The organism is Mesobacillus thioparans (assembly GCF_965138835.1).
In the GTDB taxonomy this organism is placed as follows: domain Bacteria; phylum Bacillota; class Bacilli; order Bacillales; family Cytobacillaceae; genus Mesobacillus; species Mesobacillus thioparans.
In genome coordinates, this window is record NZ_CBCSFH010000002.1 from 288,357 (window position 1) to 346,027 (window position 57,671).

Annotated in this window: 57 protein-coding genes and 1 riboswitch (2 of these 58 cut by a window edge); of the genes, 12 read left to right on the forward strand and 45 right to left on the reverse strand. The window is 41.2% G+C overall.

Annotated features, from left to right (window positions below; all coding sequences use genetic code 11):
• Both ACNAZ4_RS05920 and ACNAZ4_RS05925 read right to left on the reverse strand, forming a co-directional pair.
• Positions 1-600: the 5' portion of a DUF2812 domain-containing protein gene (locus ACNAZ4_RS05920; protein ID WP_415813307.1), read on the reverse strand. 588 nt of this gene lie to the left of the window's left edge; only the first 600 of its 1,188 coding nucleotides appear in the window; its start codon is at positions 598-600; its stop codon lies beyond the left edge, outside the window.
• A complete protein-coding gene (locus ACNAZ4_RS05925; protein WP_415813308.1) occupies positions 593-913 on the reverse strand; it encodes a PadR family transcriptional regulator in 321 nt (106 codons plus the stop codon). Before ACNAZ4_RS05925 ends, ACNAZ4_RS05920 begins: the two co-directional genes overlap by 8 nt.
• Before the next feature lie 367 nt (positions 914-1,280).
• Here ACNAZ4_RS05925 and ACNAZ4_RS05930 point away from each other — a divergent pair, with 367 nt between their 5' ends.
• Positions 1,281-2,129 carry an STAS domain-containing protein gene (locus tag ACNAZ4_RS05930; RefSeq protein ID WP_415813309.1) on the forward strand — a complete coding sequence of 283 codons (849 nt, stop codon included), beginning with the start codon at positions 1,281-1,283 and terminating at the stop codon, positions 2,127-2,129.
• A gap of 297 nt (positions 2,130-2,426) precedes the next feature.
• Here ACNAZ4_RS05930 and ACNAZ4_RS05935 read toward each other — a convergent pair whose 3' ends face one another.
• The 7 genes from ACNAZ4_RS05935 to ACNAZ4_RS05965 all read right to left on the reverse strand — a co-directional run bounded on the left by ACNAZ4_RS05935 (position 2,427) and on the right by ACNAZ4_RS05965 (position 6,627).
• Positions 2,427-2,849, reverse strand: coding sequence for a MarR family winged helix-turn-helix transcriptional regulator (locus ACNAZ4_RS05935; RefSeq protein ID WP_415813310.1), 423 nt, complete (start codon positions 2,847-2,849; stop codon positions 2,427-2,429).
• A 39-nt stretch (positions 2,850-2,888) separates the two neighbouring features.
• Positions 2,889-3,365: a glutathione peroxidase gene (locus ACNAZ4_RS05940; protein WP_415813311.1), complete on the reverse strand. Its 477-nt coding sequence runs from the start codon at positions 3,363-3,365 to the stop codon at positions 2,889-2,891.
• Positions 3,366-3,503: 138 nt separating this feature from the next.
• Complete coding sequence (locus tag ACNAZ4_RS05945) at positions 3,504-4,322, reverse strand: protein phosphatase 2C domain-containing protein (RefSeq protein ID WP_415813312.1); 819 nt, start codon at positions 4,320-4,322, stop codon at positions 3,504-3,506.
• Positions 4,319-4,765 carry an HIT family protein gene (locus ACNAZ4_RS05950; RefSeq protein ID WP_415813313.1) on the reverse strand — a complete coding sequence of 149 codons (447 nt, stop codon included), beginning with the start codon at positions 4,763-4,765 and terminating at the stop codon, positions 4,319-4,321. Before ACNAZ4_RS05950 ends, ACNAZ4_RS05945 begins: the two co-directional genes overlap by 4 nt.
• Positions 4,766-5,118: 353 nt before the next feature.
• Positions 5,119-5,583, reverse strand: coding sequence for a hypothetical protein (locus ACNAZ4_RS05955; RefSeq protein WP_415813314.1), 465 nt, complete (start codon positions 5,581-5,583; stop codon positions 5,119-5,121).
• Complete coding sequence (locus ACNAZ4_RS05960; RefSeq protein ID WP_415813315.1) at positions 5,580-5,792, reverse strand: helix-turn-helix transcriptional regulator; 213 nt, start codon at positions 5,790-5,792, stop codon at positions 5,580-5,582. The genes ACNAZ4_RS05955 and ACNAZ4_RS05960 overlap by 4 nt, the downstream gene beginning before the upstream one ends.
• Positions 5,793-6,093: 301 nt before the next feature.
• The gene (locus tag ACNAZ4_RS05965; RefSeq protein WP_415813316.1) at positions 6,094-6,627 is read right to left on the reverse strand and encodes a GNAT family N-acetyltransferase; all 534 of its coding nucleotides are present in this window, start codon (positions 6,625-6,627) and stop codon (positions 6,094-6,096) included.
• 125 nt (positions 6,628-6,752) lie between these two features.
• Between ACNAZ4_RS05965 and ACNAZ4_RS05970 the strand changes: the two genes are divergently transcribed.
• A complete protein-coding gene (locus ACNAZ4_RS05970) occupies positions 6,753-7,271 on the forward strand; it encodes an NUDIX hydrolase (protein ID WP_415813317.1) in 519 nt (172 codons plus the stop codon).
• Positions 7,272-7,475: 204 nt separating this feature from the next.
• Here the strand turns inward: ACNAZ4_RS05970 and ACNAZ4_RS05975 are convergent, their stop codons facing one another.
• From ACNAZ4_RS05975 to ACNAZ4_RS06005, 7 genes are all read right to left on the reverse strand, one after another.
• The gene (locus ACNAZ4_RS05975) at positions 7,476-8,786 is read right to left on the reverse strand and encodes a helix-turn-helix domain-containing protein (RefSeq protein ID WP_415813318.1); all 1,311 of its coding nucleotides are present in this window, start codon (positions 8,784-8,786) and stop codon (positions 7,476-7,478) included.
• Between the two features lie 24 nt (positions 8,787-8,810).
• Positions 8,811-10,055 carry a M20 family metallo-hydrolase gene (locus ACNAZ4_RS05980; protein WP_415813319.1) on the reverse strand — a complete coding sequence of 415 codons (1,245 nt, stop codon included), beginning with the start codon at positions 10,053-10,055 and terminating at the stop codon, positions 8,811-8,813.
• 65 nt (positions 10,056-10,120) lie between these two features.
• Positions 10,121-11,395, reverse strand: coding sequence for a M20 family metallo-hydrolase (locus ACNAZ4_RS05985; RefSeq protein ID WP_415813320.1), 1,275 nt, complete (start codon positions 11,393-11,395; stop codon positions 10,121-10,123).
• A 28-nt stretch (positions 11,396-11,423) separates the two neighbouring features.
• Positions 11,424-12,944: an AbgT family transporter gene (locus ACNAZ4_RS05990; RefSeq protein WP_415813322.1), complete on the reverse strand. Its 1,521-nt coding sequence runs from the start codon at positions 12,942-12,944 to the stop codon at positions 11,424-11,426.
• 21 nt (positions 12,945-12,965) lie between these two features.
• Positions 12,966-14,393 carry a M20 family metallopeptidase gene (locus ACNAZ4_RS05995; protein ID WP_415813323.1) on the reverse strand — a complete coding sequence of 476 codons (1,428 nt, stop codon included), beginning with the start codon at positions 14,391-14,393 and terminating at the stop codon, positions 12,966-12,968.
• A gap of 22 nt (positions 14,394-14,415) precedes the next feature.
• Positions 14,416-15,717: an amidohydrolase gene (locus ACNAZ4_RS06000; protein ID WP_415813325.1), complete on the reverse strand. Its 1,302-nt coding sequence runs from the start codon at positions 15,715-15,717 to the stop codon at positions 14,416-14,418.
• A gap of 309 nt (positions 15,718-16,026) precedes the next feature.
• Positions 16,027-16,866 (reverse strand): hypothetical protein, encoded by an 840-nt coding sequence (locus ACNAZ4_RS06005; protein ID WP_415813326.1) that lies wholly within the window; start codon positions 16,864-16,866, stop codon positions 16,027-16,029.
• A 698-nt stretch (positions 16,867-17,564) separates the two neighbouring features.
• On the opposite strand from ACNAZ4_RS06005, the gene ACNAZ4_RS06010 reads away from it, so the two are divergent.
• On the forward strand, positions 17,565-18,875 hold the full coding sequence (locus ACNAZ4_RS06010) for an acetamidase/formamidase family protein (protein WP_415813327.1): 1,311 nt from the start codon (positions 17,565-17,567) through the stop codon (positions 18,873-18,875).
• Positions 18,876-18,935: 60 nt separating this feature from the next.
• Here the strand turns inward: ACNAZ4_RS06010 and ACNAZ4_RS06015 are convergent, their stop codons facing one another.
• Both ACNAZ4_RS06015 and ACNAZ4_RS06020 read right to left on the reverse strand, forming a co-directional pair.
• A complete protein-coding gene (locus tag ACNAZ4_RS06015; protein WP_415813328.1) occupies positions 18,936-19,541 on the reverse strand; it encodes an FMN-binding negative transcriptional regulator in 606 nt (201 codons plus the stop codon).
• Between the two features lie 161 nt (positions 19,542-19,702).
• Positions 19,703-20,083 (reverse strand): VOC family protein, encoded by a 381-nt coding sequence (locus tag ACNAZ4_RS06020; RefSeq protein WP_415813329.1) that lies wholly within the window; start codon positions 20,081-20,083, stop codon positions 19,703-19,705.
• Positions 20,084-20,321: 238 nt separating this feature from the next.
• On the opposite strand from ACNAZ4_RS06020, the gene ACNAZ4_RS06025 reads away from it, so the two are divergent.
• The 3 genes from ACNAZ4_RS06025 to ACNAZ4_RS06035 are packed head-to-tail and all read left to right on the forward strand — an operon-like array spanning position 20,322 to position 22,580.
• A complete protein-coding gene (locus tag ACNAZ4_RS06025; protein WP_415813330.1) occupies positions 20,322-21,125 on the forward strand; it encodes an amino acid ABC transporter substrate-binding protein in 804 nt (267 codons plus the stop codon).
• Between the two features lie 14 nt (positions 21,126-21,139).
• Entirely contained in the window at positions 21,140-21,820 is a 681-nt protein-coding gene (locus ACNAZ4_RS06030; protein ID WP_415813331.1) for an amino acid ABC transporter permease, read from the forward strand.
• A 13-nt stretch (positions 21,821-21,833) separates the two neighbouring features.
• Positions 21,834-22,580: an amino acid ABC transporter ATP-binding protein gene (locus ACNAZ4_RS06035; RefSeq protein ID WP_415813332.1), complete on the forward strand. Its 747-nt coding sequence runs from the start codon at positions 21,834-21,836 to the stop codon at positions 22,578-22,580.
• 107 nt (positions 22,581-22,687) lie between these two features.
• Here ACNAZ4_RS06035 and ACNAZ4_RS06040 read toward each other — a convergent pair whose 3' ends face one another.
• The 14 genes from ACNAZ4_RS06040 to ACNAZ4_RS06105 all read right to left on the reverse strand — a co-directional run bounded on the left by ACNAZ4_RS06040 (position 22,688) and on the right by ACNAZ4_RS06105 (position 34,421).
• Positions 22,688-23,296, reverse strand: coding sequence for a histidine phosphatase family protein (locus tag ACNAZ4_RS06040; RefSeq protein ID WP_415813333.1), 609 nt, complete (start codon positions 23,294-23,296; stop codon positions 22,688-22,690).
• 3 nt (positions 23,297-23,299) lie between these two features.
• Positions 23,300-24,019, reverse strand: a complete 720-nt coding sequence (locus ACNAZ4_RS06045) for an ATP-binding protein (protein ID WP_415813334.1) — start codon at positions 24,017-24,019, stop codon at positions 23,300-23,302.
• 35 nt (positions 24,020-24,054) lie between these two features.
• On the reverse strand, positions 24,055-24,546 hold the full coding sequence (locus tag ACNAZ4_RS06050; protein WP_415813336.1) for an ECF transporter S component: 492 nt from the start codon (positions 24,544-24,546) through the stop codon (positions 24,055-24,057).
• Entirely contained in the window at positions 24,536-25,132 is a 597-nt protein-coding gene (locus ACNAZ4_RS06055; RefSeq protein ID WP_415813338.1) for a cob(I)yrinic acid a,c-diamide adenosyltransferase, read from the reverse strand. The genes ACNAZ4_RS06050 and ACNAZ4_RS06055 overlap by 11 nt, the downstream gene beginning before the upstream one ends.
• A 12-nt stretch (positions 25,133-25,144) precedes the next feature.
• On the reverse strand, positions 25,145-25,573 hold the full coding sequence (locus ACNAZ4_RS06060; protein WP_415813339.1) for a bifunctional adenosylcobinamide kinase/adenosylcobinamide-phosphate guanylyltransferase: 429 nt from the start codon (positions 25,571-25,573) through the stop codon (positions 25,145-25,147).
• Positions 25,507-26,136: a histidine phosphatase family protein gene (locus ACNAZ4_RS06065; RefSeq protein ID WP_415813340.1), complete on the reverse strand. Its 630-nt coding sequence runs from the start codon at positions 26,134-26,136 to the stop codon at positions 25,507-25,509. Before ACNAZ4_RS06065 ends, ACNAZ4_RS06060 begins: the two co-directional genes overlap by 67 nt.
• Positions 26,094-26,879 carry an adenosylcobinamide-GDP ribazoletransferase gene (gene cobS, locus ACNAZ4_RS06070; RefSeq protein ID WP_415813341.1) on the reverse strand — a complete coding sequence of 262 codons (786 nt, stop codon included), beginning with the start codon at positions 26,877-26,879 and terminating at the stop codon, positions 26,094-26,096. The genes ACNAZ4_RS06065 and cobS overlap by 43 nt, the downstream gene beginning before the upstream one ends.
• Positions 26,866-28,368, reverse strand: a complete 1,503-nt coding sequence (locus tag ACNAZ4_RS06075; RefSeq protein WP_415813342.1) for a cobyric acid synthase — start codon at positions 28,366-28,368, stop codon at positions 26,866-26,868. The genes cobS and ACNAZ4_RS06075 overlap by 14 nt, the downstream gene beginning before the upstream one ends.
• A complete protein-coding gene (locus ACNAZ4_RS06080; protein ID WP_415813343.1) occupies positions 28,365-28,946 on the reverse strand; it encodes a bifunctional adenosylcobinamide kinase/adenosylcobinamide-phosphate guanylyltransferase in 582 nt (193 codons plus the stop codon). The genes ACNAZ4_RS06075 and ACNAZ4_RS06080 overlap by 4 nt, the downstream gene beginning before the upstream one ends.
• On the reverse strand, positions 28,925-30,001 hold the full coding sequence (cobD, locus tag ACNAZ4_RS06085) for a threonine-phosphate decarboxylase CobD (protein ID WP_415813344.1): 1,077 nt from the start codon (positions 29,999-30,001) through the stop codon (positions 28,925-28,927). Before cobD ends, ACNAZ4_RS06080 begins: the two co-directional genes overlap by 22 nt.
• Positions 29,958-30,941 carry an adenosylcobinamide-phosphate synthase CbiB gene (gene cbiB / locus ACNAZ4_RS06090; protein ID WP_415813521.1) on the reverse strand — a complete coding sequence of 328 codons (984 nt, stop codon included), beginning with the start codon at positions 30,939-30,941 and terminating at the stop codon, positions 29,958-29,960. Before cbiB ends, cobD begins: the two co-directional genes overlap by 44 nt.
• Complete coding sequence (locus ACNAZ4_RS06095; RefSeq protein WP_415813345.1) at positions 30,938-31,741, reverse strand: adenosylcobinamide amidohydrolase; 804 nt, start codon at positions 31,739-31,741, stop codon at positions 30,938-30,940. Before ACNAZ4_RS06095 ends, cbiB begins: the two co-directional genes overlap by 4 nt.
• Positions 31,707-32,675: an ABC transporter substrate-binding protein gene (locus tag ACNAZ4_RS06100; protein WP_415813346.1), complete on the reverse strand. Its 969-nt coding sequence runs from the start codon at positions 32,673-32,675 to the stop codon at positions 31,707-31,709. Before ACNAZ4_RS06100 ends, ACNAZ4_RS06095 begins: the two co-directional genes overlap by 35 nt.
• Positions 32,676-32,846: 171 nt before the next feature.
• Positions 32,847-33,045, reverse strand: a riboswitch (cobalamin riboswitch).
• A 242-nt stretch (positions 33,046-33,287) separates the two neighbouring features.
• The gene (locus ACNAZ4_RS06105) at positions 33,288-34,421 is read right to left on the reverse strand and encodes a DUF2515 family protein (protein ID WP_415813523.1); all 1,134 of its coding nucleotides are present in this window, start codon (positions 34,419-34,421) and stop codon (positions 33,288-33,290) included.
• A 105-nt stretch (positions 34,422-34,526) separates the two neighbouring features.
• Between ACNAZ4_RS06105 and shc the strand changes: the two genes are divergently transcribed.
• From shc to ACNAZ4_RS06125, 4 genes are all read left to right on the forward strand, one after another.
• Entirely contained in the window at positions 34,527-36,413 is a 1,887-nt protein-coding gene (gene shc, locus ACNAZ4_RS06110; protein ID WP_415813347.1) for a squalene--hopene cyclase, read from the forward strand.
• A 94-nt stretch (positions 36,414-36,507) separates the two neighbouring features.
• A complete protein-coding gene (locus ACNAZ4_RS06115; protein ID WP_415813348.1) occupies positions 36,508-37,047 on the forward strand; it encodes an HXXEE domain-containing protein in 540 nt (179 codons plus the stop codon).
• 537 nt (positions 37,048-37,584) lie between these two features.
• On the forward strand, positions 37,585-37,773 hold the full coding sequence (locus tag ACNAZ4_RS06120) for a hypothetical protein (protein ID WP_415813349.1): 189 nt from the start codon (positions 37,585-37,587) through the stop codon (positions 37,771-37,773).
• 105 nt (positions 37,774-37,878) lie between these two features.
• A complete protein-coding gene (locus ACNAZ4_RS06125; RefSeq protein WP_415813350.1) occupies positions 37,879-38,433 on the forward strand; it encodes an STAS domain-containing protein in 555 nt (184 codons plus the stop codon).
• A gap of 178 nt (positions 38,434-38,611) precedes the next feature.
• Here ACNAZ4_RS06125 and ACNAZ4_RS06130 read toward each other — a convergent pair whose 3' ends face one another.
• From ACNAZ4_RS06130 to ACNAZ4_RS06145, 4 genes are all read right to left on the reverse strand, one after another.
• Positions 38,612-39,391, reverse strand: coding sequence for an SDR family oxidoreductase (locus ACNAZ4_RS06130; protein ID WP_415813352.1), 780 nt, complete (start codon positions 39,389-39,391; stop codon positions 38,612-38,614).
• Positions 39,392-39,415: 24 nt separating this feature from the next.
• Positions 39,416-40,636 (reverse strand): McrC family protein, encoded by a 1,221-nt coding sequence (locus ACNAZ4_RS06135; RefSeq protein WP_415813353.1) that lies wholly within the window; start codon positions 40,634-40,636, stop codon positions 39,416-39,418.
• Entirely contained in the window at positions 40,636-42,840 is a 2,205-nt protein-coding gene (locus ACNAZ4_RS06140) for an McrB family protein (protein ID WP_415813354.1), read from the reverse strand. Before ACNAZ4_RS06140 ends, ACNAZ4_RS06135 begins: the two co-directional genes overlap by 1 nt.
• A 240-nt stretch (positions 42,841-43,080) precedes the next feature.
• The gene (locus ACNAZ4_RS06145) at positions 43,081-43,338 is read right to left on the reverse strand and encodes a hypothetical protein (RefSeq protein WP_415813355.1); all 258 of its coding nucleotides are present in this window, start codon (positions 43,336-43,338) and stop codon (positions 43,081-43,083) included.
• Positions 43,339-43,595: 257 nt separating this feature from the next.
• Between ACNAZ4_RS06145 and ACNAZ4_RS06150 the strand changes: the two genes are divergently transcribed.
• Positions 43,596-43,991 carry a (deoxy)nucleoside triphosphate pyrophosphohydrolase gene (locus ACNAZ4_RS06150; RefSeq protein WP_415813356.1) on the forward strand — a complete coding sequence of 132 codons (396 nt, stop codon included), beginning with the start codon at positions 43,596-43,598 and terminating at the stop codon, positions 43,989-43,991.
• Between the two features lie 33 nt (positions 43,992-44,024).
• On the opposite strand, the gene ACNAZ4_RS06155 is transcribed toward ACNAZ4_RS06150, so the two are convergent.
• From ACNAZ4_RS06155 to ACNAZ4_RS06165, 3 genes are all read right to left on the reverse strand, one after another.
• The gene (locus ACNAZ4_RS06155) at positions 44,025-46,916 is read right to left on the reverse strand and encodes a DUF3427 domain-containing protein (RefSeq protein ID WP_415813357.1); all 2,892 of its coding nucleotides are present in this window, start codon (positions 46,914-46,916) and stop codon (positions 44,025-44,027) included.
• Between the two features lie 418 nt (positions 46,917-47,334).
• Positions 47,335-49,764, reverse strand: a complete 2,430-nt coding sequence (locus ACNAZ4_RS06160) for a DEAD/DEAH box helicase family protein (RefSeq protein ID WP_415813359.1) — start codon at positions 49,762-49,764, stop codon at positions 47,335-47,337.
• On the reverse strand, positions 49,757-50,083 hold the full coding sequence (locus ACNAZ4_RS06165) for a phosphoribosyl-ATP pyrophosphohydrolase (RefSeq protein ID WP_415813361.1): 327 nt from the start codon (positions 50,081-50,083) through the stop codon (positions 49,757-49,759). Before ACNAZ4_RS06165 ends, ACNAZ4_RS06160 begins: the two co-directional genes overlap by 8 nt.
• Positions 50,084-50,690: 607 nt before the next feature.
• Here ACNAZ4_RS06165 and cspC point away from each other — a divergent pair.
• The gene (gene cspC / locus ACNAZ4_RS06170) at positions 50,691-50,891 is read left to right on the forward strand and encodes a cold shock protein CspC (RefSeq protein WP_044394619.1); all 201 of its coding nucleotides are present in this window, start codon (positions 50,691-50,693) and stop codon (positions 50,889-50,891) included.
• A 274-nt stretch (positions 50,892-51,165) separates the two neighbouring features.
• Here cspC and ACNAZ4_RS06175 read toward each other — a convergent pair whose 3' ends face one another.
• The 6 genes from ACNAZ4_RS06175 to ACNAZ4_RS06200 all read right to left on the reverse strand — a co-directional run.
• The gene (locus ACNAZ4_RS06175; protein ID WP_415813362.1) at positions 51,166-52,257 is read right to left on the reverse strand and encodes an ABC transporter permease; all 1,092 of its coding nucleotides are present in this window, start codon (positions 52,255-52,257) and stop codon (positions 51,166-51,168) included.
• A complete protein-coding gene (locus ACNAZ4_RS06180) occupies positions 52,254-53,180 on the reverse strand; it encodes an ABC transporter ATP-binding protein (RefSeq protein ID WP_415813363.1) in 927 nt (308 codons plus the stop codon). The genes ACNAZ4_RS06175 and ACNAZ4_RS06180 overlap by 4 nt, the downstream gene beginning before the upstream one ends.
• A gap of 36 nt (positions 53,181-53,216) precedes the next feature.
• Positions 53,217-53,474: a hypothetical protein gene (locus ACNAZ4_RS06185; protein ID WP_415813364.1), complete on the reverse strand. Its 258-nt coding sequence runs from the start codon at positions 53,472-53,474 to the stop codon at positions 53,217-53,219.
• Between the two features lie 255 nt (positions 53,475-53,729).
• Complete coding sequence (locus ACNAZ4_RS06190) at positions 53,730-55,313, reverse strand: hypothetical protein (RefSeq protein WP_415813365.1); 1,584 nt, start codon at positions 55,311-55,313, stop codon at positions 53,730-53,732.
• A 159-nt stretch (positions 55,314-55,472) separates the two neighbouring features.
• Complete coding sequence (locus tag ACNAZ4_RS06195; RefSeq protein WP_415813366.1) at positions 55,473-56,351, reverse strand: peptidyl-prolyl cis-trans isomerase; 879 nt, start codon at positions 56,349-56,351, stop codon at positions 55,473-55,475.
• Positions 56,352-56,616: 265 nt separating this feature from the next.
• On the reverse strand, positions 56,617-57,671 hold the 3' end of the coding sequence (locus ACNAZ4_RS06200) for a M6 family metalloprotease domain-containing protein (protein ID WP_415813367.1). The gene runs 1,225 nt beyond the window's last position; only the last 1,055 of its 2,280 coding nucleotides appear in the window; its start codon lies beyond the right edge, outside the window; it ends in the stop codon at positions 56,617-56,619.

The following is a 57,671-nucleotide window of genomic DNA, read 5'->3' on the forward strand; positions in this document are numbered from 1 at the left end:
ATGTTTTTTCCAGGGAGCTTGATGGTTAATCGGTTTCCCTTCGACCAATCTTTTCCGCAAATCACGAATTGATAAGGCTGCACGCAGTGAGTGATAGGCGGTATAAGCAATGAAAATCGTTAGGATCGTCTGCTGGATAGCTGTTCCATCCACGATGACATATGTAGGAATACCATCAAGAAACCAAATCGAAGCCATCATGCCAATCATTAAAACAAGGCCAACAATCACGCCAATTGCATTCCACGCCAATTTTTTATCAAGTTCCCTTAATGTATAAGCCTGTTCGGCAGGATCTGTATGAAGTTCCGGTGCATTAAGTTCATCAGGTGATGAAAAGACTTGAAAATTCCTGTAGCTGGTGACGTAATCCCAGCCGCTTTCACTATAGATCTCTATTTGTTCAGCAGGAATCCTTTTCTTCAAGGATACATCGATTCTATATCTCACCTTTTGCGGTTCACCTTTTTCGAATCTGGCAAAATGGATCCCCATCTTTTTCAGAAAAAGCCCCTTGGCCGCCATATCGGAAAACCAGCTTTCATGCTCTCCGATTCTCCAATAATCACTTGGCCGGAGTTTATAGACCGGTCTACCCATTCCCTTCACCCTCCTCTAGAATCCAACTGTCTTGAATCAATGCTTTCAACCGATCATACTCAATCCGCAGTGCTTGTTTTCCCTCCTGGGTGATTTCGTAAGTCTTCCTTCTGCCATCATTTTCAGCCAGAGCAATCAGGCCGTCCTTCTGCATCCGCGAAAGGACTCCGTAAAGTGTGCCTGGTCCCATGTTCACTCGGCCATGTGAAACCTCCGTAATAGCGTGCATGAGCTGGTAACCGTGATTTGGACGCATTAAAGCCAGCAGCACATAATACATCGCTTCCGTCATTGGCCCTCCGGTATATGCCATTGCGTGCACCCCTTCATTAATTATTATGCATAACGATATATCGTATAACATAATAATACAGCATAATTTTCCAGCAGTATATAAAAATTTGCGAAGAAAACCTCCTAACTCAAGAAACCATTTTATTATCTTTTACAGGTGATGAAGAATATAACTTAAAGTTGCTTGTGTTTCCCTCGCTTTTACTTAACCTATATGTTAGGGTTAGGGAACATTCTGAAATCTTCATTAATCCTCATGAGCATCAACGCTTTACTCAACCTCTTCATCTACTGTTTTGATTTTTAAATCAAAATCAGTACATCCTATCCATTATTTTAGAAAGGAAAACCCGGGATTCAAGAATTCAAACCTTAGGAGATGCGAAATGTCGAAAGAAGAGTTCGAATTCATAGGCAAGAAAATCTTTAAAAATCGTGTTGAACTCGCTAGATTATTGAATAAAAATATCCGTGAATATACAAAAGAGCATTCTGAAAAATTCACATTGCTGGAGTCGGAATCTTTGAACTACCGATCACAATTAATAGGTTATTTTGGAGAAGCACTCTACAAAAATGAAAAAGAAGTTTTTAAATCTGTAGGCAAATGGGCAAAGGATGTAGCCAACCTTACCATTCGATATGGCATTTCTTTAACACAGATTTTAAGAGTCATATCCCTTTTCCGCCCGGTCATTTGGGAAATATTCACCGAGGAATTAGAGCAAAATAGATTTTCATGTAATACAATCGTGGAAATAGCCAGCCGATTCGACAAGCTAATTGATTCTGTTTTCAGAATAACTGGAGAAGTTCACGATCAGCATTACAATGAACTTAAGAAGTCAGCTTCTATAGAACTTGAGGAACTCTCTGTCCCCGTTGTTCCTATTTCTTCTGGTATTGCAGTCCTGCCAGTGATTGGATCAGTTGATTACGACCGTGCTAAGCGGATTATGGAAGTTTCGTTAAACGAAGCAATTAGACTGAAGCTGAACTATTTCATAATAGATTTTTCAGGAGTATCGATCATGGACAGTATAGTTGCAAACTCTCTTTTTCAAATCGCTAAAACATTACAATTAATAGGTGTAGAAATTATTATCACTGGAGTACGTCCCTCGATCGCCCATGTCATTAACCGTTCTGGCTTAGATTTTAATCCAAAAATAATCAACAGTTCTCTTGAAAACGCTTTATCCGATCTTGGCTTTAAACAGGTAAGCACTGTCTAAAACAAGGTAGATACGGGCACGATTCCATCATGGCAAGACCCTATTTTTCCAATTATGATAAGCTACAATCGTCCCTTCGTTTTTTTATAGATTAAAAAGATATATGTAGATACATAGAACTAGAAATACAGTCATTGTATAGCTTACTGTGAAATAAATTAAAAAGAGCATATTTTGAGTCGTCAAAATATGCTCCATTCCTATCCATGTGAATACATTTCTAGCTCAGTGAAGGTTATAGAATGAATCTAGGATTAGTTTCCTCGCCATCCTTGGACAACCATGAACCGGTGTTTTTCATGCCCGATTATATGTGCTCAATTTCCCCCGCAGAACGTTTAACATCTTCATTAACTGCTCATATTCTGTATACTCAATATTACACAGCTTCAACTCTGCAGCGATTTTTTGCACAATTTCTTCCTTTTGTTCTTTAGCTTTTGGAAAAAGATATAAAATAACCTTCCTTTCATCTACAGTCGAACGCTCCCTCTTCAGCCAGCCATTGGCTTCCATCCTTTTGATCATTGGAGTCAAAGTTCCTGTGCCCAAGTTCAACCGTTCACCAAGCTCCTTAACACTTACTCCATCCTTCTCCCATAGCGCTAATAAAACCAGATATTGAGGATAGGTGAGCCCGAAGGAATCCAGGGCTTTCGTATAAAGTTTGGTAAACTGGCTCCCTGCATCATATACTGCAAAACACAGTTGATTTTCCAATGTTAGTAAATCCTTCAATTGACTCACCCTTTATAATAATTAAAGTAATTCAGAGAGATCATTCTTGATTTTATCGGGTTCAGTCGTTGGTGCATAACGTTTCACCACGTGTCCATTTCGGTCAACCAGGAATTTAGTGAAATTCCATTTGATATCCTTCGTCAGTACGCCGCCTTTTTGTTCTTTTAAATAGGCAAAAAGAGGATCCGTATTCGCACCATTTACATCGATTTTCGAAAACATTGGAAAAGTGACACCGTAATTCAACTGGCAAAACTGAGTGGTCTCATCAATATTGTCGTACTCCTGATTATTGAACTGCCCACAAGGAAAACCCAGAATTTCCAATCCTTTTTCCTGGTATTGGTCATAAAGCTCCTGAAGGCCTTTAAATTGAGGAGTCAACCCGCATTTACTAGCAGTATTGACAATGAGCATCGGCTTCCCTTCAAAGTCTCTTAAAGATTGAGTATCTCCACTTGTCTTTTTTACTGTAAAATCGTATACCGTTATCATTCAGCGTTCCTCCTCGATATAATATAAATCGTGTACGATTAAATCGTATCAAATGTATAGGAAGAAATCAAAAATTAGCTCCTGACAAAAAAACACAGGATGAAGATCCCTGCGCTACTTTGAAGAATTCCGTATAAGTCACTGGTCACTCGGCATGGTAGATTCCTTGTCAACTTCTACAATCCAGGAAAAGATCGTTGTACTGTCTCTTACATTATGATTTTTAATCTTCTCCAATATGGAAAGGATATTCTTTTCATCATCATTCTGGGACTCTGAAAAAGAATCATAAATACGAACTGGGTCAGCAAATGGTTCATCTGGGCACTCAATCAACCCATCAGTTGTAAGGAAAAGACGATTCTCTCCTTTTCTTAATTCCTTAATCCCAACACTATAACAAGGAACTTCCTCGGCAAAAGTATTCACCTGTCCAATCCACTCATAAAAATGTCTTTGATTGACCTGGTACTGGCCCATCGCAGCAAGCTCGTGGTGGAATAAATACAGCACACAATCCCCAACCGAGAACCACCAAACATACTTATCCTTTCTTGCCACAATTAAACAAGCAGTCTCCCCGCTAACTTCACGACAGGAGGATAAAAATTCTTCAGCTTGGAACATATTTAGAATCTTTTCTTCTAACCTTTTAAAAGCTTGCTGGTTTGCAGGCAAAGAAAGTAGGTGCTTAAGATCAGACTGCTCATCTCTAAATTGTTCAATAATTAACTCCGCGCTCTCGGAAGTATTATGGGCATCTAGTATAATTGCAAACTCCCAATCCTGCTGCTCATTGACCCAGACCAAACATCCATCTTCATTCTTATACTTGCCAGCACTGGAATTTCCGCCATAACGCCCAATCAAGACTCTACCTAGCTGAAGAGTATTGGGCTGGTCAATGAAATTTTCCTGGCTTCCTACCCAGCTGAATTCCTTACTACTATTACTCATACTGGACTCTCTAAATACAATTTAAGGCGGCTGCAAAGCGCAATAACATCCTCATTGTTCCCCATTGGAGCATCTGGCCATTCGTACACAGCGTTGGGTCCCCAATAATCTTTCGGTGTGTTCGGATATCGAGCAACAAGGTGCATGTGAAGGTGCGGAACCGAATCCCCCGCCACAAAAGAATAAATATGTTCAGCCTTCTCGCTCTCCATAAGAGCTTTACTCACCTTGGCCATCATCATGCCAAACACCTTTGCTTCCTCCATATTCATCTCTCCAAGTGTCGGTACATGTCTTTTCAAGTCAATCATAATGTGACCCAGGTAGTTCGGGTTACCATTTCGATCGATATGACCAACATACACAAACTCATCCTCGTAAATTGAAATACCAGAAGTTTGAATATTGCCGCTATGTTTATTGCAAATAAAGCAATCACCCAAAGAAACCACCCCAATTTTTGATATTTCTAAAAGTATAATATAAACGCAGTTAGATTGGTATAAATTTCTAGAAAAACACAATTCTTTGACCTTGAATACTATAATTAAGGCCCATTTGTTGCCTTTTCAATGCAAGCAGAAGCTCACGGGGGACTGTGCTTCTGCTTGTATTGATCTCCTAAACAAATCTTAAGTACATGGCCAGAATTCAATGGATTCAGCTTGAAACATTTTGTCACGGTACTCGTAATGGATTACCTATAAAATACCTCATCATATTGTCCCCCTACGTAACGAAAAAAAGCAGACAAGACCCTTTAAGGATCCATCTGCTTTAATGCAAGTTCATATTCTTAATAATGCTTTCGCCATGAAAGAAAATACGCAAACGATTGGACAAATGGAAACAGCATGACGACAATGATTGGATAATACGGAACGGTTTCGGAAATTAGCGGATAAAGCAGCATGAGAGCAGTCAGGATCGGAAAGGCATACCACATCGTGACATACGAAGCTCTGCAGGCTTTTGCAGTGATTTCTTGTTCTCGCTCATCAGTTTCTTCAAATTCCGGCGGCAGGAAAAATGCTTTGGCAAACGATTTGTTCTTCTTTTTGCTTTTCATGAACAAGATGGCTGTCAGGATTCCTCCAATCACAAGGGCTGCAAAAACTGGCGTTGCATTAATGGTCACAGTCCATGGCGGCTCAGGATTTTTGATCACTTCCGCAAAATCCATCTGTGCATAATAAAAAGCAACCATGGCCCATCCGAACAAAACGAAGATTGCGACTGACATGAAAAATTTTTGATTCATCGTACTTCTTCCCCCTCGATAAAAAAGATCTCTTCAATTGGCAACTTGAACGTGCGGGCAATCTTCATGGCCAGCAACAAGGACGGTATATAGCTTCCCTTCTCCAATGCGACAATTGTCTGTCTGGTAACGTCAACCGCCAGTGCCAGATCATTTTGCGTATAATGATGTTTTGCCCTTAACTCTTTTACACGATTTGTCAGCTCCATCGGCATCGACCTCCTTAGCAGTACAGCGTTAATGCATACTCAACTTTACATTTTGTAAAGCCAACTATACATTATAGGTAAAAAAACAACTTCTTATTTCCTTTATTAACCTTATTGTATAGTGAGCTTTACATTTTGTAAAGCCAACTATACATTTTTCTTTCAACTTTTGATTTAAGTTAAGCCATATCTTACGATTAGTGCACAAGACCTCTCCGCTTCGTCCTATAAAAAACAGAAAAAGTCAGTGAACTGATAGCAACAGAAACGCCTGGAAATGAATCCAGGCGTTTCTGTTTTGTCAGACCTCACTTTTCAGAAGGCTATATACAATCAAATCCTCATAATGATCATAAAGGAACTGCCCCGCTCTCTTGGTTCCTTCCATTTCAAACCCTAGTCTCTCAGGAACTCTCTGACTTTTCACGTTATTCGCAGCACATTGTATCTCAATTCGATTCATCGAATACCTGAAGAATAACTCATGAATGAGACTCTTCAAACTGGTTGTGATGATCCCTTTTCCTTCACAGTCTTTTGATAGCAAATAACCGATACTCGCCGTTCGATTCCCCCAATCAAACTGGACGCCAATCATGCCCACGAGACTTGAATCGTATCTGATGGCCACATCAAATCCCTGATTATTCGCAAGATTCTCCAGCCAATACTTTATGACCGGAACCATATCCTCCGCCGCTTTTCTCTTATCAACCCATAGCAGCCATTCTCTTAAATGTGACCTATTGGCATCAATCAGCTCGAATATTTCATCCGCTTGATGCTGCTGCAATAATTCGAGACTTATAGAATCATTCACTTGAAAGCTGAACATACCTTTCCTCCTTGCACCCAATAATTCTAGACCAAGCCAGAAAATGGCTGATTCTGGTTAAAAATATGATAATCTATTAATGGAAATATTTCACTAAAAATTTCTCTATTCTGGAAAAGGTGATTATGATAAATTTCAATCTAGAACTGGACGACCCAAATTTAACAAGATTTGAGAGAACCACCGAGCGTGTCGCTGTAAGGGCCATCATTATGGTGAATAATCATATTCTAATGGTTCAGTCAAATAAAGGAGATTATAAGTTTCCCGGTGGCGGCCTGGAGAACAACGAAACCCTCGAAGACTGCCTTAAACGAGAAGTAAGGGAAGAAACCGGTTATATAAATTGCCTGGTTAAAGACAAGGTTGGAACTGTCATCGAGCGAAATATGGATGAATATGAAAAACATGCATTATTTCAAATGACTTCCCATTATTATCTATGCGAATTGACAACAAATGAAAAGGAACCCCAGCAATTAGACGATTACGAGGCAAAACTTGAATTCACTGCAAAATGGGTTTCCCTCAAGGAAGCCATAGACCAAAATGAAAGGCTTATTGAAAAACATGAACGTAACAGCTGGTTGAAGCGGGAGACGTTTGTTTTGAAGGAATTAGAGAAGAAACTTTGGGAGCAATAAAGTTTCTGGTTTCATCTTAATTTAATTGATAAGTCATTCTGTCATTCGAGGGATTAACATTCGTAGTACCTTGAATTGCAGATGGTCCTAAACGGGGCACCACTACTATATTTATATGAACAGAAAATCCCAGGATACATTCCTATTGACTATAGGACTTCCTGGGATTTTATAATACCATAGTTGTTTTTCAACCATGACTCCCTAAAACAACAACTCATAAACCTTCCGAGGCCTGCCTCGCTGTCCTGGTTGTTCCTCTCCGGTGACTTTTGCCAGTCCAAGGCGTTCGAGTTCAACCATGATTCTTCTTGAGTTGCGTTCGGTTCTTTTCAGCCATCTTGAGACTTCTTGTGCTGTCACGATATTTTTTTTGTAATGTCTTGAGAGATACTCGATTTTGCTCACGATTCCGGGGCTGATCTTGGCTTCTTTAAACCGTTCTTCCCATTCTTCTCCCCATTTGCGATGTTGGTAGGTAATGTTTAGTTCTCCACTTTCTGACTGATGCTCGTTAATCTGCTTCTTTTCATCGACACTGACAACAGCTGGGGTTTGTTTTTCTCTGGCATAATGAAGGGCAAGCCGGACATTTTGTTCCGCATCATATGCGGTCAAACCGTAGCCAATTCCGATTCTGAGCTTCAGCTTGCTGTGGACTTTTGCTTCTTCTATCAGGGAATACATAGCGGATTCTTGAAATTGCATATCCATCTCACCCCTGGTCGTATAGATAAAGAACAAGCCGTCACCGATTTGGACGAAGGAGCCTTGTAATTTTTCGGCATGGTCCAGCATGACTTGCTTAATCTCGAGTTCACGGCGTTTCATTTCATAGCTAAAATACTGCTGATCCAGGGAACTTGCTGAATGGATCACCTCAAGCCCGATGATGGCGATTTGTGACTGTTTATACCAGTTGGATTGGCCTCTTTCCTTCAGGTTTTGCAGCACTAGTTTGATGGCGACCGGAGAAGGAATGACTCTGTAACAAGGAATCCCCAATTGATTCAGCTTGTCATGCACTTCCTGCACACAAGTAACAGCCACCTCAGTTTTACCTTCATCATGAAGTTTTTTATGGAATGATATGATTTCCTCAGCTGGTTTGTATTCGTCATAGGAGAAAGATCGGATGTTTATATCCCCCAAATAATATGTACTGGTCAATGTATCCAGTTCTGATTGTTTGATGGTATCAAGGCTGACATTTTGTATGACTCCTTCTTTCAAAAGAGCTCCGAGCAGCGTCCCTAGCAAGCTTGAACCATACAGCGGCGGAAAATAAGAAGTATCTTCCCTGACCAAACCTTTAGAGCGTGCATAATAGTAAGGAGCCTGGCCGGAAAAAAACCAAAAATCCACTTCATCTTGGAAATCACGGATGATGTTTTCCGTCTCCTTTGTTTCTTTATATATATAAGGTACCATTTCAAGATCAGTATGTTCCCGGCCTAAAGCAAGAATATGGGCAACAGAGTCCCCAGGTCCCACTACTCCTACACGGATTTTCATCGTTTACACCTACTTCTTTCTCTACTAATGCCCAGCTTCATTCCTTAAGTATTGTGTGATAATATCTGTACCTATTTGTAAATCCTCAAGTGAGGCAAACTCTTCAGGATGGTGACTTAAACCGTTTCGACACTTGATAAAAATCAAGCCAGATGGCCATTTAGCGGCCATATTCATCACATCATGGCCTGCACCGCTTTCGAGAACCATTGCCTTATAGCCTAATGATTCACCAGCAGACTGCAGTTTTCCTCTCACTTTTTCATCCAATTGGACGGATGAATTATTTACCATAGTGGTCACTTTCATTTTAACACCAAATGATTGTTCAAGCTGTATACATTTATCGTAAATATGTTCTTTCATTTTCTCCTTTAACATATCATCGACACTGCGGATATCAACACCAAGTTCAACGATTCCCGGAATGACATTCATGGCGTTAGGTTTCAGTTCAATGGTGCTGGCCGTTGCAACAATCGGAACTTCACTTCCAGCCGACAGGGACTCCGCTGTCTCTGAGATAAAACTGATCAAAGGTGCAGCCGCAACAAGAGCATCACTTCTCTTACCCATTGGCGTCGTACCGGTATGCCCCATTTGCCCGGTAACCGTCACTTTCAAGCGGATTGGGCAAGCGATCGCAGTAACAACACCAAATTCAGCACCATAGTCCTGAATCCTGGTACCTTGTTCAATGTGCAGCTCAAAAAAGCTTTTCAATTCGGCTGCAGTCCGATTTGCCTGGTCTATTTTATTCCAATTAAGCCCCACGTTCTCGACTGCCTGGCGGATTGTGGTGCCATGCTCGTCTTGTATACATTCTAGTTCCTTTTTATTCAATATTCCACTCATCGCTTTGCTGCCAATTGTCGAGACACCGAATCGCGATGATTCCTCCGAGGCAAAGCAAATCACTTCAACCGGGAAAGCCGGCATGAAGCCTTCTTCTTTTAATTTTTTTATCGCAGCAAGGGCGCATAGAACACCTGCAACTCCATCGTATCCTCCGCCGCCTTTAACCGTATCCAGATGGGAACCGACAGCAACCGCAGGTAAAGATTCCATCCCGGATGTTTCCCATCTTGCAATGGCGTTCCCAGCTTCATCCCTATGTACTATCAAACCCAGATACTCAGCAAGCGAAGCAAAAACATCAATCGCCTTCCACTCCTCAGCAGTATATCCCAATCGACAGAAACCCTCCGGACGTTCCATGGTTTTTGTTAAATTCAACTCACACAAATGCTTTTCAAGCCAATCCTTCATTTCCATTTCTCCCTTCAGTTGTTTAGATTGAAAATGAGGCAGATATCTCTGCCTCACTCCAATACTTAATTTAGTTTTTTGATTGATTCAAATAGAACATGTACAGCGGATAGCAAGGTCTTTTCATTGATATCAAACTTTTCATTATGATGGCCGGCCGCAAGCTCTGTTCCGAAAATACAGTATGTTGCCTGACCGCCGTTATTCTGAACCCTTTCCATGAAAAAGGTTGCATCTTCAGATCCAGCAGGTGAGTTATCCTCAAACACACTTTCGAGAATATATGGAGATTCCTCGGCACTGGCATGCAGTACGCCTGCAAGCTCTCTCGACCCTTCGGCACTTATTGCTTCTCCTACCGTCTGGATTTCATATTCTACACCATACATTTGCGCGGAGCCTGCGATAACGGCTTCAGCCTGGGCTTTGACAAACTCATTGATCTCCGTGTTTTCCCCGCGGGTTTCTATTTTTAAAAACGCCCAGTCAGCGATGATGTTCCTGCCAGATCCTGCATGAAGTTCACCGACATTTATTCTTGTCGCTCCTTCAGAGTGGCGCGGGATGGCATAAATATTCAGGGCTGCAGACGCAGCTGCCAATAAAGCGTTTTTCCCTTGTTCTGGATTTCCGCCTGCATGTGACGCTACACCTTTAAAGGTGATATCAAGCTTCGAAGTAGCCAGGAATCCATTTTTTGATGCAACGAAATGTCCATCCGGAACTCCTGTGCCTATATGGCTGGCTATAAAATAATCGACATCATCGACAACATTCGCTTCGGCCATCGACCGAGCCCCGCGGGTACCCTCCTCTGCCGGCTGGAAAATCAATTTTATTTTCCCTTTCAGACTGTCCTTATTCTCGGCAATCAAGGTTGCCAGTCCCAGTCCAATCGTTGTGTGGGCGTCATGGCCGCAAGCGTGCATCTTATAAGCTAGTGTGGACCGGAACCCTTCTTTTTGCGGGAAGTGGCTGTCCTCCTGGGATTCATTGATATCGAGGGCGTCCATATCAATCCGGAAAGCAATCGTTGGACCATCCTTCTTCGTATCCCATGTGGCGACAATCCCTGTATATCCTTCAGAAAAAGGCTCTATATATTCTTTTATGGCTCCGTTGTGGAGTGCCCATTGATAATGTGCTTCCGTTTCTTCTTTTCCAGGCTTACCCATACAATGTTGAGACGACATGACGTCTTTTCCCACTCTGAGTTCAAAGCCAAGATCGTCCAGCACCGAAGCAACAATAGAAGCTGTCCGCATTTCCAGAAATCCCGTTTCAGGATGTCGGTGGAAATCGCGGCGCCATTCTATTAACTTTTCTTCTAGTTTGCTCATTAGATATTCACATCCTATTATTATTCAATTACAGGAATGGTGTAACTCCTGGTCCAAATGGAATGTTCAGGAAGAAGAAGACCAAAATCATGATAATCCATGTTAATAGGAACGTCACTGAATATGGCAGCATTAATGCGATGAACGTACCTATACCGGCTTTTTTATCATACTTCTGCATGAATGACAGGACGATGACCATATATGGCATTAATGGCGTCACGATGTTAGTGGATGAATCCGCAATACGGTATGCTACCTGTGTGAATGCTGGATGGTAACCAAGCTGCATGAACATCGGTACGAAAACCGGTGCTTCAAGAGCCCATTTTGCTGAACCTGAAGTGATCAGGAAATTCAGTGCCGCAGTAAACAAAATATAGCCAATGATCAAACCGATACCAGTAAACTCGATATCTTTTAAGAATTCAGCTCCGTTGACAGCAATCCATGTAGCAATATTGGACCAGCTAAAGTAAGCGATGAACTGAGAAATTGCGAATATTAAGACAATATAGGATGAAAGATCCTTCATTGCTTCACCCATGAAGCTTGCTACATCTTTACTGCTCTTAATATTGCCGACTGTTACCCCATAGACAGTACCGACAAGGATAAAGAAGAACAAAATAATCGGGATAATTCCGTCCAGGAATGGAGATGGTACCAGACCGCCATCTTCGTTTGTCAATGGACTGTTAGGCAGCAGGATCACAGCTAAAATAAGAGCGATATAGGCTCCGCCGGCAATCGTTGCATTCCTTAAAGCCTTACCTGCCTTAGGAGGATCTTCCGTTAAAGCTTCTTCAACCGCATCCCCTTTATACTTACCAAGACGCGGCTCAATGAATTTAGTGGTAACAAGCCCGCCAACGATCGTAAGCACAAACACGGATACGATATTGAAATACCAGTTATCGACTGGTGTAACAACAATACTATCATCAATAATCTTTGCTGCTTCTGTTGAAATACCGGACAGCAATGCATCAGTGCCGGCAATCATCAGGTTGGCAGTGAAACCAGCACCAGCTGCAGCATAACCCGCAGCCAGACCGGCAATCGGATTTCGCCCAACTTTGTAGAAAACCATCGCTGCCAGCGGCGGAATGAGAACCATCGCTGCATCTGAAGCGATATTACCCATGATCCCGACAAACACAACCGTGTACGTGATCAGTGCGGGAGGTGCCTTAAGAATGGTCTTCTTAATCGCATAATCAAGCATGCCGACTTTTTCAGCAAGACCGATACCGAGCATCATTGATAAGACCAATCCAAGTGGCGCAAATCCTGTAAAATTACCTAGCATGGAGGTCAAGATGTACTTAAGACCTTCAGCAGAGGCAAGGTTTTTTACTGCGAGTTCCTCTCCTGTCCCCGGGTGGACGACAGAAGCACCGAAGGCACTGAAAATAGCAGATGCAATGATTACCAGTACTGCAAGGACAGCAAATAAAATAAACGGGTCTGGAAGTTTGTTTCCTACTTTTTCAATTCCGTTGAGGAATCGCTGGGCTAAGCCTGGTTTCTTATTCTCTGTAACCATATTTTCCCCTCACTTTTTAAATTATTTTAGTGTTGATGGCTTAACGGCATTTGGTATTGGACATATATATGGATTTGCTTTACTGAACTCATCGAATTCCTGTTTAACAGCCTTCAATTTCTCCTCGTCCTCAAACAATTGAACCGCTGTCAATGCCATGGATTCTGCCGCCCGGAGCATTCCTTTGTGGGCAAAGCTGCTTATTCCCTGTGTGGTCATTTGCCACGTGTGCAGCGGAGTCCCCAATGCCGAAGTTGCGGCAGTCAGCTGTGCGGTCGGAACAACCCAGCTCACATCAGAGACATCCGTGGAGCCGGCAAGAACTTCATTAGAAGCTTCATAAGGCGAGATGCTGTCCGCGAGATACTTACCCTCGAATTCACTGCCATTCCCCACATATCCAAACCCTTTAATGAGATCCAAATAGTTCTCTTTTTCCCCGTCTGAAAGTGTGGACCAGAGTTCTTCTGCAAAAGCTACTTCTTCTTCTCCCGGCTTTTCCGTCCCAGCTTCCACAAGGCTTTCATGGAGCAGTTTTTCAAGACTACGGTTTGGTATATAGTTCGAACAAGCCTTGTCAAACTCGATGGAAAGTTCAGTCTCAGTCATCAATGCCGCACCTTCGGCAATTTTGCAGACACGTTTGTAGATATCATCGACCTGCTGGACTTTAGGAGCACGAATCAGATACAGAACTTCGGCATCAGCCTGTACGACATTTGGCGAAATGCCGCCCGTGTTGGTCACTGCATAATGAATCCTCGCTTCAGGAACGATGTGCTCTCTCAAATAATTGACTCCCACATTCATAAGTTCTACAGCATCCAGAGCGCTTCGGCCCAAATGCGGTGAGTTAGCAGCATGGGAGGACACTCCTTTTAACCTGAAATACACTTGATAGTTTGCCAGACTGGAAAGGCTCATGATGGCGTTTGCTGGGGAAGGGTGCCAGGATAACGCCGCGTCTACTCCATCAAACACCCCTTCCCTTACCATAAAGGTCTTCCCTGACCCGCCTTCTTCTCCCGGGCATCCGAAAAATTTCACAGTACCTGAGAGGTTATGATCTTCCAGGTATTTTTTTGCGGTGCATGCAGCGGCAAAAGCACCAGTTCCGAGCAGGTTATGGCCGCAGCCATGACCGACATTCACTTCTGTTGGCTCGTACGCTGTTTTGTCAGGCTTCTGCCCTAATCCGGACAGAGCATCAAACTCTCCAAGGAATCCAATGACTGGGAAACCGCTTCCAAAAGTTGCAACGAATGCAGTTTCAATACCACCTGCATTCCTTTCTACAGAAAATCCGGCCTTTTCACACTCAGCTGCTAAATACTCCGCTGACTCATATTCTTCGAATCTAGTTTCAGGATGATCATAGATGTACATGCTGATTTTCTCAAAAGTCTCTTTGTTTTGTGCCAGATACGTTTTCACATCGTTGTTTTTCATGTCTCCTCCTTAAATAAAACTATTAATCAATTAATCCAGAACCGCCTTTAATAATCGAGATGAATGTATCGACCGCAACCAACAAAACCTCTTCCTGAAAATCGAACACGGGATGGTGATGAGGATGGTCAAGCTTTGTACCGAATAGCATATAGGTTGCCTTCCCGCCGTGCTTATGAACCCGGTTCATCATCAGACTGACATCCTCTGACCCGGAAACAGTAACTGATGGCAATACTTCTTTTACATACTCACTTTCGGCACACCACTCAGTAATTTTCGGAATCAGTTCCTCATTGCAGACAACCACTTCGGTCAAGCCAACGGGTTCAATCGTGCAGGTTACATCGTGCATATCGGCTGCAGCCTGGAGAATTCTCGTCGCTTTTTCAGCCATGTATTCGGCAATCTCAACCGTTTCTCCACGGACTTCGATTTCCATGTAACTATCTTCCGGAATGATATTTCGGCCGCTTCCAGCAACTAATCTTCCTACATTCACCCTGGTCACACCATCGTGGTGACGGGGGATTGAATATAAGTTATTGGCCGCTGTCGTTGCTGCGAGCAGTGCATTCTTGCCAAGCTCGGGATTTATCCCTGCATGAGAAGACACGCCTTTAAAATATGCATTGTATTTTGTTGATGCGAGGAACCCTGGTGTTGAAGCGGCAATCGTCCCAACCGGAAGAGTTTGAATGCCGATGTGCCCGGAGTAAAAATAGTCGACATCATCAAGCCAGCCTTTAGCCACCATTGCCCTCGCGCCGCGTCCACCTTCTTCAGCCGGCTGAAATAAGAGGGTAAACCGACCTGCCAGATGATCATGATGAGTTGCAATATAATGGGCGACACCAAGTCCGATCGTGGTGTGTCCATCATGGCCGCATGCATGCATGACGTTCTGTTCCCTGGATACGAATTGATGTTTTGCCGGGAAATGCTTCGAATCCAGCGATTCATTAATCGGCAAAGCATCAATATCAAAGCGGAAACCAACATGGTCCCCTTTTTTCCCTGTATCCCATATTGCCACCAGCCCAGTGTTGCCACCGCGCATTTGCTCCAGCCACGACACCTCCACTCCCCATTCAAGAGCCTTCAACTCATGCGTCTTCAATTCACTCTCCGGCGGAACCCCCATACGAGATTCCTCATCCAGTGCATCTCTACCGACGAACAGCTTAAAACCTAGGGCTTCAAGCTCCTTCCCAATTCTGTATGTTGTGATGTACTCCATGAAACCCAATTCAGGCAAGGCATGTAAGGAACGACGCCATTCAATTAATCTTGGAGATAATTCTTTTACAAAATTACATGTCATAGATGTCTCTCCTCTCTGCAAAAATTTTATGTATGAACAAGAAAATATAGACTATAAACGGAAAGTTGCCGTATATAAATTTGTTATTACGGAAACTTTCCGTTTAATGACCTTAAATGGTATTATACACGAATATTTAGAAAATTCAATTTCCAAAACAAGAAAAATACTGGGTAAATTTACGCAAATTAGTTTTATGATATTTTCTTTTAAGTTTCCAAAAATGAATAAAGCACAGTTCATTCAACTGTGCTTTCAATTCTTTATTTATTTTGTTACCTCTTTCACATTACAGTTATATAGTTGGGTTTATTTTATAAAAAGTTGAATAGGACTCCTGAAAATAATCAGGAATATCCTTTTCTTGAATACTAGCAATTTCCTCAAATTAACTCCTTGAGCTAAAAGGAAATAGACCATTTCCCACCCCACGTAATATGCTTCTCTGTCGTGATTCGTTGTGCCATTACCAAACGTGAATCTTGTTACGGCTTCTGAAGAGGATTCTGCTAAATAAGGATTAATCCCCCTTAAGATTTCTCTTCTGTTTTCTTTACAAGATTGAAGCCAACCTTTCTTATGCTCAATATAAAGTTCGTCTGGATGGCCTGGAACTAAAAATTGGCTTACTCGTGTAGCTAATCCCTCTTGAAGAATGGTGGAGGCAATTGTTCTTTCCCATTCAGCAGTAAGGTTGGCAGTACAATTATGGACCACATGTGTCAATTCATGTGCGAGAGTAATATCTGAATTTCCTAGTTCAATTGGAAGGCAAAGAGCCAATCGCCCATCATCAAAGAGAGCAACAAAAGGATTATTTTCGAAACCTCCAACAAAATAAACAACGACAAAATCAATTGGCTGAGCATAGCTTAGTAAAGTTTTAACTTTTGATAAGAACTCCCTAACCTTTTCTTCATTGGGTTTCCAGTTCTCAATAAATGATATTGCTTCAGCATACCTAGCCCAAGCTGTGTCCAGCAAATTTCTCGCCATCCTTCTTCCTTCGGCTCCAGGAGGGACCGCTGCAAAATTATAATAATCCTCCCAAAGAGCCCATCTTTCTTCAGGATCAATTTCAAGTTTATTTGCCTTAAGATAAAAAGCTAAAAACTTAGGCACTAAATTCAGTATTTCGATTTTATCCAATTGGTCTCCCCCTTAACAATCTAACTATTAAAATGCTTCTTAACGTAACTCCTAAAATCAATAAACAAATATGAGAACCCTACTAAAATGAAAAGAACAGGGATCCAGTTTCTATGTACTGGAGGGTAATATCCTTCAAAACGATTGAGTAAGTGGAAAAAAAAGCCGAACGATAAATATATTGCGCCAGTTAATTGTCGCATGTATAACGACTCCTTAAGAAATCAAATTTTATATTTTAATTTTACTAGATCAAAAATGGAAATTATAGGGTTGTAAAAATATTTAAAGCAGCATAAAATACATCTCTAAATATAATTCATTTCCTTCGCCTCCCTCTTTAAATACAACTATAATTAACGTTGTATTCACAGGTAAAAAGTTGTCTGAAATAGAAGTTAACTTTAGACAACTTTTGTGCTTAGCATCGTAAAGCTGTCCGAACTAGGNGCAACTTCAGACAACTTTTGTGCTTAGCATCGTAAAGCTGTCCGAACTAGGNGCAACTTCAGACAACTTTTGTGCTTNGCNCTGTAAAGCTGTCCGAACTAGGAGCAACTTCAGACAACTTTTGTGCTTGGCGCTGAAAAGCTGTCCGAACTAGGGGCAACTTCAGACAACCTTTGTGCTTAGCGCTAAAAAGCTGTCCGAACTAGGGGCAACTTTTGCAACTATAACAATTGAAAGGGTGATTTACAGTGAGAGAAGCGCAGCAAACAGTGTATGTGAATGAGTTTACCAATGGAATCCTTGACCCTGAGAAGGAAATGCTTGGCCCTGTAAAAAATGGCGGGCATATTATTGCCAACACGACGCCGGGATGCTGGGGACCGATGATCACACCATGCATCCGTGGAGGACATGAAGTAACGAAACCGGTATTTGTTGAAGGTGCGGAAGTCGGCGATGCAATTGCTATACGCATAAAGTCCATTCAGGTCACTTCGATGGGAACTTCATCTGGGAACGATGCACCGGTTGAAGGCAGATTTGTTGGCGACCCGTTTGTCGCCGTGAAATGTCCGGGTTGCGGAGAACTATACCCTGATACCAAGATTGTAGGCACCGGCCCTGAATCGGTTCGCTGCAGCAACTGTGGAACAGATGTAACCCCTTTTGTTTTCACAAATGGATATACAATTGCGTTTGACTCCAACAGACAGGTGGGTGTCACTTTACATAAAAAAGCCGCAGAAGAAGCTGCCCAGCAAGGTCGCGCATTTATGAACACACCGGAGAATTCAGTACAAAATCCAATTGTCGCTTTTGCCCCACATGATTTGGTTGGAACGGTCGCAAGGCTTCGTCCATTCCTTGGCCAGCTCGGGACAACACCTGGAAGAGCCTTGCCTGATTCTCACAATGCGGGTGACTTTGGCCAATTCCTCGTTGATGCCCCTCACGAATACGGAATTACCAGGGAGCAGCTTGAAGACCGAACAGACGGTCACATGGATATTAATAGAGTTCGCGAGGGCGCCATCCTGATTTGCCCTGTAAAAGTAGAAGGCGGCGGAGTGTATATTGGGGATATGCATGCAATGCAGGGAGACGGCGAAATCGCAGGACACACAACAGATGTATCAGGAATTGTCACCCTTCAGACCATCGTCATAAAAGGATTGAACATCGACGGCCCGATCCTTCTGCCTGTTGGTGAAGACCTCCCTTACCTGGCGAAACCAATCACGAAAAAAGAAAAAGCAACCGCTCAGAAAGTCGCCGGACAATGGGGTGTCCGTAAGCTGGAGGATTCACTGCCAATCTCCTTCATTGGCACAGGAGCCAACTTGAACGAAGCAACCGAAAACGGATTGCAGCGTGCAGCCGAGGCATTTGGAATCACAGTTCCAGAAGTCATGAACAGAGCAACCATCACAGGCTCCATAGAAATCGGCCGCCATCCAGGAGTCGTCACGGTGACCTTCCTGGCACCAACCAGTTATATTGATCAATTGGGATTGACACATTTGATTAAAGACCAGTATCGTGACCTTTTGGAAAAATAGTATGTAAAAACAGACAGGATAAGTTCCTGTCTGTTTTAGTTTGTTGGTAGATAAGTATTCTCACAAGTTCTTCTTCATCAGTGAAGCTACCTCTAAATCATTTTGATTCGAAGATTCAATTAAATTCTCAATAATCAACTCTTGCCTTTCTACTGGATGGTTTTGACTCAATTTGGCTTTTGCCTCCATTTTAGTAATGGCCATCTTAAACGCAACAATTCCTTTACTCAATCCTTCGTTATATTTCGAGTCTACCTTTTTCAAATCATATGGACTATCTGGCTTTTCATATTTATTGACCATCTCATCCAAAGAATCAAAAATTACTTTTTCATCTTCAATTATGTTGATCATTCCGTAAATATGAATGGAGACGTAATTCCAGGTTGGCACGGCATCAGTTATTTCATACCAGGAAGGCGAAATATAACAATGAGGACCCTGGAAAACCGCAAGAACGGATTGATTCTCAATATCTTTCCACTGGCCATTAGCCCGAGCAAAATGCCCATATAACACATTTTCATCTTTATTTAGGACCAATGGCAGATGGGTAGCATAAGGTTCTCCCTTATGTGTCGAGTAAACAGTTGCAAAGCTATACTTCTCAATGAACTCAAAGATCTTTTCTTCATCCTCGATTTTAAAATGTATCGGTATGTACATCAGTGTTCTCCCCTTTATTTCTTTTAGATTTTCTTCATCCTAAGATTAGTTAAAAGAAGTTTAAGTTGGGCCTACTTTCACATGCACGCGCTAATACATAATATTAAAAGAAAAAAGCCACCTGGGTTTGGCAGCTTGATCAGTAGCTTTGAACTCATTGACTACCTTTTTTCCATTACCGCAAAATAGTTCTCTTCATGATCGGCAAAGTTAAATACTCTGCCAGATGGCATACTTACAATTTCTCCGACTGTAATCTTTTTATCCGATAAGTCACTGTGTAATTGTTCAAGCGTCTCTGTATAAAACATTAAAGAAGGAGTTTCGAGATTTACACCAGGAGACATTTTAGAAACGAAATCCTTATTGTGCAATACTAGACTTGTTTCTGCACCTTGCGTTGGGGCTATTTCAATCCATCTAAATCCCTGATTATTGTTCTCTTCTGCTATAACAGAAAAGCCCAATTTTTCTGTCCAGAATTTTACGGCTTCATCCTGGTCATTCACATACAACATAATTTGGCCGACTTTGCTAAACATATTCTATTCACTTCCTTATAAGCGTATTAATTTTCTATTTAACATTAATATTCTTTGTTATGATAAAAAATCCTCTTTAAATTTACCAATCCTATTAGATCAGTACATGAATTGAAGTGTATATGGGGATTGATATTTATAACGAGCTATTTATATTGACATTTTTTCAGGGGTGAATTATTCTAATAAACGTTATCCAACATTAAACCGATAAAAATACTAGGAGATGAATGCAGACGTGAAGAAGTACGCACTAATTTTACTTACTTTTGTATTAGCGATTTCTCTTGCAGCATGCGGAAGCAGCAGCAGTGAAGACAAAGATACGGCAAAGGACCAAAGCCTTTATGATCAAATCAAAGATAAAGGCGAAATTACAATCGGAACAGAAGGAACATATGCCCCATTTACTTACCATGACAAGGAAGGTAAGTTGACTGGCTTTGATATTGAAATTGCTGAAGAGGTATTCAAGCGCCTTGACATCAAACCAAAATTTGTTGAAACAAAATGGGATGGCATGATTGCCGGCCTTGATGCAAAACGTTATGACATGGTTGCGAATGAAGTGGCGATCCGTGAAGAACGCCTTGAGAAATATGATATGTCAGAACCATACATCGTTTCAAAAGCTGTGCTGATCGTTCACGAAGATAATAACGAAATCAAAACTCTAGACGATTTGGACGGCAAAAAGGTCGGACAATCGCTGGACAGCAACTATCGTAAAATTGCCGAAGATCATGGCGCAACCAACACAGTTGTGGAAGGCTTCAATCAGTCAATTGATTTGATTACATCAGGCAGGATCGATGCAACCATCAATGACAGCCTTTCTTACCTTGACCTGAAGAAACAGCGCCCTGAGCTTCCAGTTAAGACTGTATATGAAGAAAAAGATGCAACAAGCAATGCCTTCCTTTTCCGCAAAGGAAGCGATGAACTTGTCGAGGCAGTGAACGGAGCTCTTGCAGACATGAAGGAAGACGGAACTTACCTTGAAATCTCAAAAAAATGGTTCAACTCAGACGTATCGAAATAAAGGATATGATATAGATGTTTGATGAACGTGCAGAACGAATTATAGGAATCCTCACCGATTCCTTTTTTCCTATTTTAAAAGCCGGGATTTATTTTACTATCCCGCTTACATTAATCACTTTTACTCTTGGATTGATCCTTGCGTTTTTTGTGGCGATTGCGCGTCTATCCAACATTAAACCGGTGGTAGCAATTGCCCGGTTCTACGTATGGATTTTCCGGGGAACGCCATTGCTCGTACAGATTTTCATTCTGTTCTTCGGGCTGCCAAGTATGGGGGTCACGTTAGATCCTTTCCCCGCTGCTGTCATAGCCTTCACTTTGAATAAAGGGGCTTATAGCTCTGAAATCATTCGTGCGGCGATTCTTTCAATTCCTAAAGGACAATGGGAGGCAGCTTCTTCCATCGGAATGACAAGCAGCCAGGCAATGAGGCGAATCATCGTTCCCCAGGCGGTCAGGGTATCACTTCCGCCGCTCGGGAATTCCTTTATCAGTCTAGTTAAGGATACTTCCCTAGCTGCGACCATCACGGTGACGGAAATGTTCCAAAAGGGACAGCAGATCGCAGCAGCCACTTATGAGCCGCTTTGGCTGTATATCGAGGTTGCATTTATTTATCTGATTTTCAGCACAGTCCTTTCTTATTTCCAGAACTACTTAGAAGACCGTTTTGGAAGAAGTGTTGCAAAATGATGGAGGTGCCTGAATGATTAAGATTGAAAACCTGCATAAAAAATTCGGCGAACTGGAAGTACTGAAAGGTATCGACCTTGAGATTCCAACCGGTAAAACGGCGGTGATCATTGGCCCTTCAGGCTCAGGGAAAACAACCCTTCTGCGCTGCATGAACTTGCTCGAAACTCCTGATGCTGGAAAGATAGAGCTTGGCAGCAGAACTCTCCAGTTCGGGAATAATGCGAAAATCAAAACGGCAGAATTGGTAGCCTTCCGTAAGCAGACCGGGATGGTATTCCAGAACTATAACCTCTTCCCTCATCTGACTGCGATAGAAAATGTCATGGAAGGCCAGATGATTGTGCTGAAGCGTTCAAAGGAAGAAGCCAGGAAAAAGGCGCTTGCCCTACTTGATAAAGTAGGACTGAAAGACCGTGCCGATAATTACCCCCACCAGCTGTCCGGCGGCCAACAGCAGCGTGTTGGAATTGCCAGAGCAATGGCGATGGACCCACAGGTGCTGCTCTTCGATGAACCAACATCTGCCCTTGACCCGGAACTCGTCGGAGAAGTACTGAAGGTAATGAAAGACCTCGCCAAGGAAGAAATCACGATGGTCATCGTCACCCATGAAATGAACTTTGCACGCGATGCCGCTGACGAAGTCATTTTCATGGACGATGGCATCGTCCTTGAAAGAGGAACACCAGAAGAAGTATTCGAAAAATCACAAAATAAACGTACACAGCAGTTTTTAAACAAAGTGACTGCACGATAGTTTAAAGGCCTTGTATAACTACAGGGCCTTTTACTTATTATGCATCTTACATGACAAGCTTTTGAAATTCCCCAACTAAAGACCCGATTTTACATTTAATTTTCAGGTCAGGAACAATGAGAAACACAGGCTTCCAGCAAAAGTTCTTTTCTACCTGCATCCAGGGTTAAAATCGTTAAGCTGGTTCCATGGATGAATGGCGGGTCCCATAGATGTTTTAAAGTAGAATTATGGCATAGCAGGTATAAAGTTTTAATTACGACGCCATGTGTAACAATCAGGACATTGCCATTCGTCACTGTCTTTTCCAGATCTTCTAAAAAATCCACCAGTCTTTGCTGGACCTGTAAAAATGTTTCCCCTCCAATACTTGTATAGATATCTGGCTCGTTCCAGTAAGTATGGAATTCATCGGGATATATCGTTTTGATTTCATCCTCTGTTTTTCCCTGCCACTCCCCTAAATCGATTTCCATTAATCTTTCGTCGGTTAACAAGGGAATTTCCCTTTCTCCTCTTATCAGCTTGGCTGTTTCCAATGTTCTTCCGCTTGGAGACGAAATAATCTGTTTGAACTCTGTATCATGAAGCCTGGCCCCCAGTAAGCGGGCATCTTCTTTTCCTTTATCAGTTAGTGATGAGTCGAGACGGCCCTGGCTTCTTTTTTCTTTATTCCATTCTGTTTCTCCATGTCTGATAACATATAAATTAAGCATTTTTCACCCCGAATAGATTAATTCATAATAATAGCGGCCGGAAATCGATTTCAATTCATCTAGTTTTTCTGTCGGACAAACTGCAACAAAGCAGGTCGATGGACCAGATGATTTCGTTAGTTTGACCGTTGAATCCACATTTTGTTCAGTGAATGGTGTACCGTCAAACAGGGCATTCAGCTCATGAAGGATCCCCCTGGAGCCAACAGGTATCGTTGCCACGTCTTCCATACCGCAAACCTCCATGAAAACCGACAATGGCACAACCTGTTCTTCCATTTCCAAAAGCTCTTGCCCAACCAGCGGGGAGCCAATGACAGCTATGCTTGTTCCTGAATTGTATTTCAGCTTATCACTATGTACGTTTGCCCTTCTTTTTCCCAGTACAGTTAGGCCAACTGCCGATTGGTTCATCACAAAATTGGTTTCCGTGCTGCCAGTGATTTGGATGTCTAGCTTTTCAAGCTCACTTATTCCTTGTTCTATACCTTCTAAAAGTTCATGCCAGTCGTTATCACCGCAGAAGTTCTGGATAACGACCGCAAAAGGTGTTGCAGCCGCACTTATGCACTCCATTACAGCCACTCGGAATAAATAGTAAGCCACCATTTTATATGGAACCTGAACCGCATCATTCCTCTTCATCCCAATACTGCCACTGTTATCACTTGCTATCACCAGATTTTCTTCTTCTGATAAAGGAATGATTAAAATATCTCTCACTAGCTTTTTTCCTCCCTGCTGAATTTTAACTTAGTTTATGCCTGTCCCGAAAATGGCCGGTTGTTGCCAACTACTCTGGCAATCCTCGGCAAAACGATAAAAGCAAGGATTGTGTTTAAAATGGAACCAAAAAACAGCGACGGAACGATTGCTAGGTAAAAAGACTTTCCCATCAACAGAATAAACGGCAGCGGTGCAGCGAAGCTGTTGCCAAGAATAAATAGTACGCCTGCTGACCAGTTTTTTTCGATTTTTTTTAACGCGCCGAAAAAATAAACCAGCAGCGCCATTTCACCGGCAATCAGGAAATGAAATGGTCCCAGCGGCATCCCAGAAGCCAGTGCAGAAAGGAGATGGCCAATTCCGCCGACGGCTGCTCCTGCAGTTCCTCCCAGAACTCCTGCAGCCACAAGGGCAGGCAAGGTATCTAAAGCGACACTCCCTATCACTGCGGGAATCTTAATGAAAGCTCCAACTGCTGAAAGAGCGATGAACATGGCTAACCAGGATCGTTCCCTATTTTTCACTCTGCTTTTCCTCCTTGCGCTTCCCCTCCCTGAACACTTTTGCACTTCGTACGTATTCCACATCCTGCAGATTTAGCCTGAAATTAATCACCCTGGCAAGGGCGAAGAAATAATCGGACAGTCGATTCAAGAATTGTAAAGCTGTTTCCGAAACGTCCGGGTCAGCTTTCAACAATGAAACGACTAATCTTTCAGCCCTCCTTGTGACCGTACGGGCAAGGTGAATCGATGCGGCAGCAGGAGCTCCTCCAGGCAATATGAATCTCTCAAGCTTCGGAGCTTCCACAATCAATTCATCGATTTTCTGTTCAAGGTAGTCAACTGATTCCTTTGTCAGCTTAAGCTCACGGCTCTTTGTTACATTTGCCAGATCCCCGCCGCAATCGAACAGCTCATGCTGGATCTTTTCAAGGTCTTCAAGGACATCAGCAAAAATCTCCGAATTCAGCTGGGTAATAGCCTGGCCAACAAAGCAGTTTACTTCATCGACTGTTCCGTAAGCCTCTACACGAATATCATCTTTTTCCACCCGACCTCCGATAATGCTAGTTTTTCCTTTATCGCCTGTTCTCGTATATAGTCTCATGTCCATTCCCCTTTATTTTAGTTTCTGACTGATTCCATACCAGATCAAATCAACCCGCTCAGCAGCTGAAACAAGATCCTGGTAAACCCATCCTGTTGCGTCGCGCCACAATCGATCTTCGGGTGCAATGGGAACGATGCCCTTCGAAATGTCATTTCCAATCAGCACCAGTTTTCGTTCCTCGTCCATACTTTCCCACTTCATCCACCCTCGGACAAGTGACTGCCATTTTTCCCGGCATGCATCGGCCGGAATGCTTCGAGTCACTTCTCTAATCCATACCTCGATGCCTTCCAGAACGATGATTTTTTTACTATTATGATCAGGGATTTCCTCCCCTTTGTAAGCAGAAATCCAAGAATGTTCCAGGTCCTCTAACTGATATTGTTCTCTGACCCATTTTGATTTTCCATTGAAGGCACCTCCAGTAACGAAATGCACCTATCTCCCCTCCTTAAACCCTCTCTGCTCCAGATTAATTGATAGCCCTGGCCGTAAGGAATGCTCCAAGCCCAAAAGTCTCTCTCTTCAGTAGCATACCGTGTCAATAAATACCGGATCACTCCTCCATGGGTGACCAGTGCAGTTGTCGGGATACGATTTTCAACTATTCTTTTAGTTATGTCTTTCCAGCCCTTCTCTACGCGCAGAGTAAAAGCAGAAAATGATTCACCATTTGGAGGAGAAACCTTGAAAGGTTCATCCAGCCAATTTTGATACATGACATCATCTTTCAGCAGTTCATATGTTTTTCCTTCCCAGTCACCGAAATTCATTTCCCGGAGCTCAGGTACAACCTCTGGTACATTATTTGGAAAGAGGATCTTAGCTGTTTCCCTGCACCTCCCAAGATCACTGGTAAAAATCCTCTCAAAGCTCACGGGAATCTCAGTTAAAACCTGTCCCGTGACCAGAGTTGAATCCGTCCACCCCAGGTACGCCTGTCGTTTATTTTCCAAGGTCATCCCATGGCGAAATAATGCAATAGCCACAATGTCATCCACAGCAAAACCTCCGTCAATTCGACACTGGCCCCAAGCGTATCTCCAGTCATTCCGCCGAACCATTCGATAATTTTCTTCTTAAGGAACATCACAATGAAAATGACTGCAGCGAAATAGCTGGCCGCGCCAATATATAAGCCGTAAAATAGCAGGATTCCCACAAACCCAAGAAGATATAAAGGGTAAATCCATAATGTTGTTTTTGAAGAAGCATTATTAAACAATGCCCCAAGCCCCTCATTTTTGGCGGGTTTGACAGTAACAAGCAGGGTCCCCATCACGATCCGGGCGAGGAAGGGAATAGCAATTGCTAGCAGATAGGTAGCACTGTGCAGCATGCCTGCAATTTCGTATATAAAGAAAAACTTTGCACTCAACAGCACTATTACGGACAAGACACCAAACGCCCCTGTCCTGGGATCTTTCATGATCTCTAACCGTTTTTCCTGATCGCGGTAAGAAAAATAGGCATCACTGGAATCGATCCAGCCATCAAGATGGATTCCTCCGGTTAAAATAATGTAAGCAAGCCACACTGCAAAGGCACCCGCTAAATCCGAAAATGGACTCCACTCTACAATCGCAAAGAGAATAGCTGAATAAACGGTACCTTGCAAAAGCCCAAGTAGAGGAAATGTCTGTATTGCTCTCTCAAGATGCTTTTTGTCCATCGGCAATTCAACAGGAATTGGAACCGTCGAGAAGAACTGCAGATTGATCAAAAGCCCTTTAAACCATTTCATGTCTGCTTCTCCATTGTTCTGAAATTTCCTTCAGCTTCTTCCAGTCAAGATGTTTCACAAGATGGTTGGCCAGTTTATCATACTTCTGGTCCTTTTGCCTGCTGATATATACCGTATCTCGCAGTGGCAGTCCCTTGACACTTCTGATTGAATTCAGCCAGTGATTTCTCCATTCATCATTATGAAAAAAATGGTGAAGGTATGTGCCGATGACTCGGCCATCACTCCCATAGAATCCTTCCACTCTGCCTCCGTCTAATAGCAATAGCGGCTGGTATGCTGAAGTCATTACAGTTTCTCCTAGATGGATTTCATAACCTGCTGCTGAAAGTGCGGTTCCTATCAAGGGATGAATCACTCCTTCTGCCCTGGAGGTTGTTTTTACCCTGGCAAAAGTAGTCTCCGCTGGTATAATACCTATTCCATCTTCCACGGAAGAAACAGCCCCGGTATCACTGCCGAACGGGTCGATGAGCTTCTCGCCTAGCATTTGATAACCTCCGCAAATCCCGGCAATAAAACCGCCCTTATCGGCATAATCGCGGACCCAGCTGTCAATGCCAGCACTTTTAAAATTTTGAAGGTCCTTGATGGTGCTTTTTGTGCCAGGCAGGATGACCGCGTCAGGTACACCTATATCTTCCAGTGAACTGACCCAGCGGACTGAAACGTCTTCTTCAAGATAAAAAGGCTCTATATCAGTGTAATTTGAAATATAGGGTGGCTTGATCACCACAATATCAAGACCCTCCCTGTTTTTAGCTGATGGAATCGACAAGGAATCCTCGCCATCGATCATATGGTTTTCTAGAAATGGCAAGACACCGAGAACAGGAATCCCTGTCCTGGATTCCAGCCATTTTATTCCGTCTTCAAACAAGGATTGGTCTCCGCGGAATTTATTGATAATCAAGCCTTTTACCCTTGCTTTTTCTTCGGGGGACATAAGCTCCAAAGTGCCGATAATGCTGGCAAAAACCCCGCCTCTGTCAATATCCGCTACCAGTACAGCGGGAACATCGGCGATTTCCGCGACTTTCATGTTAACAAGCTCACGGTCCTTCAAATTAATTTCCACCGGGCTGCCAGCACCCTCCATTACAATCATGTCATACTCTTCGTCAAGCTTTTCTAAAGCGAAACCAATGGCTTCAAGTCCACGCTCGTAAAATACCTCTCTGTATGCCTTTCCGGATAAGGTATTCGCCACTTCACCAAATAAGATTACTTCAGCGTCCTGGTCGGACCTCGGCTTTAGGAGAATAGGGTTCATCCATACTGTCGCCTCTGTCCTTGCTGCTTCTGCCTGGATCCCCTGGGCTCTGCCGATCTCTTTTCCATCAAAGGTGACATACGAGTTGTTGGACATATTTTGAGACTTGAACGGCGCTACTCGAACGCCCTCTTTTGCATATGCCCGGCAGATTGCGGTGGCAATCAGGCTCTTCCCCACATCGGATGCTGTGCCGAGAACCATAATCCCTCTCACGGAGAACCCTCTCCCTTCATTAAAATCGGCAGCCCAGCTTCAACTAAATATGCATAATCCGCCTCTTTTATAAGAGCTTGGTGGATCTGGCCAAGTACCTGAGCATAAGTGAATACAAGCCGACCATCGCCTATTGCTTCCCCTAGGACCTCATTGCTGACAACAATCAATGTCCTTGCCTGTTGAGCCACTTGCCTCAGTTCATTCATGACCTTTGTTACGATCCTATTCGGGAAATCAGTCTTTTCCCACTGGCCATCTTCATGAAAAAATTCATTATTCAACAGAGTGGTCAGGCAATCCATCAGGACAATATCATTTTTAGTCAGAAGTGTTGAAAGCGGAGATAGATTTCTTGGAATTTCCCATGTTCTCCATTTCAGCCCGCTGAGTTCACGGTCCTGTTGATGCCGCATGATTCTTTCACTCATTTCCACATCTCCTGACTGCCCTGCAGCGACGTAGTGCAGCTGTCCAGAATATTCGGCTTCCATACTTCCTGCAAGGATTTCGGCAAAACGGCTTTTGCCGCTGCGAACACCGCCGCTGATAAAAATCAAAGACGACTGTCCAGCCATTTTTCCACCTCCCCCATCAATTTGTCGTTGGCTTCAGGTCCCTTGATGGCAAATCGCAGCCATTTTCCTTCAAGCCCAGGAAAGTTCACAGTATGTCTTGGGATTATTCCTCTATGAAGCAAGTATTGCAGGAAGGAATGCTGGTCAACAAGAGATGGATCCTTCAACAGATAAAAATTCACTCTGGATTGGGACACCAGCAGGCCATGTTTCTGATAGAAATGGAAAAGCCGCATTCTTTCCTGTTCAATTAATGCCCTCGTTTCGTCTATGTATGATTCACTGTCGAGACACCATTCACCTGCTTTCAAGGCAATCGCATTTGTGCTCCAATGCGGCTGGAATGCTGATATCTTGCTAATGACAGCTGGGTCTGCAAGCAAGTAGCCAAGCCTCAATCCAGGTATTGCAAACATTTTTGTCATCGAACGGATGATGAGCAGATTAGGATATTCCTTTATGTAATGTGTGATAGATTCGTATTTTCCAAGGAAGTCGTAAAACGCCTCATCTACGATCAACAAGCATTGATGCCTTCTGCATTCCTCCAGCAAATAAAGGATAGTGGACCTTGAATAGTACACTCCAGTTGGATTATTGGGATTGCAAAGAAATAAAGCATCAGCGCCCTTTAGCTTTGCATTTAAATCATCATCCCTCCATTCCCATCCCTCATCTAGCTGGTGATACTGCAGTTGGCAGCCACTCACCCTGCAAGCTTCTTCATATTCCGAAAAAGCAGGCTGGACAATCACCGCCCGCTTTCCAGCAAGCATCCTGCCAATCAGCGAAATGATTTCAGCACCGCCATTCCCAAGCAGTACATGGCTTTCGTGCAATCCTTCCTTTCTTGCAATCTTACTTTTCAAAATCGTCCCATGTGGATCCGGATACTCCATAACAGACTCAAGAAGCCGAAACCAATTTTCTTTTAAAACAGGAGGCGGACCCAGCGGATTAATGTTGGCGCTGAAATCCAGCTTTTCGTTTGGAACCGGCAGATTCATCGCTTCAAATAAATAGTGTGGATTGGCACCATGTGACGGCCATTTCAACAAGAATCCCCCCAAACCACAGCACTGCCAGAAAAAGCGGAACAGTAGCTGTTACGATTTTATTTGCTGCTAAAATATGATTTTTGTCTAACATAACAAGTGCTTCGCCCATTGTAGCGCGTTCTGAAATAATCCCTTTATAGTAATTTGTGCCTCCGAGCTGGACACCTAATATGGCTGCCACCGCTGCCTCGCCCCAGCCGCTGTTTGGGCTCAGGTGCTTTTTGGCATCGCGCCTGACCATTTTCCAGGCGGCAATTCTTGTGATGTAAAGCGGGCGGTTCATCGCGACCATACAAAGTGAGGTAATCCTGCTAGGCACCCAGTTCGCCAAATCATCAAGTTTTGCGGATGCCCAGCCAAAGTCCAAGTATTGATCATTTTTATATCCCAACATCGAATCACAGGTATTGATTGCCCGGTACATTAGCGCAAGCGGAGCACCGCCAAGCACCGCCCAGAATAGCGGCGCTGTGATGCCATCGCTCGTGTTTTCGGCAACCGTCTCGACAGCAGCCCGGACAATTTCTGGTTCTTCAAGCTGCTCTGTATCACGGCCAACAATCCAGGATAGCTTATGCCTCGACTCTTCCATATCATTGTCTGCAAGTGGATAATAGACCGATAATCCAGCTTCCTTCAGGCTTTTTTGGGCAATGGCTGTTGAAATCATCACAGCTTCCATAAGGATTCCTGCAAAAGGATGCAGGAAGTAAAAGAAGAATGTAAGCAGAACAACGATGCTTCCGACAACCAGCAGGACAGCAGCGACCATTGCTGTTCCTTTGGCTTTTCTGCCTCTGCCTTTATTCATCCTTCTGTCTAATTTGTAAATAAGTGTTCCCATCCATTTCACCGGATGCGGCCACTTTGGCGGATCACCAATAAACCAATCAAGAATGACAGCCAGTGTGACGGCTGTAAGGTGGTTCATGATCATATTCTCACCCTTTTCTTGCTGTTCCTGATTGCTTCCACTGTACATTCATGTACTCCCTTGCCAATGATTCGTCCAAGGGGAGTAATCGTGCCAGCGTAATCAAGCTTTTGCCCCCGTTGTGTTGAGGCAACCAGGATGCTGTCAGTGGATGTACCTGTTGCCACTGACCCTGACAGCTTATCCCTTATTTCCAGATCGTGAAGCGCCTTTGTCTTCACTTCAGTAGCTGTCATGATACTCTGAATGAAAGCTTCCTCAGTCAGTTCTCCGCTGACGAATATCCAAATATTTATCGTTCCTGGCGACATATCAAAAGAATAATACTCACTGCTTTTCGAAGCGTCTATGGCGTTTCCAACACCTGCTGTAACAACGATAAAGACTGAAAACCCTTCTTCCTGATAGTGCTTATAGGATACATCCTCTAGCATCACTGCCGTCATCATCCCGACTGTATCTCCAGGCTGTAATCCCTGCTCCTTCAAATATTGGATCATTTCTTCCCTATGGTCGCTGCAGTCATAACCTTTGTCCACATGCCGGTTTACAAAAGTGGTGTACCAGCCGGTTCCCGCTCCGACAACTCCGGAAGACATCGTTCTTAATGGGATCGGAGAATTTAAGACAATGTAATCTTGCTTCATCTTAAGATGATTTTCTCCTATTTTTACTTGTGCTGGTTCATCTGAGCCGCCTGCTGGATTCAAGACTATTTCCTTTGCAGAAGCCTTTGACTGTGCCTGCTTTTTTGTGCTGGTCTGCAAATTATTTGAAAACATCCGGGTAAACGGCTTTGGCAAGCTCCTCTACTCCTTCTGTCAGCCTCGGCCCAGTTCTTGTCACCTTATCGGAATGAACATCAACCACACGGTTTTCCTTAACAGCGGTAATCTTGTCCCAGCCTTTCCGGCTTATCACATTTTTCACCGGCTCATTCGTATAGTATCCATGTGTCGTGATTATCACATCAGGATTGCTTTTAATGATGGCCTCTGGGTCTAGCTTTGGCCAACCTTCTTCTTTTACAGTGTTATCCGCATTAATGATTTGCAGCATTTCGTCAATGAAGGTATTCTTGCCAGCTGCATAAATTTCTGGTGTTGGTGATACTTCAACAAATACCGACTTTCTGTCTTCTTCTTTGATTTCCTTTGCTTGTGTTTTGATTTCTTCAATCTTTTTCTTCATGTCTGCAATCAAAGTATCGGCCTTTTCCTGTTCACCTGAGGCAGTACCAATCATGCTGATCGATTCATAAACTGCATCGAATGTAGTTGCGTCGTTAACGACAAGAACAGTGATTCCAGCATCCTTAAGCTGCTGGAGGCCAGCCCCAGAAGTATGTGCACCTGAAGCATGCGCAAGTACCAAATCAGGCTTTAAAGAAACGATTTTCTCAACATTAAATTCCATTCCGCCAATTTTCTCTTTCTCTGCCACTTCTTCAGGGAAATTATCAAAATCAGAAACTCCAATTATTTGTTCATCTAGACCTATCCCGTATGCAATTTCTGTATTGCTTGGAATCAGGGAAACAATTTTTTCAGGCTTCGATTCAATGGTGACTTCTTGTCCTGTTCCATCCTTTATACTAACAGGGAACTTTGCTTCTTCCTGTTGGACCGTTTCAGTTTTATTTGGCTTTTCCGCGTTCGACTGCTCTGCGTTGCCACACCCAGCCAAAGCGCCGATTGTTAATAATAGTGCGAATAAAAAGGCATTCAACTTCTTCATCTGTCATTCCTCCGAATTATCATTTCGATTGTTTCTGCAAACTTTTTGCACAACAAAATAGAACCGTTCTATAAAACTAAAAAAACACCTCCATTTTACTCATGGAGATGTTTGTGTCGGTTCGCCTAAAAAAGCCAGAATCGTTCCCAAACACCTCCTATCCTCGTAGGTTGTGACGCGAAGAATCAGGCAGGTCTCCTGGCTTCTGGTCATTGCTATCAAGCGCCTTCCCATACAAATAGTACAGTGGCATAAAGCTTGAAGCTCCCAGTTACAGTGGCGGGACCGCGTTGGAATTTCACCAACTTCCCTATTAAGTCTCTAAACTACTCAAATTCGTTTAGCAGACACCAGATTCTTTATGTATTAAATTTTCCGCTGGTTTCAATTATACACAATTCGTGTCGAAAAAAGTGTGAACTTGGATAAATTATCTAAAATTTAATTTTTAATGAGGGACAAAAGCAGTTGAAACACTTAAAAAGGCACCATAAATAAAGGATATAATGTTTTGTTCGTTTTAAAAAATAAAAAATCAAAAGACATCAAGATAGCCTTTTGATTGTAAAGTTATGAATATCCTAATAATGTTTAAAATCTGCTCATGTTTAATTATTCTTCTCGCAATAGAATAGTTTCCTTTGCCATAACCGCAAGTTCGATTTTTTCAATGGTTTTGCAATAATTAGTTAAAATTCCTCCATCCACACTGACTTCCTTATGAAAATAATCGAGGACATGCCAATCCTCAAACCAATCCCCGCTCTCTGCCTTTTCATGAGGGGTATCCGGCCAGGCGTATTTTAAGGGCGGGCTGTATAACCGTTCGGCCCCCTTTCTTAACACACAATTCTTGACCCGCCGCTTATAAAGGGACCGGGGGAAAGATTCATTTATATCATTAAACAAATGAGGCCAATAATCTTTCCTTGAGCCTGTGTGAGGATGTTCTTGGGCCCATTTCAAGACCCCAGCCAGAATTCTTTCTTGCTGAAAAAGAAGCGAATACAACTTTTTTCCGAATAAAATTCTCTCGTGGAGCGAAGTGAAATAGCGTAGGGTGCCACCGGTAAGCGAAGCTTTCTCCCTTTTATCCCCTGTACAACAGGGAAAAATGATGTTATTAAAATTCAAAAAATCGTGCATTTTAAAGCTGACCGTACCTGTTACGGTTTTTTTATAATGCTGATTTTGGATCAATCTTTTTTCCAGATAGCTTTGTTCATTGATCACCATCGCAAACGCCAATGCAGCTTGATCACCACTGTTCCAAAAATAACGCCACATCGTTTCCATGAAGGTGGAAACATGAAAATAACGTAAAAGATGGAACATCTCCTTTCTGCCTCTCACACTCAGGTCATAGATCAAAAATTGAGGATACACATCTTGAAATATCAACCAACTGCCGCGCTCCAAAAGCGAAAAAAAGTCTTTCTGATCTCTATCAGATAAAAGCTTTGTCAGCAACTCCCCTTTTAAATCCGTCATGTTCCATCCGACGTTTCGCGATACCATATGGCCAAGAAAAGCCCAATGTATTTCAGGGCGCTGAAGGTAAAACTGAAAATACGCCTGCGTCCGTGTTACATTGTTTTGATTGAGTTGTCTAGTCTGCTCTTTTATTAAATAAATCCATCGTTTATCTTTTTCTAATAAATCAGGCAGATGACCGAAAGCTTTCTTTTTCGCCTTTTTCTTTAATTCTTTTTTTACATCTGAGAAAGAGTTCAGCAAGAACGGCATCATCCTTCATGAGAGTTCATTTTTAGTGGTTCAGTCAAGAATGCATATTCATTTTGCACAAGGAATATGTATACAAAGATGAATATTCGGGAGAGGATGGGTTAAATGAGGCATCGGGTATATAAGGAAATGAATAGAATTGCTGATCAGTTGATTCAGGACCAATCAGAAAACGGTGCCTGGCATTATCCTTTCGAGACTGGGATCCAAACCGACTGCAGTATGATTATCTTATTACGAACGTTGGAGATAAATGATGAAGATTTCATAAAAGAATTAGTGGATCGGATTGCCGGAGAACAGCAGGAAGATGGGTCATGGAAGCTATTTCACGATCAGGAAAAAGGAAATCTGACATCCACTGTGGAAGCTTATTATGCCCTCCTTTATTCTGGTTACAGGAATAAAAAAGACAAGGATATACAGGCCGCCAGGAAGTTTATTTTGGCCAACGGAGGTGCCTCGGAAGTCCATTTGTTTTTAAAAATCATGCTGGCACTGACAGGACAATGTGAGTGGCCGCACCTCCCCATAAATATTGAAGTGATGCTTATACCAGACTCCTTCCCAATCAACCTTTTTGACATCTCCGTATACGGAAGAGCCAACCTTATCCCTTTTTTGATTCTGGCCAATACGAATTTCCGTAAACGAACACCACGATCGCCTGATCTCTCCGATTTATTTCAAAACAAAGAAGTTCGTTTTTTAACAGAAGATCAAGTAGAAGATGCGCGCTCGCTGATCAATTGGATTAAACAAGGGATAAAGGGATTGAAATCCCATGGAAACCTTCGCGAGCTGGCATTATATCGTGCCGAAAAATATATGCTGGACCGACTCGAACCCGACGGCACCTTCTTGAATTATTTCAGCTGTACTACCCTGATGATTTTTGCCTTAATGGCTAGAGGCTATCATAAAACACATCCAGTGATTACCCGTGCAGTGCAAGGGTTAAAAGCAATGGCCACCCGGATTGACGGAAAACTTCACTGCCAGTACACAACGGCTACGGTCTGGAATACGACATTAATTAGTTATGCTCTGCAAGAAACCGGTGTTCCCTATTCATCCCCCACTGTTCACAAGGCTAATGAATACATCCTCTCCCGTCAGCATCTCAAATACGGGGATTGGGCCATTCATGCACCAGACCTGTTACCAGGTGGCTGGGGGTTTGCGGACTTGAACACATTCCACCCGGATATTGACGATACAACCGCTGCACTGAGGGCAATCCGTACTTTGGCCACAGAGAAGGTGGATTACCGGCAAGCATGGGATCGTGGAGTGAACTGGCTTGTTTCCATGCAAAACAATGACGGAGGCTGGGCGGCATTCGAAAAGAATGTAGATAAAAAAATATTGAACTTATTACCGATAGAGGGTGGCAAGGATTTATTGATTGATCCGTCCACGGTTGATTTAACGGGAAGGACTTTGGAGTTCTTCGGCAACTATACCAATTTGGATTTTCACCAACCGATGATTAAAGATGGGATTCGCTGGCTGTTGCGGCATCAAAATTCTGATGGCTCCTGGGTTGGGCGTTGGGGCGTGTATATTTATGGCACATGGGCGGCTGTAACGGGAATGATCTCAGTTGGGGTTTCCCCTAAGCATTCAGCCATTCAAAAAGCATTAACCTGGCTTCGGACAATCCAGAATCCCGACGGCGGATGGGGAGAATCGTGTAAAAGTGATATCAAAAATCGTTATGTGCCGCTGGGTGAAAGTACCCGCACGCATACCGCCTGGGCTCTTGACACACTGATTTCAGCGGCCACTGAAGTTACGCCTGAAATTGAAAACGGTGCAGCTTTTTTAGTGGATAGAAAGGAAAAAAAGTGGACGACGACCTATCCAAAAGGCAGAGGCATGGCTGGATCTTTTTATATCAATTACCATTGTTATGAATATGTTTTTCCATTGCTAGCTCTGGCTCATTTTCAAAAATTAGCTGGAGGCCAGCTTTTAACTGGTGAATAACACGTACTTTCATAACCTCTCTTGTTTGGCATAATATTAAATCCTGTCCCATAAAATGCACAATAGATGACAGAACAAGGAGGTAGCGAAAAAGATGCTAGAGGCACTCCACTATTTTTTAGACCTGAAAACATTAATCTGGTTATTTCCCATCATATTCATTTTCCATGATCTCGAAGAAATCATCACCATTGAATCTTCCATGGCTTCAGATAAATATCCGAAGACCAACTTCGTCGAGATGACATTAAGAATGCGGAAAAAGCTAGGTTCCACCGCTGCCGAGCTTGCTGTTTCGGCTACATGGATCTTACTTATTATCTCCTTCACTGCAGTGATGACCGCTAAGTTTTCATCTAACGGAGAAGGTTTTCTTATGTTTACAGCCATTCTTAATTTATTTGTTTTGCAGGCATCCATGCATATCGTTCAAAGCATTAAGTTCAGGGCCTATACACCTGGGATCATAACATCCCTATTCCTCCTTATCCCTTACTGCCTCGTTACCTATTCTTTTTTAGCCGAATCCGGACAGATGGACTGGCAATTGATCTTCACCAGTCTTCCGGTTAGTTTGATCATGATCCTGGTTTTCCTGGTTGGCAATCTCTTAGGGCGTTATTTTATTCGATGACTGGCCCTCTGACTTTTTTATACAGTCACTTGCCCGTTTCCCCAACTCTGCAGCTTAAGGAGACACAACAACTTCCTTTCCAAGTTTTCGGGCAACTGTCAACCTAGTCCTTTTTCTAGCTACCTTTACTGATTGCTTTTATAAACATTTACTTTTCTGGCATTATAACTTGATCCTTGTGATGCATTAAGGCGGAATACAATACCCATAGAATTCTTGATATCTCTTAATCCAGGTTCATCTGAGTAAAGTTGATGATGCACAATTTCAGCCAAACTTTTCTTTTGGCTTTAAAAACGGATCTTACTCTAACGAAGGCTGCCCCAATGTCACTAATGGCATTTATTCACCATGAAGTTATCCTAGATTTGCAGGTTTAAACTGTTAAAATTATAGAACATTCAGAATCTTCATAGAGCCTCATGAGCTTCACCGTTTTATACACCATTACTTAATTTTCGGTTCTCATTCATACATAAATACAATACTCAGTTTGAGAATCACAGGTCTAAGACTACATTCGTGAGGAGATGTGAGATGTCAAGAGAAGAATTTGAATTCATGGGTCGGAAAATCTTTGAAAACCGACATGAACTTGCTAAGTTATTCAGTGAGAATATCCCCAAGTATACAACGGAGCATTTTGAGAAATTTAAAATGCCCCAAGAAGAATATATGGAATTTAGAGCGGAATTAATCGGATACTTTGGAGAGGCTTTATATTAGGATCAAAAAGAAGTTTATAAGGCTGTATGCGTTTGGGCAAGGAAGGTTGCGAATCTTACCATTCGCTATGGAGTATCTTTAACCCAGGCATTAAGAATAATTTCCTTGTTCCGCCTGGTCATTTGGGAAATTTTCACCGAAGAATTAGAGCAAAATCGAATCCCTTGTAACTCTATGATTCTAATAACTGACAGATTCGATAAACTAATTGATGCGATCTTCAAAATAACTGGTGAAGTTCATGAAAAGCATAATCATGACCGGATTAAATCAGCGTTTACTGAACTAAAGGAGCTGTCTGTCCCAGTCGTTCCCATAGCGTCGGGAATTGCAGTCTTACCAGTCATAGGATCGATTGATAACGAACGCGCAAAAATGATTATGCAGGTATCATTAAATGAGGCTATTAGACTTAAACTGAAATACTTCATCCTTGACCTCTCAGGAGTTACGATCATTGATAGTATCGTTGCCAACTCTCTATTCCAAATTATTAAAACGTTAAAACTGCTAGGGGTAGAAATTATTATTACAGGTATACGACCTTCGATTGCTCAAACAATCACTCATATTGGATTAGATTTTAACATTACAAAAATCAGCAAATCTCTAGAAAATGCCCTTTCAGATCTAGGCTTTAAACAGGTTAGTTCAGGTTAAAATCAGAATAACAGTTGGGACGATTCAAGTGTCTAAAGAACATTATTTTTTATGACCTCGAATCGTCCCTGCATAATATGAGAGTATTCTTATGACCTTTTCGCTTTCATCATAGGTTACCGAAAAATAGGAATGCTCTCCATCTCTGAGGTATAAAGTTCTATAATCCTTCTAAAATTTATTTACCCAAAAACCCACCCTCAGACTTTATCGTTTGCCCAGTAATCCATCCAGAATCATTACTGGCCAGGAATGTTACTAAACGAGCAGCATCTTCAGGTACACCTATTCTTCCCGTTGGAAACAGTGGCAGCAGCTGAGCTCTCAATTCATCATTGATCCAACCAGAATCAGTAGGACCAGGATCGACACAATTCACAGTGATACCAATGGGCGCTAATCCAACTGATAAAGGTTCGGTTATCGCGAGGATCATGCCTTTAGTTGCTATATAGGCCAGATTGTTAGGGTCCGGTCCTTTAGATACCATATTTATGATTCGGCCACCTTTCCCCTCAGGAAATCCCTTTTCATACCTTTTCGCAAATTCCAGAGACAGCATAAGTGTCCCACTGTTATTCACTTTATAGTGCATGTCCAAAATCTCTGTATTCAAAGTTCGAAAATTGGCTGGAGATTCAAAGGTAGCATTGTTCACTAATATACTAGGTGTTCCCAACGTTTCTTCAACCCGGTCCATGATAAAACTAGGTGATTCACTCCTACTCAAGTCAACCTCCATATGGGCAGCATTCACTCCAATGGATCTTAACTCTTCACATAACGTATTAGGAAATTCCTCATCTAATCCATTACCGCTAAACTCATCAAATGGCGACCAATGTGTAAAAAACACATCTGCCCCAGCATTCGCAAGTGAGCGACAAATCGCTGCCCCTATTCCCTTTGAGCGGCTTGCGCCAGTGACTATTGCAATTTTACTTTTTAGATTAGTCATTAGTAATCCTCCTGAGTTTAGATACTAGCTAATAATACTCTTGAGGTCTTCCAGTGTTTCTACCAAGGAAGATAACCTTATAGTGTGAATTTCAATGTATTTATTTCTGCCTGGAACCTGCCATTTTGGAAGCAGCCCATCTTCTGATTTTGGATACAGCAGAACACATCGATTTGCTTGTTCGTAAGAGGTAACGTAAGCGTACATTTGATATAAATCCGCCTGCTGATAAGTTACTCGTCCCTCTCTTAAAATACTTTTCCACTTTGTATCAACAATCATTTGTGCAGAATCCTTGTATATAACAAAATCCGGCTTGAGCTTGATGTTTTCTTGACCTGAATTAATATTGATCAATAACCTTTTCTCATCGTGTTGCGGAACGACTTTAAGATTATTTTCCCACTCTAGGAACCGGAATGCCCGTTCGATGTAGGATTCAAACAAGACATTCATTTCAAACAGGAAAGAAAAGCTTTGTTCCCCGCTGTACTTAGAGGTCATGAGTTGGTTTTCAAGAATCAACCGGGCGATCAAAAATGCATCTTGAAATCTCTGATTCTGGCGGTTGAAAAGAAAATTCCGCAAATCTTTTTTCAGAATTGGCACATCATTTACTTGATCAAACATTTCCAGTATAAATAACGATTCAGATTTCAAAGAACTCTTCGCAATGTATGGGTAGACCATTTTGACAGCTCTCTTCAATATCCTGTTGAGTAGCACGTCTTCTTGGATTTCATCATACTCACAATAGGCCTTGACCGGTTGAAATGCATTTTTGCGTATATGCTGGTGGAACATAAATCGCCCTTTTAATGACTGTGAATTCTCCTGGATCAACTTGTATTCCTTATAAATTCCTCGACGTAGCTCCTTCAACAGACTCTGGATATATACCTGGGCAAAAACATGGAATAGATCTGATTTGGCGAGTTGACTTAAAGTACCTTCATTAAGAGTAACAGGCAGATTCCTTGTTACTGTGAGCATATTAATTAATGCTTTCCTGTTCTTGTCCTCGGACTCTTCGTGAATTACTAGTTTTGGAAGTATTTCAATCCGGATAGTCGACAGCTGGATGATGCCGACTAGATTGATGAATCTTATTTTTCCATAACCAATTTCTACTGCTTTGAAATATTTGTGTTGTATAAAGCGAAGAAGCTCATCCCATTCCGTTTGATTTAATTGCTTACCGATTTGGAGCCAATCATAAGCTTCCCTAATGCTGACCGTCTTCATTACTCATAAATCCTTTGAACATCAGCCAGTTTGATTTTTTTCTTAATCTTGTATTTTACTGGCAAGTCCATCGTCGCAACCATCGGAGAATCTTTGAATAATTTCTGGAGATTCACGGTTTCTTTATAGACGATACAAGGTTCATCCTCGTTTTCACCAATACCCCCAAGAATCAGCCCAATCTTTTCCCAGTCATCATAAAAATACTCCTGAAGCAGTGGTGCGATTTTGGTTAGAATCACCTGGTATACATCTGCTTCTGTTTCAGCACTCATGAAATATGCATGCCCAATGGTATGATCACGATCATATAATACTTCGATTCTTTTATTAATAATTTCCAACAATCCTGGCAAATCTATATTTTCAATCGGCTGCAGCAAGGATGAATTCGGCATCATTTCTTCAAATGAAAAACGGCGTCGCAATGCCGTATCTAGCAGGGAGATGGATCTATCAGCTGTGTTCATCGTTCCAAGCAAAACGAGATTAGGTGGCAAGATGAATGGATCCCTCGAATACGGGAGGGAAACCAGCGTTTCATTTTCTTTGGTAAGTCGTTTATCATCCTCTAGTAGGGTAATAAGTTCGCCAAATACCTTTGACATGTTAGCCCTGTTAATTTCATCAATCACCAATACATACATCGGAGCCGCTGTGAAATCGAATGGTTTACCTTCTTTTAATGCATTCAGAACCTCCTGCTTACGCGCAGAATATTTCTCAAGTTTTTTACTATGACTCAATCCCTCATAAAGCGCTTCAATCGCAATTCTTTTCAAAGTGCCGTCCTTTGATTTAAAACCGCCTTTGCCATCTGATTTTAGACCTTCAACAAAGTCCTCATAAGAGAAACTTTGATGAAAAGTAATGAACTGGACAAGACCTTGAGTTTGCAATAGCTTATAATGTTCCTTAATGTCTACATCTTCGCTATTACTCTCTAAAATATCGATTACATATTTGGCAGTATTAAAGGTTTTACCCGTACCAGGCGGTCCGTAGAAAATGACATTGAGGGGCCCGTTATAGGAATTAACATCTTGTGTAGTATCAATCCCTGTCACTGATGGATCTTCTTCAGATATCTTAGTGAAAATTTTCTTAATATGCGTCTTTTTCGTAATCAGATGGAGTTTTTCCCGGAAACCTCCATATCCAGGCAAGTCTCTTTCCGAACGCTCAATCCACTCAATTGGAACCGTGTGACCCAACAACTCATCATAGGTGTATCCGTCAAGTACTCGGCTTTTCAATTTTGCCGTACCTGCGATCTTCAGTACGTAAGTCAGCGTTCCATCTACGAGCCTTTCAGAATAGGTCGTTTTCACACCTACAATATCGCCTTTTTCCATATTCAAAAATGACTCTACAGCTGCCTTCTCTTTTTCATCCTTGATTTCAGAAAGAATGGAACTAAGATCGTCACTTGCCAAGTAGGGTGATAAGTCCCTCTTGAATACCGGTAAGGAAATAACCTCCTTCTCATTAAAAAGAGGCAGATAATCACGATCTTTATATCGATGTTCAATTAACCAATGCTTAATTTGGCGTCTCTCCCCATACCTTTTCCATATGAACTCACTAACCTTGACATAGTCCCAACTTTTAAAAGGCTCCGTTTCTCTTAATTTCATATATTCAAGATGCTGCAAGAGGATATAATTCCGAGGACGAGCATTCAACAAGTCCTTTGATATATTGAGGTCGACTCCCAATGGGTCGATTACTTTCCTTGCATATACATTAAAGAACTTTTCTGGGTAATAGATATTCAAAATTTTCAACATGACCATAGGCCACAACTTTAAACCTGTATAGTTGATTTCACTTATCCGATTCTCTCCAGCAAGATATAAGTTGGTGACAATCTGATCACGCAAGCTTGCAAACTCCCTTTCAAGTTCCTCACCGGTAAGCTCCCGCTTCTTAGTTGAGGCACCCTTACAATACTGCCCATTACCACTTTTATAAATCCCGAATTTGGAAGCATTACCACCGCCTATACCGCCCAGAACTTCCTTATGCTCCAGCCAGTATATAAAAGCATCCCTTGTAGAAGTATTCGCATATTCCTCAACCGTCAACTCCGGCAATGACTCCAGCGGAAATCTAGTAATAAATTCCTGACGCTTATTTTCGCTACTAATTATGTATTCTTCATCTAATGTGAAATTATTTGCTGCTTCTATTAATTCTTTCAAAAAAATAACCTCCTAAATAAAATACCTTTAAGTGTGTACTTGTTGAATAAATTTTCCAGTATATTTTAATCTTACTAGAATAGTAATTTAAATTAAAGGTTTGAATTAGACAGTTTCTACCAATAAAACATATCTAGTGTTTCTCTAATTCTAATCACAAAAAATAACCGCTCAAATTTTTTCTGAGCGGCTATCTTATTCATTTTGTTATAAGAGCACCTGGTGATTCTTACCGTATTTTCACATCAAAGAGTATATAACAACGCCAAGAATAGTCATACTCAAAACTAGAAATAACTCTAATTTACTCTCAAGTAAATCACGATAACTTTTTAACTCTTGCTTGGATTGATTTAAGGTTTTAACTGATTTTTCTATCTCAGTTTGTTGTCGTTCAATTAATTTTAAATAGTCAGAAGCCTTCTTCACCTTTTGTATCTCATTGCCAAGGTCATCGATATATGTTTCCAATTCATCAATTTTTTCTAATTTTCCCACGGATTAACCTCCATAACTAGGTAAACTGCATTTATGCGAAATGGGGTTGTGCTATTATTAGATCCAAAACAGGACATATCCATATGGAAAATACACACATTATTAGACAATTCATGTATCATAATCTTGTTAGCAACATATAAGAATTAGTGTAGACTCTCGTAAAAAGGATGACCTAAACAGCTATTCACCAAATAGATAATTTCTACCCTAAATGATATGATTAGCATAATACATAATGCTTCTTGGAGGATCAGATGAAAAAGCTAGTTAAAGTAGTTGCAGCAATTATCGAAAACGATAAAAAAGAAATTTTATGTGCACTAAGATCTCCTGAAATGGCGATTCCAAATATGTGGGAGTTTCCAGGTGGAAAAGTAGAGAAGGATGAGGATATTTACACAGCCTTAATAAGAGAAATTCATGAAGAACTAGATTGTACTATTGAACCAATTGATCTATATCATGATAATACTCACGAATACGAAGCCTTCATTATTAATATTCTTTGCTTAAAGTGTAAGATTACAGAAGGTACACCAACACCAAGTGAACATTCGAAATTAATTTGGCTGGAAAGAGAAAATTTAGAGTCATTAAGATGGGCTCCCGCCGATATTCCAGCTGTTGAACAACTAATCAAAGAAAAATAGTCTTCTCGTTGGAGAAGACTATTTTTATTTTATTTACTCTTTTGTGATGTAATAAAACAGCTTTGTTTCTATGGAATTCTCTAATACCAACTCAAGCGTAACTACTGGGATCTCTTTTTCGTTTTTATCCAACATGACAGTTTGTTCAGCAGTTCCTTCATTAGGATGAGCTTTTCCTAAATAATAAAAGTCACCGCCCTCATTATCATCTTTTTTCACAAATATATGAATATCAAAGTTCCTTTCATCGGCATAGATAATCTTTTTCACTTCTTCTGATTGCAAAGTTCGATTGCTTTTTGTAAAATATCTAATCAATTTAGGATTCAAAAATTCGTCACCATATTTTACACTTGAATCAATCTTTTCATCTTTATGATAAGTTATAAAAATTGGACATGTGCCGTGTTTAGGTTTGTATCCATACATAGTAGAGCTTTCATCATTATGCCAGTTAAGAAGCTTACAAGCATCTTTTCGAGAATACTTCTGATAAAGGGTAAGCGGCTCTTTAGGATTGTAGATTCCTGCCTTCTCTTTAGCAGTTTGTAAAAGATCATTCACCAGGAAGTTAAAATATTCATTAGAAGTTAGACTCCGTAATATAGAATTATTAAACCTATACATGTCTTCCTCACTGGTTACAATTGGGATCTCCCCGTACTTTTTTGTGGTTATCTGAGTAAAAAACTCAAGATTGAATATGCGTTGCACAGAAAATAAAGTATCTTCATCTATGGAACATTCTACCGCCTCTAATTCCCTTAAATAATCGGTATGTGAAACTCGACCTTGTTGAAACAGTAAATCTAGTAATAAAATTTCATGATATCTTTTTCCGTTCAACACTTCGAGTGAAAGAAATATGAGTACTTGTTGTTCATAGTCATTAAGAACTGGAATTGTTTCCTTCATTTTCAATAAAAAACGATAATAATTTGTATGCTCTTCCACAATTACAACTGGATCAATAGAATTGTGTATAACAAAGTCCCCCAGATATGGTATTCTCCCAATTCTATTTTTTAACTCCAAGTAGGCTTCTCTTAAAACTTTTAGTGAGGTCAATTTACTATTATTAATCGCTTTAAATACCTGTTTAGCAGCAACTTCTTCAAAATTTATAGTTGAAACCCCTTTAATATAGCTTGTGTCCTTCATATTACGACGAACATTATCCTTATTTTGCGATTTATCACCTGATAGAGCAATCGGAATCAAGTAGTTGTTTCGGTAGTTTCCTATAAAATCTATAATTGTCACAAATTCCTTTGAATCATGCTTTCGTAAACCACGGCCTAATTGCTGAATAAAAATTATACTCGATTGAGTTTGTCGAAGCATCACAACTTGATTTACACTTGGAATGTCGATTCCTTCATTAAATATGTCAACGGTGATAATGTAATCTAGTTGTCCGTTTTCTAGACGGTTAACTTGGCGTATTCGCTCTACTTGAGAGTCATCACCTGTTAAGGCGACGGTCCGAAATCCTTTATGATTTAGTGCAGAAGATAACTCTTTGGCTTCATCTTTTCCACTACAGAACATCAATCCTCTGACCGTATCACCAGAATGTCCATAGTAATGAACCTTCTCTATGATATGATTTACTCTTTCTTCAGTTACTAACTTTGATAATGTTACCGTATCATCAATCAACTCACCATTATATTCAAAGTCTGTTACTCCAAAATAATGAAACGGACACAGCATATCTTCTTCAAGTGCCTCCTGAAGTCGGATTTCATATGCAATGTTATAATCAAATAACTCAAAAATATTGAAGTTATCTGTCCGTTCAGGAGTTGCTGTCATTCCTAATAAAAATCTAGGCTGAAAGTAATTGATTACTCTGAGATAAGATTCCGCACCTGCTCTATGTACCTCGTCAATCAAAACATAGTCAAACTCAGTTGGATCAAATTGGTGTAAAACATTCTCTTTGGATATCGTTTGAATCGTTGCAAAAAGGTATCGTACATCCGATTGTTTCGATGTTCCTGAAAGAATACCAAAATCATTACTTATTCCACCTAATATTCTCTGGAAATCTGATTTTGCCTTTTGTAAAATTTGCTCTCTATGAACAATAAAAAGCATACGCTTAGGAGAAAACCTTCGAACATCAAAGGCTGATAAGTAAGTCTTACCGGTTCCAGTTGCAGAAATTACTAAACCTTTATTATGTTCGGTATCACGAACCAGTTGAATACTATGCAATGCCGCTTGCTGCATTTTATTAGGACTTACTTCAACAGCTTCTTTTAAAGTATTTACATGATATTCACTCGGGATTTCAATAACTTTTTCTAGATCTGGGAGATACTCTCTTTCAACATATGATTGTTCATATTGATCAATCCATTCGGTAGTTAGAAGTTGGGACCCATCCCAAACATCTTCAAATTGTTGGATAAAATGATGAATAATTTCTCCATTTTCATGGGATGTAAATTTCACATTCCATTCATAATTTACTTTTAAAGCATGAGCTGTTAAATTCGAGCTCCCTACAATGAGAGAATAATGTGAGTGATGATGAAAAATATACCCTTTGGAATGAAATCCCTTTAAATCTGTTAATCTAACCTCTACATTTGTGATTTTTTGCAACTCCCGAAATACTTTCGGTTGATTAAACTGAAGAAACGTTGATGTTAGAATCCTCCCCTTTATCCCTTTTATCTTCAAATCCCATAAATGAGACTTTAAGGTAGCTAATCCACTTTCAGTTATGAAAGCAACAGAAAAGAAAAAGTCTTGACAATCACTAAGTTCCTCGAGTAATGAGGTTAATACATTTTCATTTTCGGTTAAATTATTGACCAATAACTTTGGTTTAAAAGTATCAGCTTTATTATGAGATTGATCGATAAATCCTTTATATAATGACTCTTTTAAATTCTCAACGAAATTTACCATGATTGCTCCGATCTAATACAGTACTTTTTTCCCACTCACTATACTATACTTCTTTCGACATTAGACACTAATTAACAAACCTATTTTAAATTAAATTTAAGAGAGCTCTAACCCCTGTTTGGATGAATTAAGGTAGTTTATGGTTGTGTATTTTTTTTTCACATTATTTTGTCCCTTTAACATTAAGAGTAAGAGGTTCCCTTACTCAACATGTGGAAAATTTGAGAGACTTTTATATTTTCAAGAGCATTTGTTCATATTCTAATTATTCTATATTATCTTTCTGGTTATCCCCTTATTAGGTTACTCTGATGTTTAGTTAATTTACTACTTTATGTAAAATTGTACTATATATGGATGAATAGATGAAGAGGATTACAGGATACACTTATTTGAAAATGAAAAACAGCACTCATGATTAGTGAGTACTGTTTTTCGCTCTTCTCTCAAAATGTCCATGCAGACGATATTCGGCAATTTCCTTGGTCCAACTAAACAAAATCTCCTGATCTTCTTCCAACACGTCAAAATTAAGCTTGAAGGTTCCGTCTGAGAAACTGGTTAATCCATCTTCTCCTCTATCCCACATTGTCATCGGCATAGTTTCAATTAGCTTACTGACTGCTGCTTGATTATAATCCCATAGTTTTCTGGACGATTTATCGGAAAAATCAATTCGTTTACGGAATTCAGTTTTAGTTAAATACTTATGAAAAAATGGTGCTACTTCACTAGATGTAATCGGTCTGTGCCACTCTGTAACTCCACGATTAAGCATAGAGAGCAGCAACACCATTTTATAGCTCTTCTGCATGCTTGTTTTTTCCACTTCAACGAGCCAATTTTCATAGCGTCTGAATACTTCCTTCTCTTGTTCACCCAATTCTTCCGCCCACTTAAGAAACCCTATATATGTCTTAAACTCATGTTTATATTGAGAGGAATCGGAATGTCCCTTTAAGTGCAATTCTAGATATGTTGGCCTTCTGCCCAGATCATGCTTAAGATGGTTATAGGCATTTAACAATTGTTCTTTACGAGGATGCCTTTTCCTGGCCATTTCCTTCAATAAATTGACCACATGTACATCCAAATTCAATTCACACCCAGCAGGAACTCTTGGTTCAATTTTCTTTGTTTTACCTTCTCCTCTTACCGTTTCAAAGAGACTTAACTTCACATCTGCATTTCGATAGTTTCCGATCAAATCGATAATCACGCAATAATCCTTGCCTGAATAAAGACGCAGACCTCGTCCAACTTGCTGGGTAAACACAGTTAATGACTCTGTTGGCCTAACAAATAGGAGTGTATCAACCGCCGGAATATCTATCCCTTCATTAAACAGGTCAACAGTAAAAATAACATCGAGTTCACCAGCTTGCAGCTGCTTAATCGCATCTCCCCTGCTGACTACAACTTGCTGTGAATGCAGACTAACTGTTTTATAACCTTGCTGGTTAAAATAGCTGGATAAAAAATTCGCTTGTCGGATTGATGAACAAAATCCAATTGTCCTTGTTTGCTTCTTATCTACCCAAACATCTAGTATTTTCGTAGCCATTTCATCTCTAAGTTGAGCTTGAAGTAGTTCTTCCTCATCGTATCGAGTTCCCAACCATGTTATCTGACTATAATCAGTCTCATCATAAACGCCATAATATTTAAAAGGAGCTAACCATTCACGGTTAATCGCATCAAGAAAATCAAGCCTGTATGCGACGTTTCCATCACAAATGGCAAATACATCCTTGTTATCATTGCGATCTGGTGTGGCTGTAATACCGAGGAGGAATGTTGGTGTGAAATAGTTTAGTACTCTCTGATACGAGACAGCAGCAGCATGATGAAATTCATCTATTATAATTAAGTCAAACTCATCAGGATTAAACTTTTCCAAGTGTGCTTTTATACTTAACGTATAAATGGAGGCAAAAATTGTGTCGGCGCCGCCTTCTTTATTTGTCCCATTATATATTCCATACTTTTTCTCAGGCATAATATTTTTAAAAGAGCTCCTAGCCTGATATAGAATTTCTTCTCTGTGTGCAATGAACAAGACTCTGTTAAAGTCCTTGGCAAAAAAACCGGAAAGATATGTTTTCCCCAGTCCAGTCGCCATGATAACCAGTGCTTTATTGTACTCTTCACCAAGCGTGTTTTGTAGTTCCTCAAGTGCTTCAACCTGGGCAAAACGAGGTTGAATCTCGCCATATTTTGCAGCCGGAGGATCGTGAATTATTTCATGTCGAGAAGGAATTTCTTTTTTCGCCGGCAGCATCAGATCAAGTTCTTCCGTTTTGGACCAAGTTTTGGCAAGATTAGGATGATCTTTATGGTATTCTTCATAGGCTGCAGTATAATCTTTGAGTGTTTCCTTGTTTAACGGGATCGTCTGGTCAGCGTAAAAGACCTTTAAGAACTCCAAAAGCGCCGCATTAAAAACCTTCTTCTCATCACTTACTAATAGATTCCACTCCACACCGTTCCCAAGAGCGGATTTTGATAGATTGGAAGATCCAACAAACAGACAGTCCTCTTCAGCAGATTGAAACATATAAGCTTTAGGATGAAAAGAAACCCCATTGCTCCTCCAAAGACGAACTTCAATTCGCTCATCAATAGACAACAACTCAGCAAGAGCTTCCGGCTGCGTAATAAAAAGATAATCACCCGTACAAATCTTTATATCCGCACCAGATCTCGCAGATGCTTCTAAAGCATCTTTCAAATAATAGACACCAGACCTCATCACAAACGAAGTCAAAACACTAACTGACGACGACTTCTCAATCTGACCCAACAAATGACTTCCAAGGTCATTCGTAATAAGCTCAACCTTACTCATCTTCAACCTCAATCAAGAAAATCTTATCCTTGAAGCCTCCACGTTTCTCTGCCTTTTGTTTACGGACTTCTTCCACCTCATCAATAGAAGAGCCATGATATTCTGAAAGTGCGTTAATGATTTCAAGTAAATCGGCAAGTTCCTCAACAGCATCTTTCTTGTTATCAGTATTAACGTATTCTTCTAATTCCTCGTAGGCTTTTTTCTTGAGTTGATCTAAGTACTCAGTTTCACTTAAAATCCTAGTAGAGAATTTCTTTCCTGTGTTTTCAATTACTTCTGGAATGCGATCACGTACTAATTTATTATATGTGGGCATATGTTTGTCCCTCCTTTCCCGTTATAATTAATATAACAATAACTAGAAAATGTTAAAAGATAACTCCTTAAAAGAGAATATAAACTTAAACTTAAAATGCGTTGACTATAGAGTGATAACTAATACAACTGTAAAGAAGTAGCATCTAATCACTTAAAAAAAAATTGAGACGCAGGGAGGGTTCTTGTGTAGCGTTCAAAATTACTTGTGTTAATGGAACCAGCGCCAGACTAAAAAACCGATTAAAACCGTTCCGACCAACTGCCTGACCTTTCTCACTAAGAGATATTACATTATTCTCTTTTAATAGCTTTTTAAAATTAATCCTTCTTCAACTTTCTTACTACCAAAAATGTTAATCCGTCCTGGTTTAAAGCATATGTTTGTTCAAGAACCATTAAAGTAGCCTAGCATGGTCAGCGTAAATGGTGTACGATTTAAGCTGATGCAGAAATAATTTGCTATATCCTCCGTTTCTTGTTATGATGAATAAGAATTATTTTTGTTCGGTGTAAAGGATAGTATAAGTATCAACTTTTCGTCTTGATGATCACTTTGGGCAAGGATAGTAATACGTTGTGCGATAACGCACTAGGAGGCAACAAAAATGGAACAAGGTACAGTTAAATGGTTTAATGCAGAAAAAGGCTTCGGATTCATCGAGCGCGAAGGTGGAGACGACGTATTCGTACACTTCTCTGCTATCCAAAGTGAAGGTTTCAAATCTTTAGACGAAGGTCAAAAAGTTACTTTCGACGTTGAGCAAGGCGCTCGTGGAGCTCAAGCTGCTAACGTTCAAAAAGCTTAATCTAAAATCATTTATACGAACAGGTTCTTTATATAGAGCCTGTTTTTTTATATTCTCTAAAATAATTCTCAATAAAAAACCCTGCTCAAGATTTGAGCAGGGAGATGGAACCGGTAATGTAAAAAGGTTTAAAAATAAAAAGGTTGTTTCTAGTATAACATACTGGATTGACAATAGGCGGATTTCATCAAATTATTTTTCCAAGTAAGCAAATGATGATTTTCAAAGTTCAGTGAGACAAGTAGATATCGGACGCTTTCTTCCTCTCTCTCCTCTACTCCCACTTAAACACATAACTTGCGACAATGAATCCGCCAATTAACCAACCGCCGAGGATAAGTGTTTCTGTCCCTAATTGGAGGAATGGTGTACCGAGGTTCATTGTCTCCCTCAATGCGGAGCTCAAATGGGCGATCGGCAGGATTTTCACGATTGGCTGGATGATGTCTGGCATATTGTTGATTGGGAAGAAGACTCCTCCAAGGAACAGCATCGGGAATGTGATGAATCCAGCAATCGGGCCTGCGCTTTCTGGGTTTTTGGCGATTCCGGCAATAATGAATCCGAGTGCCATGAAGGCAAGTGTGCCAAGGATGATGAAGAAGATCAAAGCAAGCCAGGAACCTGCGACATTTATGCTAAAAACAAAATGTGCGATAAGGACGACGAGCAATGCCTGGGTTCCGTTAAGCAGCAGGCGTGCAGTGATTTGTGCAGCGATGAAGGTGGAAGCTTTCAGTCTTGTTCCTTGCATTCTTCGCAAAATTCCTCTTTCACGCCAGGCGGAAATTTGCCCGGCGACTCCGTTCATGTTGTTGCTCATGATCATCATGGCAACGATTCCTGGAACGAGGAAGTCCACATAACGGATGGTCAGTGCTTTAATTCCTACCTTTTCAACTGTTACGACAGGTTTGTAATCTGAAAGGTCCTTGCTGTATTGATCAATGATCCCCCTCACAACAGAAAGGCCGAGCTCTGACGTTGTGAGTTTTTTTTCATTATAATAGACAGGAAGTGCCGTAGCCTCCTTCTGCTTCCCCAGTTTCACTCCGTACCCTTTGGGAATCTCCATGAATAGCTGGATGTCTCCATTTTTCAGGGCTTCTTTCCCGCTTTTAACACTTTTGAACTTTTTCGCCTCAAGTCCCTCATTTTTGTAAAAACGTTCTGTTAAGTTTTTTGAAGCATCTGTTTGATCGAGGTCGATCAGCCCTACTGATAAGGATAGATTGCTGTCATTTCCGGCAAAAGTTCCAAGTGCCAGCATCAGAATGATCGGAAAAAGTAAGGTGAAAAATAAAACTTGCTTGTTACGCGCAAAAATCCTTAATTGCGCCAGCGTTAATTGCCAATAAGCCCTCATGATTCCCTTATGCTCCTTCCAGTCATATGGATGAATACATCCTCTAATGTCGCTGATCGAGTCTGTAAATCCTCAATTTTGAACTGATGTTCTTCTGATGCATGGATCAATGAGGTCAGGGTGACTTGAACATCATCCGTATATAACTGGACAAAGTTTTCTTTGATCGACACTTCCTTTACTCCTTCCATTTTCAAAAACCAGTCTTGCTCTGGTGGATTGCTCAAATGGAATTCGACTGAACTTGTAGATTGCAGTTTTTTCACAAGATTCATTGGCGTATCAAGGGCAATCAGTTCGCCCTGGTCCATAATTCCGATTCGGTCACAGAGCACATGGGCTTCGTCCATATAATGCGTCGAGAGAATAATCGTTTTTCCCCTCTCTTTCAATCGTAGAACGATATCCCAAAGGGTCCTTCTTGCCTGCGGATCTAGCCCGGTCGTTGGCTCATCGAGGAACACAATGTCTGGGTCGTGGATCAGCGCAAGTGCAATGGCAAGACGCTGCTTTTGTCCGCCGGATAGTCCTTTGATCCTGTCATTCCGCTTCTCTGTCAACAGCATATCTTCGATTAGTCCATTGATGTCCACGTGTGTCGGATAAAAGCTACCATACAAATGGAGGATTTCTTCTACTTTTAACAATTCGAACAAAGAGGTAGATTGAAGCTGTACCCCGATCACCTCTTTGACTTTGTTCACTTCTTTTATCACATCGTAGCCTGATAGTGTTGCCGTGCCTTTGTCAGGCTTTCTGAGTCCAACCAACATTTCAATGGTGGTCGTCTTGCCAGCTCCATTCGGACCAAGCAGACCGAAAATCTCTCCTTTTTTCACCTGAAAGGAAACGCCCCTGACAGCTGTGAAGGAACCATATCGTTTTTTAATTTCTTTTACATCGACAATGATGTCATTAACCATAGCAAGCCTCCAAAGGTATTTAATAAGAATTCATCACTATTGCGCGATTTTTTTAAACGAAAATATGATCATTCCAGTAATCATCGCAACTGCTAGGAAGGTAAATAAAAACAAAAAAGGTGAGCCAGTATATCCAAATGCCACTTGTGTTTGCAGTGTGTCGACCTGAACCCAGGCACCCGTAACATCTGGTTGATAGTTTTTCGTTTTTATATAGCCTACTAACATGACCCCAGCAAAATAAATGAAATGGATAGCAACAGATGCGCTGGTCGCTTGAAAAAACAGCTTCATTTTCCTTACAGCTCCCCTTTGATAACTAATTCTTAATACATATTCTACTATGAGGCTGTCAATTCCTTTCTATCATATCGCAAACCTCTTACCCTTTCGATTTGGGTTATCGAATTTAAGTAGAGATGGTACATTGCCGGGCCAACCTTGTTAAAAATACCGAAATAGAAGGTTACTTTTCACCAGAAATAAAGGAGTCGGCTGCATAAATAATTGGCAGCCGACTTCAAAAGAAAAACGCTAGCATATAGATATTCACAGTACTTTCTCATTACTTCCTATTTTGACAGAGATTTGATGTGATTGATCTTTCCTTTCATTTTTTCCCTTTAATGTGTCATTATCTTTTTTCTTAGTGAACAGGATTGCCCGATCCCAGATGACATCCATGTGGGCTGGGCCAATTAAAGCTTCTTTGTCGACATAAAGCCTATATCCGATGAAAACGTCTTTATTATTGTCTACTCCGTATGCTTTTCCATCGGGATTTCCTGTACTATAAGGTACTGTAATGCTCTCTCCATCTTCTTTCCTTGAAAATTTACATACATAATAGAATTTTCCGTTTTCATATCCCCCAGGAAAATACTCAACAGCGGAATTTTCAAATTGTGCTGAAATTTGTGCGACCGCTACACCATTAAACAGTTCGTCTCCATAGAAACTAGCATTGTTGATGATGGCTTTACCCGTCTGTTCGTGGTTGACCCCATACAGGATGACAAAATCATCATCTGATGTTAATTGATATGTTTCTGACCTCAAATAGGCAGCGTCTCTGTTATCACCGATCGTATCGTAATCCATTACTGTTGCTACAAATCCATCTATAATCCAGAGCTCTGTTTCCAAATCCACAATGTCATATTCTTTACTGCCATACTTCTTGATGATCTCATTTCGCAGGTGTGTCATCTCATTCCTTGCATTTGGCAGTATTTCAAATTCAGTTGTGTTTGTTTCTCTGCGTTTAAGTTCCGGGATCGGCCAGGGGTGAAGTTGAGTTACAGGATTTATTGGTGTAATACGGAATACCTTTACGTAGTCTGATAGATTCGTTAAATATTCCTTTCCGACGGTTGGATCTGCGAACAGAATGGCCCTCATAACGAAGTTGAAGTGATCTTTTCCCTTTTCAAGTCCCATGTTGGCCATTCCCACTGGGATATTATCATTATTCATAATACTAGTGCTAAAACCTGCAGCTTTTAGAGCGTCTCTCATTTGGTTGTTGATATTCATGTCTGCTGTGGTAATGATGATGGTCGAGCTGCTATAAGGATTGCCGTATGTTCCCTCTTGAGTATTTTCGGTCCAGATATTCACATTGTTCACTTGATCACCCAGGCTATTAAAGAGTCGATGATACTTCCCCGTTTCCTCATTGCCTACTGTTATATAATCGCGATAGTCTTTTTCTGGTTTATTTTGAGCGAAGCCAATGTAACTTCTATATCCAAAATAATAAGCAGGTGGAGGGGTTTTCCCTATCATGACAATCGCTTCGTCGGGTCGAAGTTTAAAATAGGTTCCAGGTCCTAAGTAATTTATATTGGGTGGATAATTGTGAGGATTAGCAGGGTCAAACCCTTTTGGAGGTCTCTGCCCTTTGGCTGGTACCTGGTTTGGAGCTGGCGGCAGCATATAACTAGCGTACGGAGCACCTGCATGATTGCCAAAGCAATCTTCAATGAGCCCTAAACTGCATAGCTTCAAAACATCTAAATATTGAAGCCGTCCCTCCTGAACAATGTATCCCATCTTTTCCAATGTAGAAGTAAAATCGGTAATACTATCCGAGTTATCACCATAACCATCATTCCAAATGCCGTTATACATTCGTTGAATCCCCCTAAGTGGAATCTAAAAAGTTCACCATATGAATTTTATGGAAGAAGATTTGTACATATGTGCAAAAAAAAATAGAATTTTAGGACCTCGAACATAAGGTCTTAAAATTCTATTTTTTACAGCATGACCTTGAGGGTAGATATTTGATTATTTAGGTTCTACATCCTTAAAAGCATCTTGAAAAGCATCTTCTTCTATCTCAATTTCTTTATTCAAATTGTTTAATATCTCCTGAACTGGTTTTGCCTCTTTACTCATGAGTGCTTGCTTAATTTGATCTTTCGCCTCGCTTAATGGAGTCTCCTTTATATCTGTTACTTTAATAATGTGATAACCGAATCCTGTCTTGATGGGCTCACTCACTTCGCCTTTTTTCAATTTCAGAGCTGCTGAAAGAAATGTCGGATCCAGGTCCTGGCTTCGTCCGGAAAGATAGCCCAAATCTCCGCCTTCTGCTGCAGATACCTTATCCGCGGATTGTTTCTTGGCTAATTCTGCAAAATCGTTTCCTTTCTTTAGTTCCTTTTCTATTTCTTTAGCAGTTGTCTCATTATCCACGAGAATATGGCTGGTTCTTACCTCCGTGTATTGATCTTTATGTTGTTCATAGTAATCTTTTATTTGTTTATCTGAGACTTTTACATCTTCTGTTGTTGCTTTAAAGAAATAGAGGGATTGTTCGATATGTTCCTTTAACTCTTCTTCGTTTTTAAAGCCCTGTTTTTGCGGGAACATGGTAAACGCATCTTTATCACCGACCTGTTCCTTTATTTCATCCAGCCGTTGGTTCACCTCTTTATCTGATACCTCATATTTCCCTTTCAAAATTTGCATATAAACCAACTTTTGGATCAATTCTTTACCACGCTCAGTACTTGCCACCTCTTTAAATAAATCATCTTTTGATATATTTCCGAATTCCGTTTTAACAAGCAGCTCTCTCTCTTCCCCAGAAGTTTGAGCCGAACAGGCACCCAGTAAAAATAACAATGATAAAACGGCTATAACTGTGGTCAAATTCTTCAATTATCTTCACTCCTACTTTGACAACTTCCTAAAATCATTTACCAGATAAATAGCTGAAAAAGCTTTAAAATGCCATCGATATGTTTGAAATATTTTAAACCGCAATCTAGTGCACAGTTAAACACCTACATAGTAAATGAATTACCCCGTTCCTGTCCCTGCTTAAAGGAGGCGGGACAGTATGATAACTGTCCCAGCCATTGTTTCAATTGTTCCCCTGATATTAGGTACATCACAGCAGAATAAAGTGATAAGTAAATCTAACCTATTCCCAGATTTCAATCATTGCATCAGCGTACGCTTTCAAACTGGTATACGCTTTGGCAGAAATTTGATCTGCATCATTTTTGAGTTCTAGGAATTTTTTTAAATCATTGATGTGTTTGATAACCTTATCCCCAGATCCTTTCTTTTCAAATTGCGCCACAGTTTTCAAATGTGCCTTCAAAGCTTCAGATGTACCTGCTTTGATTGATCCTTCGTTTGCAAAGCTATCAATAACAGAGCTTATACCTGCTGCAGTTAGGTTGCCAGGCAAGAAATTGGTATCGGTAAAACTTTGATTAGCGTCTGTCTCTGAAGTGGCCATAAAGAAAAGCTTGGCAGGCGTTGTCTTGCCTTTCGGAATTTTCACATAAACCGGAACAGCGACGGTTTCACCAGGTTCCACCGCAATTACGTTGTGATCAAGTTGAACGGTCCAATCATCACCTGCCGAAGCATTGACTCTAATAAGGTCCTTTGCTTCACCGGTATTCGTGACATTAAAATGATAGACCGCCACTTTGTCCTCTACAGCGGGCTCTATAGTGCCTGCGCTAACATTTACTCCACGATCAAAGGCACCCGCGCCTTCCGTGTTTCGGACGGCAACCTGGTAGCGGAGTACTCCATCATTGTCATTTTGTTTCCCAAGAATGTAGAAATGAAGTTTATTGTAAGGATCGCTGTACTCACTGACAACCGTGTCTTTGTCAATAGAACCATCAAATTGTCCGGCAACCAAGCTTGCCCCATTCCCAGCTTTGAATAAAGCATCGAGGGTTTGCCGTGGATCACCTTTGGCAACCATCGCTGTGGTGCCGTCAGGTCTAGTAAAGTCCTTCAAATTGATATCCTCAGGATGTGAATCTACTACCCAGATATTCGGGGCAGACTCCGCATTTTTCGTCTTGGCAATCAAGACGCCAGAATCAGCTGCGAATGAATCTGAACCAACACGGTCGACCACTTCAAGGGTGTAGTTATTGTACAATCGACCCGAAAGGATATCGTTTCGCCAGTCACCAGCCAGGTAATCTGATGGTGTAGAATCGTCCA

What these genes read in the sequence shown, in the direction of transcription:
- ACNAZ4_RS06135 (WP_415813353.1), bottom strand. Translation starts at nt 40,636, where the DNA reads ATGAAGACGGTCAGCATTAGGGAAGCTTATGATTGGCTCCAAATCGGT.
- cbiB (WP_415813521.1), bottom strand. Translation starts at nt 30,941, where the DNA reads ATGATCATGAACCACCTTACAGCCGTCACACTGGCTGTCATTCTTGAT.
- ACNAZ4_RS06105 (WP_415813523.1), bottom strand. Translation starts at nt 34,421, where the DNA reads ATGCCGTTCTTGCTGAACTCTTTCTCAGATGTAAAAAAAGAATTAAAG.
- ACNAZ4_RS06180 (WP_415813363.1), bottom strand. Translation starts at nt 53,180, where the DNA reads ATGGTTAATGACATCATTGTCGATGTAAAAGAAATTAAAAAACGATAT.
- ACNAZ4_RS06190 (WP_415813365.1), bottom strand. Translation starts at nt 55,313, where the DNA reads ATGTATAACGGCATTTGGAATGATGGTTATGGTGATAACTCGGATAGT.
- ACNAZ4_RS06055 (WP_415813338.1), bottom strand. Translation starts at nt 25,132, where the DNA reads ATGAGACTATATACGAGAACAGGCGATAAAGGAAAAACTAGCATTATC.
- ACNAZ4_RS06000 (WP_415813325.1), bottom strand. Translation starts at nt 15,717, where the DNA reads ATGACATGTAATTTTGTAAAAGAATTATCTCCAAGATTAATTGAATGG.
- ACNAZ4_RS06150 (WP_415813356.1), top strand. Translation starts at nt 43,596, where the DNA reads ATGAAAAAGCTAGTTAAAGTAGTTGCAGCAATTATCGAAAACGATAAA.
- ACNAZ4_RS05980 (WP_415813319.1), bottom strand. Translation starts at nt 10,055, where the DNA reads ATGAAGGATTGGCTTGAAAAGCATTTGTGTGAGTTGAATTTAACAAAA.
- ACNAZ4_RS06175 (WP_415813362.1), bottom strand. Translation starts at nt 52,257, where the DNA reads ATGAGGGCTTATTGGCAATTAACGCTGGCGCAATTAAGGATTTTTGCG.
- ACNAZ4_RS05975 (WP_415813318.1), bottom strand. Translation starts at nt 8,786, where the DNA reads ATGAAAATCCGTGTAGGAGTAGTGGGACCTGGGGACTCTGTTGCCCAT.
- ACNAZ4_RS06030 (WP_415813331.1), top strand. Translation starts at nt 21,140, where the DNA reads ATGTTTGATGAACGTGCAGAACGAATTATAGGAATCCTCACCGATTCC.
- ACNAZ4_RS06020 (WP_415813329.1), bottom strand. Translation starts at nt 20,083, where the DNA reads ATGTTTAGCAAAGTCGGCCAAATTATGTTGTATGTGAATGACCAGGAT.
- ACNAZ4_RS06130 (WP_415813352.1), bottom strand. Translation starts at nt 39,391, where the DNA reads ATGACTAATCTAAAAAGTAAAATTGCAATAGTCACTGGCGCAAGCCGC.
- ACNAZ4_RS06100 (WP_415813346.1), bottom strand. Translation starts at nt 32,675, where the DNA reads ATGAAGAAGTTGAATGCCTTTTTATTCGCACTATTATTAACAATCGGC.
- ACNAZ4_RS06160 (WP_415813359.1), bottom strand. Translation starts at nt 49,764, where the DNA reads ATGAGTAAGGTTGAGCTTATTACGAATGACCTTGGAAGTCATTTGTTG.
- ACNAZ4_RS06015 (WP_415813328.1), bottom strand. Translation starts at nt 19,541, where the DNA reads ATGTACATACCGATACATTTTAAAATCGAGGATGAAGAAAAGATCTTT.
- ACNAZ4_RS06120 (WP_415813349.1), top strand. Translation starts at nt 37,585, where the DNA reads ATGTCAAGAGAAGAATTTGAATTCATGGGTCGGAAAATCTTTGAAAAC.
- ACNAZ4_RS05965 (WP_415813316.1), bottom strand. Translation starts at nt 6,627, where the DNA reads ATGTTCAGCTTTCAAGTGAATGATTCTATAAGTCTCGAATTATTGCAG.
- cobS (WP_415813341.1), bottom strand. Translation starts at nt 26,879, where the DNA reads ATGAAATGGTTTAAAGGGCTTTTGATCAATCTGCAGTTCTTCTCGACG.
- ACNAZ4_RS06035 (WP_415813332.1), top strand. Translation starts at nt 21,834, where the DNA reads ATGATTAAGATTGAAAACCTGCATAAAAAATTCGGCGAACTGGAAGTA.
- ACNAZ4_RS06080 (WP_415813343.1), bottom strand. Translation starts at nt 28,946, where the DNA reads ATGGCTGGACAGTCGTCTTTGATTTTTATCAGCGGCGGTGTTCGCAGC.
- ACNAZ4_RS05930 (WP_415813309.1), top strand. Translation starts at nt 1,281, where the DNA reads ATGTCGAAAGAAGAGTTCGAATTCATAGGCAAGAAAATCTTTAAAAAT.
- ACNAZ4_RS05985 (WP_415813320.1), bottom strand. Translation starts at nt 11,395, where the DNA reads ATGAGCAAACTAGAAGAAAAGTTAATAGAATGGCGCCGCGATTTCCAC.
- ACNAZ4_RS06185 (WP_415813364.1), bottom strand. Translation starts at nt 53,474, where the DNA reads ATGAAGCTGTTTTTTCAAGCGACCAGCGCATCTGTTGCTATCCATTTC.
- ACNAZ4_RS05995 (WP_415813323.1), bottom strand. Translation starts at nt 14,393, where the DNA reads ATGAAAAACAACGATGTGAAAACGTATCTGGCACAAAACAAAGAGACT.
- ACNAZ4_RS05955 (WP_415813314.1), bottom strand. Translation starts at nt 5,583, where the DNA reads ATGAATCAAAAATTTTTCATGTCAGTCGCAATCTTCGTTTTGTTCGGA.
- ACNAZ4_RS06040 (WP_415813333.1), bottom strand. Translation starts at nt 23,296, where the DNA reads ATGCTTAATTTATATGTTATCAGACATGGAGAAACAGAATGGAATAAA.
- cspC (WP_044394619.1), top strand. Translation starts at nt 50,691, where the DNA reads ATGGAACAAGGTACAGTTAAATGGTTTAATGCAGAAAAAGGCTTCGGA.
- shc (WP_415813347.1), top strand. Translation starts at nt 34,527, where the DNA reads ATGAGGCATCGGGTATATAAGGAAATGAATAGAATTGCTGATCAGTTG.
- ACNAZ4_RS05960 (WP_415813315.1), bottom strand. Translation starts at nt 5,792, where the DNA reads ATGGAGCTGACAAATCGTGTAAAAGAGTTAAGGGCAAAACATCATTAT.
- ACNAZ4_RS06155 (WP_415813357.1), bottom strand. Translation starts at nt 46,916, where the DNA reads ATGGTAAATTTCGTTGAGAATTTAAAAGAGTCATTATATAAAGGATTT.
- ACNAZ4_RS06165 (WP_415813361.1), bottom strand. Translation starts at nt 50,083, where the DNA reads ATGCCCACATATAATAAATTAGTACGTGATCGCATTCCAGAAGTAATT.
- ACNAZ4_RS05940 (WP_415813311.1), bottom strand. Translation starts at nt 3,365, where the DNA reads ATGATAACGGTATACGATTTTACAGTAAAAAAGACAAGTGGAGATACT.
- ACNAZ4_RS05945 (WP_415813312.1), bottom strand. Translation starts at nt 4,322, where the DNA reads ATGAGTAATAGTAGTAAGGAATTCAGCTGGGTAGGAAGCCAGGAAAAT.
- ACNAZ4_RS05970 (WP_415813317.1), top strand. Translation starts at nt 6,753, where the DNA reads ATGATAAATTTCAATCTAGAACTGGACGACCCAAATTTAACAAGATTT.
- ACNAZ4_RS05990 (WP_415813322.1), bottom strand. Translation starts at nt 12,944, where the DNA reads ATGGTTACAGAGAATAAGAAACCAGGCTTAGCCCAGCGATTCCTCAAC.
- ACNAZ4_RS05925 (WP_415813308.1), bottom strand. Translation starts at nt 913, where the DNA reads ATGGCATATACCGGAGGGCCAATGACGGAAGCGATGTATTATGTGCTG.
- ACNAZ4_RS06115 (WP_415813348.1), top strand. Translation starts at nt 36,508, where the DNA reads ATGCTAGAGGCACTCCACTATTTTTTAGACCTGAAAACATTAATCTGG.